This window comes from Streptomyces sp. NPDC002793, from assembly GCF_040295485.1.
Taxonomy (GTDB): domain Bacteria; phylum Actinomycetota; class Actinomycetes; order Streptomycetales; family Streptomycetaceae; genus Streptomyces.
Genome location: NZ_JBEOVL010000050.1, coordinates 1 through 50,481 on the forward strand (window position 1 = coordinate 1; position 50,481 = coordinate 50,481).

A 50,481-nucleotide genomic window follows, 5' to 3' on the forward strand; every position below is an offset into this window, starting at 1 on the left:
AGGATCAGACGAAGGCCGCCCCCACGTCCGGTGAATCCCCAGGTGAGCGACCCAGTACGAGACACCGTTCGAGACCGGAAGAAAAAGAACAAGCTGCGGGCGAAGTCTCCGATGGTGAACATGGTGTCTCCCCTTGCGGAGGTTCACACGGTGAGAAGGTCAAGGGCTCTCCCGGGCGCCGCGTTCCGGGTCCGGGGGCCGGCCGTGCGGTGCCGCGGGAAGAGGCAGAAAAGGCAGGAGCCCCGTTCCTCCGCCGAAACGGGGGAGCGGGGCTCCTTGGGTACTGCTCACTCGGCCGCGATCGGCCGACCCGGGCAACTAGGCCGGGGTGACGTTCTCAGCCTGCGGACCCTTGGGTCCCTGAGTGACGTCGAAGTTCACGACCTGGTTCTCCTCGAGGGAGCGGAACCCGGACGCGTTGATCGCGGAGTAGTGGACGAAGACATCCGGGCCGCCGCCGTCCTGGGCGATGAAGCCGAAGCCCTTTTCAGCGTTGAACCACTTGACGGTTCCGGTAGCCATAAGCCCTCCTTGGGCCAAAGGGTTGCCCTGCTCCAGAACCTGCAAACAAGTCTGAAAACTACAAAAGCCTGCGGGTTACATGCTCCGCAGGCTCTGTACTGCAAGGGAAACCAAACTGCAACTTGCGGCGAGCCTAGCACGCAGTCTGTGGGGAGCGGTAGAGGGAAAGATCACTTCACCCGGATGTTTGATCGGGCCGTCGGAGAGCTGACGGACAAGGCCCCGCGGAGCGGTCCGGATGCCCCGCTGATGCAGTCCGACAGAGACAGGTCTAGCCTCGCGATGTGGACAATTCAACCGTCTCTCCCGTAGAAGGCGACGACCGTCGCAGCAGGCCGCGCGTCGGCCACATCCAGTTCCTGAACTGCCTCCCCCTCTACTGGGGCCTGGCACGGACCGGGACCCTGCTCGACCTGGAGCTCTCGAAGGACACCCCGGAAAGGCTCAGCGAGCAGCTGGTCAGGGGGGACCTGGACATCGGTCCCGTCACCCTGGTCGAGTTCCTGCGCAACGCGGACGAACTGGTCGCCCTCCCCGACATCGCGGTCGGCTGCGACGGCCCCGTCATGTCGTGCGTGATCGTGTCCCAGCTCCCCCTGGAGCAGCTGGACGGGGCCCGGGTGGCCCTCGGATCGACCTCGCGCACCTCCGTACGCCTGGCCCAGCTGCTGCTCTCCGAGCGGTACGGCGTGGAACCCGACTACTACACCTGCCCGCCGGACCTCGGCCTGATGATGCAGGAGGCCGACGCGGCCGTGCTCATCGGCGACGCCGCGCTGCGCGCGAACCTGCACGACGCCCCCAGGCTCGGGCTGCGGGTCCACGACCTGGGCCAGATGTGGAAGGAGTGGACGGGGCTGCCGTTCGTCTTCGCGGTCTGGGCGGCGCGCAAGGACTACCTGGCCTCGCACCCCGACTACGTGGAGAAGGTGCACGAGGCGTTCCTGGCCTCCCGGGACCTCTCGCTGGAGGAGGTCACCAAGGTCGCCGAACAGGCGGCGCGCTGGGAGTCCTTCGACGCCGAGGTGCTGGAGCGCTACTTCACCACCCTGGACTTCCGCTTCGGTCCGGACCAGCTGGCGGGTGTGCGTGAGTTCGCCCGTCGGACCGGTCCGACGACCGGCTTCCCGGCGGACGTCAAGGTCGAACTGCTCGGCGGCTGACTCCTTCCGGCACGCGGAATGGTGCGGGAAGAAGATGAATCCCGTACCTTCCCGGGCCTTCATGCCTCCGGCCCTTCCATTCCCCTGATGCGTGACTCCGGCATTCCGTTCCCGTGAAAGGGCTCGAATGTCCGGAGTTCCGTCGCAGGCCGCCCCCGGGCGGCCGCGCGGTCGAATAGCGGATGACTCCAGGAGTGCCTTCCGGTTTCCCTCCGGTGAAGCCCGAACGGCGTGGACGAACGACGTATTCACGCCTTTCCGTGTGGCGAAAACCCTGCTTCGTGCCCATAGGGGCGATATCGGCGGAAGAGGTTTCCGTGACCGTGCGACGCGGGCGCCCTAGGCTTCCGTGCGAGTCCCGGGGACCACAGGGGGAGACCGCATGCAGCCGCTGGAAGCCGGCGAACCGCACACCATCGGCGCCTACCGGCTGCTCGGCAGGCTCGGTGCGGGCGGGATGGGCCGGGTCTACCTCGGCCGGAGCGCCGGCGGGCGGACCGTCGCGGTCAAGGTCGTGCACCCCCACTTCGCGCTCGACGAGCAGTTCCGCGCCCGCTTCCGGCGCGAGGTGGACGCGGCCCGGCGCCTCGGAGCCCAGTGGACGGCCCCGGTCCTGGACGCCGACCCCGACGCGGCAGTCCCCTGGGTGGCGACCGGCTACGTCGCCGGTCCGCCGCTCTCCGACGCGGTCACCCGCCACGGCCCACTGCCCGAGTACGCCGTACGGACCCTGGGGGCCGGGCTCGGTGAGGCGCTCGACGCCGTACACGCGCACGGTCTCATCCACCGCGACGTGAAGCCGTCCAACGTCCTGCTGGCCCTCGACGGCCCCCGGCTGATCGACTTCGGTATCGCCCGGGCCCTCGGCGCCACCGTCTCCCTCACCTCCACCGGCGTCTCCGTCGGTTCGCCCGGCTACATGGCGCCGGAACAGATCCGGGGCCAGGACATCTCCGGAGCGGCCGACGTCTTCTCGCTCGGCGCCGTCCTCGCCTACGCCGCGACCGGATCGGCTCCCTTCCTCGGCGACTCCTCCGCCGTGCTCCTCTACAAGGTGGTGCACGAGGAACCCGAACTGGGCGACCTGGACGGGGACCTGCGGGAACTGGTGACCGCGTGCCTCGCCAAGGACCCCGCCGGACGGCCCGACCCCGCAGCGCTCGCCCGCAGGCTGGCGCCCGGCGGGGCCACGGCGCTGGTGGCGCCCGGCTGGCTGCCGGGCCCTCTGGAGCGTGAGGTCAGCAGGTCGGCGGTGGCCCTGCTGGACCTGGAGCCGCAGGACGAGCCCGTGCGCTCCGGACCCGTGCCGTTCAGCAACGCCTCCCTGGGGAGCGCCGCGCTCGGCACCTTCGGCCCGCCGCTGCCGCCGCCGCCCTCCGAACCGCCGGCCACGTCGGGGGAGCGGGGCCGGATCGCCGTCACCGTGGACAGCGGTCCGCAGCCCGGTGCCCGCCGGGGGCGGCGGGTCAGCTGCACCGTCGCGCTGGCCGTCGCCGGCGCCCTCGCCGTGATGACCGTGGGTGCCGCGATGCTGGGGGACCTGCTGCCCCTCCCCGGCGACGGCGACCGGAGCAACGACGCCGCGCAGCAGCCCCCGGCGGCCACACCCCCCTCGGCCTCCGCACAGGTGAGCGCGTTGCCGAAGGCGTTCGCCGGCACCTGGAAGGGGCCCACGACCGAACGCGGCGGCGCCCCGCACGGCACGCTCACCGCCGTCTTCGCCGAGGGGAGGAAGAGCGAGGAGGTGGTCCGGCTGTCCTACCGGCTCGACGCGCTCGGTACGACCGTCGTCTGCAAGGGCATCGGCACGCTCGTCTCCGGCACCGCCACCGAGCTGAGGGTCCGGGAGCGCGCGGACCCCGACGCCCGCACCGGTGCGCTGTGCACCGGCGGGGAGGCCGACCTCGTCTTCACCCTCGCCTCCGACGGCACCCTGCGCTACGAGTCCCACGAGGAGGCGGCGGGTACGCCGAAGGGCACGCTCACCCGGACCGGGGACTGAGCCCGGCGCCGAGCCGGGCAGAGGCTGGCGTACGCTGAATCGGTCCGTAGATCCGTTGAAAAACCGCCGAAAGGTGACAGCCCGGTGACCGAGAAGGCCGACCTCCAGCCCATCCTCGACCGCGCCGCCGAAGGCGGGCGGATCACTCCTGAGGAGGCGCTCGACCTCTACAGGTCGGCTCCGCTGCACGCACTGGGAGCCGCGGCCGACGCCGTGCGCCGCCGTCGTTACGCCGGTACGGAGCACATCGCGACGTACATCATCGAGCGCAACATCAACTACACCAACGTCTGCGTCACGGCCTGCAAGTTCTGCGCCTTCTACGCGCCGCCCAAGGACACCGCCAAGGGCTGGTCCCGCGACCTCGACGACATCCTGCGCCGCTGCGCGGAGACCGTCGAGCTGGGCGGCACCCAGATCATGTTCCAGGGCGGCCACCACCCGGACTACGGCGTCGAGTACTACGAGGAACACTTCTCCGCGATCAAGAAGGCGTTCCCGCAGCTGGTCATCCACTCGCTCGGCGCCTCCGAGATCGAGCACATGGCCCGCATCTCCGGCGTCTCCGCCGAGGAGGCCATCGAGCGGATCCACGCCGCCGGCCTGGACTCCTTCGCCGGTGCCGGTGCCGAACTGCTGCCCGCCCGGCCGCGTACGGCGATCGCCCCGCTCAAGGAGTCCGGCGAGCGCTGGCTGGAGATCATGGAGATCGCGCACGGCCTCGGCGTCGAGTCCACCTCCACCATGCTGATGGGCACCGGTGAGACCAACGCCGAGCGCATCGAGCACCTGCGGATGATCCGCGACGTACAGGACCGGACCGGTGGCTTCCGCGCCTTCATCCCGTACACCTACCAGCCGGAGAACAACAAGCTGAAGGGACAGACGCAGGCCACGCTCTTCGAGTACCTGCGGATGATCGCCATCGCCCGGCTCTTCCTCGACAACGTCGCCCACATCCAGGGCTCCTGGCTGACCACCGGCAAGGAGGTCGGCCAGCTGTCCCTGCACTACGGCGCGGACGACCTCGGCTCCATCATGCTGGAGGAGAACGTCGTCTCCTCGGCCGGCGCCAGGCACCGCTCGAACCGCCTCGAGATCATCGACCTGATCCGCAAGGCGGGCCGTGTGCCCGCCCAGCGCGCCACGACCTACGAGCACCTGGTCGTCCACGACGACCCGGCGAACGACCCGGTCGACGAGCGCGTCGTCTCGCACATCTCCTCCACGGCGATCGAGGGCGGCACCGCGCACCCGGAGCTGAAGCTCCTCGACGCCAACTGAGCCACCCGTGCTCACCGTTCACGCCGCGCCACTGGTCCTCCCGGTCGGCGCGGCAGGCATCGCCGGGGGAGCGGTCGCGGTGGACGGCGACCGGATCGTGGCGCTCGGGCCGTACGACGCGGTGCTGGCCGCCCACCCTGCGGCCCGGGTCCGGCAGTGGCCGGGGGTCCTCACCCCCGGCCTGCGCCAGCGTGACGGCGTCCACCTGCTGACCCGCCTCTACCACCCCGACCCGCGCGAGGCCGACGAGCTCGGCGAACAGCCGCTGACCGGCGCCGACTTCGAGCGACTGGGCGGACGGATGGACGAGCCCCGCAGGGCCGGCAGCGTCCGCCGCGGGCTGCAGCGCATGCTGCGGCACGGCACGACGCATGTCGCGGGCGGCTTCGCCGAGCCCGCCGTACGCACCGCGGTGAGCCGCGCCGGCCTGACGGTGGTCCCGCCGGCCGGTACGGGGTCCGGCGGGCCGGGCCTCGATCCCTTCGCCGGAGGGCGTGACCTGGCGGGGACCGCGCACGGCCCGCTGGCCGTCGGGGGCCGCGCGGATCTCGCCGTCTTCGACGTACCGGACGAGGCGGCGCTGATCGCGGCGGGCGCCGTGACCTGCGTCGCCACGGTGCTCGGCGGACGGCTGGTCCACCGGCGGCGGTGAGGGGCGGTCACGGCACCGAGGGCCCTCGCAGGTAGCGGCCGTTCGCGTCGTACGGCCAGGCGTTGGAGACGCAGCCCTTCAGCCCCTTGATCTGCTGCATCATGGCGGGCGCCGGCTTGCCGGGGCCGGGGCAGGTCTCGTGGCCGTACCCGAGCCAGTGGCCCACCTCGTGATTGATGATCAGGGCCCGGTACTCGGTCACCGGGCCGTCGAACTGTGGCGAACCGAGCTGCCACCGGGCGAGGTTGACCATGACGTTCTCCCCGCCACGGCAGTTCACCTCGCCCCCGGTGTCCAGTCCGTACTGCCCGCAGAGCCGGTCGGTGGTCTTCGGCGTTCCTATCCGGATCACCAGCCCGGCCGACTTGTCGGCGACCTGCCGGAACGTGGGGGCCCCGTTCTCGGTCCAGCCCCGGGGGTCGGCGAAGATCTCCGCGATGTCCTCGGCGGCACGGTCCGGGTCCACACCGATGCCGTCCTCCACCTCGACGCGGTAGCGATGGCCGCCCGCCTCGGACGAGACGCCCTCGCGGGCCACGGTGAAGGTGCCGGGACCCGACTCGGGAACGGAGTCCGGGTCGACGGACTCCTCGGCGCTCGGGGAACTCACGGGGGACTTCGAAGGGGCCGGGCTCGGCGACGCCTTCGGTGCGGCCGACGCCTTCGGCGGGGCCGTCTCCTGACCGGCCGCGACGGCGGCCTCGCCGTCGTCGTCCTGCCACGGCGGGTCGACGTAGAGGAACGCCACGACGGCCGCCACCGCGATCACCACGCCGGTGAACCCGGCACGGCGGCGGCGCATCCGTCTTCGGCGGGCCATGGAGCGTTTCCGGATCTGTGCGCGTGAGGGCCGGGCCTCCGGTGCCCGCCGCCCGGCCGTCCGGCGGGCACCGGAGGCGTTCCGTATTCGATGTGCGTCGTCACTGTGCATGTTCTGGTGATCATCCGTGGTCTCGGTGTGGTCGCGCAGGAGGATGGACCATCTGCCCCGCACGTTGATCTGCTCCCCGTTCACCGGTGCTCGGCCCCGGCGCGGCCCCCCTTTCCCTCGCCGAGTGAGACGTCGATCAGGACGGTGCTGTTCCCGAAATCGACGGTGATCGGGGTGGAGACGGTGCGGGGCGCCCGCGGCGGAAGGTACGGAAGGCCGCGGCTCGTTCCACGTCGCCGCGAGCGACCGGGAGGCGGGCTGCTTGAATGGGAGGGTGACCCGAGCATCCCTGGACAAGCAGCCGCACGAAGTCGCCTCGATGTTCGACGACGTGGCGGCGAACTACGACCTCACCAACGATGTCCTGTCGCTCGGACAGGCGCGGCTCTGGCGTAAGGAGGTCGCCCGGGCCGTCGACGCCCGCCCGGCCCAGAAGATCCTCGACCTGGCGGCCGGTACGGCCACCTCCTCGCAGCCGTTCGCCCGGGCCGGCGCCTACGTGGTGCCCTGCGACTTCTCGATCGGGATGCTCCGGGTCGGCAAGGAGCGCCATCCGTGGATGCCCTTCACCGCGGGCGACGGCACGAAACTCCCCTTCAAGGACGAGACCTTCGACGCGGTCACGATCTCCTTCGGCCTGCGCAACATCCAGGACACCGGCGCCGCGCTGAGCGAGCTGTACCGGGTCACCAAGCGCGGTGGCCGCGTCGTGATCTGCGAGTTCTCGCAGCCGACCTGGGCGCCCTTCCGGACCGTCTACACCGAGTACCTGATGCGCGCGCTGCCCCCCGTGGCCCGGGCCGTGTCGTCCAACCCGGACGCCTACGTCTACCTCGCCGAGTCGATCCGTGCCTGGCCCGACCAGGCCGGCCTCGCGACGCTGCTGCAGAAGGCCGGCTGGTCGAAGGTGGCCTGGCGCGATCTCACCGGTGGAGTGGTGGCCCTCCACCGGGGCGTGCGCGACTGACCCGGCGGGGCCCGGAGCTCCAGCCGGGAGCGGTGGGCTGTGTGCCCGGACGCCGGGCCACCGCGAGCCGGGCACGTGCGGCTCGGGGAGCCCTTCGGAAGGTCGCACAGCAGACACCCATAGACTGCACGTGTCCTGTGCCGCGCCCGCGCGGCACGCGAATTCGAGTCTTCGGGAGATCCGACCGTGACCGAGCCCCTCTCCGAGCACAGCGCGGACGTGATCGTCGTCGGAGCGGGCCCAGCCGGCTCGACGACCGCGTACCACCTCGCCAAGGCCGGCCTCGACGTCCTCCTCCTGGAGAAGACGGCCTTCCCCCGGGAGAAGGTCTGCGGTGACGGTCTCACCCCCCGCGCGACCAAGCAGCTCGTCTCCATGGGCATCGACATCTCGGAAGAGGCAGGCTGGCTGCGCAACAAGGGCCTGCGCATCATCGGCGGCGGCGTACGTCTCCAGCTGGACTGGCCGGACCTCGCCTCGTACCCGGACTACGGTCTGGTCCGAAAGCGCGACGACTTCGACGAGCAGCTGGCCCGCCAGGCCCAGAAGGCCGGCGCCCGGCTGTACGAGCGCTGCAACGTCGGTGAGCCGGTCAAGGACGAGCGCACCGGCCGCATCACCGGCGTACACGCCAAGCTCGGCGAGGAGAAGACCCCGGTCACCTTCCACGCCCCGCTCGTCGTCGCCGCCGACGGCAACTCCACCCGGCTCTCCCTCCACATGGGCCTGCACCGCCGCGAGGACCGCCCGATGGGCGTCGCGGTCCGTACGTACTTCACCTCGCCCCGCCACGACGACGACTACCTGGAGTCCTGGCTGGAGCTGTGGGACCGCCGGGGCGCGGAGGACCGTCTGCTGCCCGGCTACGGCTGGATCTTCGGCATGGGCGACGGCACGTCCAACGTCGGTCTCGGCATCCTCAACTCCTCGTCCGCCTTCAAGGAGCTGGACTGGCGCGAGGTGCTCAAGGCCTGGTGCGCCTCCATGCCGGAGGACTGGGGCTACACCCCCGACAACATGACGATGCCGATCCGCGGCGCCGCGCTCCCGATGGCCTTCAACCGCCAGCCGCACTACACCAAGGGCCTGCTGCTCGTCGGCGACGCGGGCGGGCTCGTCAACCCGTTCAACGGCGAAGGCATCGCGTACGCCATGGAGTCGGGCCAGATCGCCGCCGACGTCATCGTGCAGGCGCACGCCCGTGCCACCCCGGCGCAGCGGGAACTGGCCCTGCACCACTACCCGAAGATCCTCAAGGAGACCTACGGCGGTTACTACACGCTGGGCCGGGCCTTCGTGAAGATGATCGGGAACCCGAAGGTCATGAAGATCGCGACGCAGCGCGGTCTGACCCACCCCCTCCTGATGAAGTTCACGCTGAAGATGCTCGCCAACCTCACCGACCCGACGGGCGGCGACGCCATGGACCGCATCATCAACGGGCTCTCGAAGGTCGCCCCGAAGGCCTGAGCGCGCGGGGGGCCGCGATAGGTTGCGGACCATGGGGGCAACAGGGACACGCACCGTCGGCCGTCACCGCTGTCTCGGCGCGGCGGGATCACTGGCGGTCGCGTCGGGCGGCTGGGCCGTCGGCACACTGCCGGCGCACGATCCGTGGGGCCTGTGGGTCTCCCACGGGACCGTGGTGACCGCCGTCGGTCACGCACTGGCGTACGGCGGCCTCACGGTCCTCGTCGTCGCCTGGTGGCTGTACGGGCGGACGGGAGCCTCCGTACGCGACACCGTCGTCACCCTGGTCTGGTGGGCGGCCCCGCTGGTCCTGGCGCCCCCGCTCTACAGCGCCGACGTCTACAGCTACATCGCGCAGGGCGCGATGGTCCTCGAAGGACACGACGTCTACAGCGTCGGGCCGTCCGTCCTCGACCCCGAGGGGCGGGGCGGCGACGCATCGGCGAGCGTCGGCGGGCACTGGACCGACACCCCGGCCCCTTACGGGCCGTTCTTCCTCGTCCTGGCACGCGTCGTGGCCTGGGCGACCGGCGGCACGATCGTGCCCGCCGTGCTGGGGATGCGCGTCGTCGCCCTGGCCGGGCTGGTGCTGATCGTCTGGGCCCTGCGGAACCTCGCCCGGGAGCTCGGCCGCAGCGAGAGCGCCGCGCTGTGGCTCGGGGCGCTGAATCCGCTGATGCTCATCCACGTCGTGGGCGGTGTCCACAACGACGGGCTGATGACCGGGCTCATGCTGACCGGTGTGCTGCTGGCCCTGCGCGGTAGGTGGGTCGTCGGGTCGGTGCTCATCGGGTTCGCCGCGATGGTCAAGTCGCCCGCGGCGGTGGCGCTGCTGTTCGTCGGCGTCCTGGTGGGCCGGGCCGCGAGCGGTCCGGTCGTACGACGGGTGGCGAAGGGGCTGCTCGCGCCCGGACTGATCGCCGCGGCGGTGGCCGTCGTCGTGACGCTCCTCTCCGGCACCGGCTTCGGCTGGCTCGGGACGCAGAGCGTCGCCGCGCGCATCCACACGGCGCTGTCCCTCAGCAGCGACCTCGGCCTGGGCCTCGGCGAACTCCTGCGGCTGCTGGCCGGAACCGACCCGGATCCGGTCAAGTCGGCCGTGCAGAACCTGGGGCTGCTGATCGCCCTGGTGCTGATCGCCCGCCTCGCGTGGCAGGCGACGACCGGGCGCACGGAACCCGTTCGCGCCCTGGGCCTCGCACTGCTGGCCCTGGTCGCGCTCTCGCCGATGGTGCAGCCGTGGTACCTGCTGTGGGCGACGGCGGTGATCGCCGCCACCACGAGCGGCGGCCGGGCCCTGGGCGCGGTGACCGTGCTGTCGGCCGCGCTCGTCTACGAGACACAGCCCTCCGGCTCGACCCCGCCGTACGGTTTCGTGCTGGCCGGTCTCGTGTGCGCGGTGGGTGTGGTGCTTCTGCGCCGTGACCGGGAGGCCGGGGAGCGGGGCCGGGTGCCGGGCCGGCGACGGCCGGCGGACGAGGCCCTGGAAGCGGACGCCGCCAGGGCATGACGACGGGCCGTCACTCCCGTCCGGGGAGTGACGGCCCGCGTGCGTGCTCAGGCGTGCGGAGCTTGTGAATCAGAGAACGCGGACGGCGCCCGACGGCGGGTCGTAGTCCAGGGACTGCTGCACGACGCCGGTGCTGGAGTTCTGCGCACCGACGAACTGGCCGCCGCCCACGTAGATCCCGACGTGGTACGCGCTGCCGGCGCCGCCCCAGTACAGGATGTCGCCGGGCTGGAGGTTGTCGAGCGAGACCTGGGTCCCGGCGGTCGACTGGCTCTGCGAGACGCGCGGCAGGTCGACGCCCACGCTGCCGAAGGCGGCCTGGACGAGGCCCGAGCAGTCCCACGAGTTCGGGCCGGTGCCGCCGGAGACGTACGCGTCACCGACCTGGGACTGCGCGAACGCGATGACGGCCGCGGCGGACCCGGTGGCGCTGGAGGAGGACGAGGAGGACGACGAGCCGGAGGAGGAGCCGGAGGACGCACTGAGCGTGGTGCGCTCCGAGGAGCGGGAGGCCCGCTCGGCGGCTGCCTCGGCCTCTGCTTCCGCCTTGGCCTTGGCGGCGGCTTCAGCCTTCTTCTCGGCCTCCGCCTTGCGGACGGCCTCGGCCTTGGCCTTCTTGGCGGCCTTGGCGGCGGTGTCGGCGGCTGCGGTCTCCTGGGCCTGGATCGCCAGGTCGAGGGCGACCGCCTGGGTTGCCTGCGCGGACGCGGCGACGGAGGTGGAGAGCCCGGCCGTGATGGTGGGCATCTCGATGGTCTGGGTCACCGGCTCGGCCTGGGCCGGACCGGCAGCACCCGCGACCGCGATGGTGCTGAGGACGCCACCGGCAACTCCTGCCCGCAGTGCCGTCTTCGAGGCACTCTGGCGGGGCTTCCGGTGGCTGGGTATGTGAGCGGTGTGGGACATGGGTACTAGCGCTATCAGGGCTGTAGGGGTCCCATCAAGAAACGTGTGTTGCGACACAGTTACGTTCGGAATCCCTGAATCCGCTTATTACGGCCCCTTATTGACGCCCTAACGGGCAAAACGGGCACTCCTGTGCACCGCTGTGATCACGGGGTTCTCTCAATACGCCCGAATTGCCCGTCGCTTACCATCTGTTCACACGGTTGGCCAAGCCCGCTTTTCTTGGAGCGCGCGTGGAGTGACGCAGGTCACAGCGTGACTCTTCCATGAGGGGCGGTCGCACGGTCGCGCGCCGCCGGCCGGTCGATGTCGTTCGCCCTCGCGGGGGAGGGTGCCCCATTGGTGCGTCATGTCCGTTCCCGTGACCGTGCGTCGGGCCCGTCCGGATGGGACTCGTGGCGGCCGTCCGGAAGTTCGTGAATGCGTGCGCATTGTCCGCATCGGTACCGGAGTCCCTCGTCCGAGTGCCTGCCGTGAGCGGTCGATTTCCATATCACCTGCCGGGTGTCCACCGCCAATTTGCTTGTACAGGGCGCCAATTGATAGTGCCAGGCGCCTTTGACCAGCGGTAACGACGCAAGATGTCACGTCTCGTAACCGCACGGCCGCTTCGCGTGTGAAGATCACCGCTCATCCGACTTCATGATCGTTCGTCAGGTGGTGGAGATCACAAAGACGTTGGTGTACCCCGTGTCGCAGATCACAGGACGGCAGGCATAGGATGCGGGGCAGTCGGGCTTGTGAACTGCCTCACATGTGCACGATCTTGCTGAGGTGGCGAGCCGATCGCCCGATGCGGTCCAACGGTCAAGGACGACTGGAAGGAGCGAGGAGCGTGAATGCCTACGCGCCCATCCTCGTGCTCGGCGCCCTCGGGGCAGGGTTTGCGATCTTCTCCGTGGTCATGGCCACGCTTATCGGCCCCAAGCGGTACAACCGGGCAAAGCTCGAAGCGTACGAGTGCGGTATCGAACCCACCCCCACTCCAGCCGGAGGCGGCCGTTTCCCCATCAAGTACTACCTGACGGCGATGCTGTTCATCGTCTTCGACATCGAGATCGTCTTCCTCTATCCCTGGGCGGTCACCTTCGACGCCCTGGGGATCTTCGGGCTCGTGGAGATGCTGCTCTTCGTGCTCACCGTCTTCGTCGCCTACGCGTATGTGTGGCGCCGGGGCGGCCTGGAATGGGACTGAGGGGCTGAGGGGCACACCATGGGACTCGAAGAGAAGCTGCCGAGCGGCTTCGTACTGACCACTGTCGAGCAGGCCGCCGGCTGGGTACGGAAATCGTCCGTCTTCCCCGCCACCTTCGGCCTCGCCTGCTGCGCCATCGAGATGATGACGACCGGCGCCGGGCGGTACGACCTGGCCCGTTTCGGGATGGAGGTCTTCCGCGGATCGCCGCGGCAGGCGGATCTGATGATCGTCGCAGGACGGGTGAGCCAGAAGATGGCCCCCGTCCTGCGGCAGGTCTACGACCAGATGCCGAGCCCCAAGTGGGTCATCTCCATGGGCGTTTGCGCGTCATCGGGTGGAATGTTCAACAATTACGCCATTGTTCAGGGTGTTGATCATATTGTCCCGGTCGACATCTATTTGCCGGGATGCCCGCCTCGTCCCGAGATGCTGATCGACGCCATCCTCAAGCTCCACCAGAAGATCCAGGGCTCCAAGCTCGGGGTCAACGCGGAGGAGGCCGCCCGGGAGGCGGAGGAAGCGGCGCTCAAGGCGCTCCCCCTGATCGAGATGAAGGGGCTGCTGCGGTGAGTGACGAGCAGAACGGCAACGGGGTGCCCGTCCCGCGGGACGAATCCGGTGAGGTCATCGGCGTACGCAAGGGCATGTTCGGCGCCAACAACGGCGGCGACACCTCCGGTTACGGCGGACTCGTCCGTGCGGTGACCCTGCCGGGAGCCACCTCCCGGCCGTACGGCGGCTGGTTCGACGAGGTCGCCGACGAACTCGAAGGGGCCCTGGAGGAACAGGACCTGCTTCCCGGCAACGCCATCGAGAAGACGGTCGTCGACCGGGGCGAGATGACCTTCTTCATCGCCCGCGAGCACCTGGTCCAGGTCGCCCGCACCCTGCGCGACGACCCCGCCCTGCGCTTCGAGCTCTGTACGGGGGTCAGCGGGGTCCACTACCTGGGGGACAAGGGACGCGAGCTGCACGCGGTCTACCACCTGCGCTCGCTCACCCACGGGCGGCTGATCCGCCTGGAGGTGTCCGCCCCCGACAGCGACCCGCACATCCCGTCACTCGTCGCGGTCTACCCGACCAACGACTGGCACGAGCGCGAGACCTACGACTTCTTCGGCCTGATCTTCGACGGGCACCCCGCCCTGACCCGGATCATGATGCCGGACGACTGGCAGGGCTTCCCGCAGCGCAAGGACTACCCGCTCGGCGGCATCGCCGTCGAGTACAAGGGCGCCCAGATCCCGGCTCCGGACCAGCGGAGGTCGTACAGCTGATGACCACTCCCCACGCGACACCCAGGGCCACGACCGAGGGGACTGTATATACAGTCACCGGCGGCGACTGGGACGAGGTCGTCGAATCCGCCGCGAAGTCGGACGACGAACGCATCATCGTCAACATGGGTCCCCAGCACCCGTCCACGCACGGCGTGCTGCGGCTGATCCTGGAGATCGACGGCGAGACCGTCACCGAGGCCCGCTGCGGCATCGGCTACCTCCACACCGGCATCGAGAAGAACCTTGAATTCCGGAACTGGACGCAGGGCACCACCTTCGTCACACGCATGGACTACCTGACCCCGTTCTTCAACGAGGCGGCCTACTGCCTCGGGGTCGAGAAGCTCCTCGGCATCGAGGACCAGATCCCCGACCGGGCCACCGTCCTGCGGGTGCTCCTGATGGAGCTCAACCGGATCTCCTCACACCTGGTGTGCGTCGCCACCGGCGGCATGGAACTCGGTGCGACGACGGTCATGATCTACGGCTTCCGTGATCGTGAACTCGTTCTCGACCTCTTCGAGCTGATCACCGGGCTGCGGATGAACCACGCGTTCATCCGGCCCGGCGGCCTCGCCCAGGACCTCCCGATGGGCGCGGTCGACCGGATCCGCGAGTTCATCAAGACCATGAGGAAGAACCTGCCGGAGTACGACAAGCTCTTCACCGGCAACCCCATCTTCAAGGCCCGCATGCAGGACGTCGGGTACCTCGATCTGGCCGGCTGCATGGCGCTCGGCGTCACCGGCCCGGTCCTCAGGTCCGCCGGACTCCCGCACGACCTGCGCAAGACCGACCCGTACTGCGGCTACGAGAACTACGAGTTCGACGTGCCCACCACGGACACCTGCGACTCCTACGGCCGCTTCCTGATCCGGCTGGAGGAGATGCGCCAGTCCCTCAGGATCATCGAGCAGTGCCTGGAGCGCCTGGAACCGGGGCCGGTCATGGTGGCCGACAAGAAGATCGCCTGGCCCGCGCAGCTCGCGCTGGGACCCGACGGCCTCGGCAACTCGCTCGACCACATCAAGAAGATCATGGGCACCTCCATGGAGGCCCTGATCCACCACTTCAAGCTGGTGACCGAGGGCTTCCGGGTCCCGGCCGGGCAGGCGTACACCGCCATGGAGTCCCCCAAGGGCGAACTCGGCGTGCACGTCGTCTCGGACGGCGGCACGCGCCCCTTCCGGGTCCACTTCCGCGACCCGTCCTTCACCAACCTCCAGGCCATGGCGGCGATGTGCGAGGGCGGCCAGGTCGCCGACGTCATCGTCGCCGTCGCATCCATCGACCCCGTGATGGGAGGCGTCGACCGGTGACCGCGTCCAACCGAGAAGTCACTCTGGGGATGCCGCAGCTCCCCGCCCCCGCCTACCCGGCCGACGTGCTCGCCCGGCTCGAAGCGGACGCGAAGGAGGTGATCGCGCGCTACCCCAGCAGCCGCTCCGCGCTGCTGCCGCTGCTGCACCTGGTGCAGTCCCAGGAGGGGTTCGTCTCCCGTACGGGCATGGCGTTCTGCGCCGACCAGCTCGGCCTCACCACCGCCGAGGTCACCGCGGTCGCCACCTTCTACACGATGTACCGCCGCCGGCCGAGCGGTGACTACCAGGTCGGGGTCTGCACCAACACCCTGTGCGCGGTCATGGGCGGCGACGCCATCTTCGACCGGCTCAAGGAGCACCTGGGCGTCGGCAACGACGAGACGACCGACGACGGCAAGGTCACCCTCGAACACATCGAGTGCAACGCGGCCTGCGACTTCGCGCCCGTCGTGATGGTCAACTGGGAGTTCTTCGACAACCAGACGCCGGAGAGTGCGACACAGCTCGTCGACGACCTGATCGCGGGACGCACCGTCGAGCCCACCCGCGGCGCGCCCCTCTGCACGTACAAGGACACGGCCCGGATCCTGGCCGGCTTCCCCGACGCCCGCCCCGGCGCCGTCGAGGCGAGCGGCGGAGCGGGCCCTGCCTCCCTGGTCGGACTGAAGCTGGCCAAGGGCGAGGCCGCCCCGCAGGCGCGCGTGGTCGGACCGAGGGGCGAGACACCCCGCGACGCACAGTCGCAGAAGGGCGCCGAGCACCTCAGCTCCCATGCCCGCCCGTCGGCCGACCCCCACCCCACGACGAGCCCCTTCGGGGCACCGGACGCTACGCAGCAGACCTCGGCCTCCGACCCGGAGCATCCGGCCGGGCCCGCCGCCGAGGAGGGGGAGTGATGACCGTGGCAGCCGAGATCGGCAGGAACGGGACCAGCCCGGAGAAGCTCCTGTCGCCCGTCCTCTCCTCCTTCTGGGACGAGCCGGAGTCCTGGACGCTCGACACCTACCGCCGGCACGACGGGTACGAGGGCCTGCGCAAGGCCCTGGCCATGGCGCCGGACGACCTCATCGCGTACGTCAAGGACTCCGGTCTGCGCGGACGCGGAGGCGCGGGCTTCCCCACCGGGATGAAGTGGCAGTTCATCCCGCAGGGCGACGGCAAGCCGCACTACCTCGTGGTCAACGCCGACGAGTCGGAGCCCGGCACCTGCAAGGACATGCCGCTCCTCTTCGCCAACCCGCACAGCCTCATCGAGGGCATCGTGATCGCCTGTTACGCGATCCGGTCGTCGCACGCCTTCATCTATCTGCGGGGTGAGGCCGTCCCCGTGCTGCGGAGGCTGCACGAAGCGGTACGTGAAGCGTACGAGGCGGGATATCTGGGGGAGAACGTCCTGGGTTCGGGGCTCGACCTCGAGCTCACGGTGCACGCGGGTGCCGGTGCGTACATCTGCGGAGAGGAGACCGCGCTGCTCGACTCGCTGGAAGGGCGGCGCGGCCAGCCCCGGCTCCGTCCGCCCTTCCCCGCGGTCGCCGGTCTGTACGCCTGTCCCACCGTCGTGAACAACGTCGAGTCCATCGCCTCGGTTCCCGCCATCCTGAACAGGGGCAAGGACTGGTTCAAGTCGATGGGAAGCGAGAAGTCCCCGGGCTTCACGCTGTACTCGCTCAGCGGGCACGTCACCAGCCCCGGCCAGTACGAGGCACCGCTCGGCATCACCCTGCGCCAGCTGCTCGACATGAGCGGCGGCATCCGGGCCGGGCACCGCCTGAAGTTCTGGACCCCGGGCGGCTCCTCCACCCCGATGTTCACCGAGGAGCACCTCGACGTCCCGCTGGACTACGAGGGCGTCGGCGCCGCCGGATCCATGCTCGGCACCAAGGCGCTGCAGTGCTTCGACGAGACCACCTGTGTGGTGCGGGCCGTCACCCGCTGGACCGAGTTCTACGCCCACGAGTCCTGCGGCAAGTGCACACCGTGCCGTGAGGGCACGTACTGGCTCGTCCAGTTGCTGCGCGACATCGAGGCCGGCAAGGGCGAGGCCGCCGACCTGGACAAGCTCAACGACATCGCCGACAACATCAACGGCAAGTCCTTCTGTGCCCTCGGAGACGGCGCCGCATCGCCGATCTTCTCCTCGCTGAAGTACTTCCGCGAGGAGTACGAGCAGCACATCACCGGCAAGGGCTGCCCCTTCGACCCCGCAAGGTCGACCCTCTGGGCCGACGACAAGGACGACAAGAACGCTCACCGGGGGGTGAACGCATGACAGTCACCACGAGTGCGCCCTCCGGGGGCGGCGAGGCGGCCGTTCCGCCCGAGGACCTCGTCACGCTCACGATCGACGGCATCGAGATCAGCGTGCCCAAGGGCACCCTCGTCATCCGCGCCGCCGAACTCCTCGGCATCGAGATCCCGCGCTTCTGCGACCACCCGCTCCTCGACCCGGCCGGCGCCTGCCGGCAGTGCATCGTCGAGGTCGAGGGCCAGCGCAAGCCGATGGCGTCCTGCACCATCACGTGCACCGACGGCATGGTCGTGAAGTCGCAGATCACCTCGCCCGTCGCGGAGAAGGCCCAGAAGGGGGTGATGGAGCTCCTGCTCATCAACCACCCGCTGGACTGCCCGGTCTGCGACAAGGGCGGCGAGTGCCCCCTGCAGAACCAGGCGATGTCGCACGGTGGCGCCGACTCCCGCTTCGACGGGAAGAAGCGCACCTTCGAGAAGCCCGTCCCCATCTCCACCCAGGTGCTGCTGGACCGCGAGCGGTGCGTGCTCTGCGCACGCTGCACCCGGTTCTCCAACCAGGTGGCGGGGGACCCGATGATCGAGCTGATCGAGCGCGGAGCGCTCCAGCAGGTCGGCACCGGCGAGGGCGACCCCTTCGAGTCGTACTTCTCCGGCAACACCATCCAGATCTGCCCGGTCGGGGCGCTGACCTCGGCGGCGTACCGGTTCCGCTCCCGGCCCTTCGACCTGGTGTCGACGCCCTCGGTGTGCGAGCACTGCGCCGGCGGCTGCGCCACCCGGACCGACCACCGGCGCGGCAAGGTCATGCGGCGGCTCGCCGCCAACGACCCCGAGGTCAACGAGGAGTGGCTCTGCGACAAGGGCCGCTTCGGCTTCCGCTACGCCCAGCAGCGCGACCGGCTCACCACGCCACTCGTACGCAACGCGGAGGGTGTCCTGGAGCCGGCGAGCTGGCCCGAGGCGCTGGAAGCGGCGGCGGCCGGACTCTCGGGGGCGCGCGGCAGGACCGGGGTGCTCACCGGTGGCCGGCTGACCGTCGAGGACGCCTACGCGTACAGCAAGTTCGCGCGGGTCGCCCTGGACACCAACGACATCGACTTCCGGGCCCGGGTGCACAGCGGTGAGGAGGCCGACTTCCTGGCCGCCCGCGTGGCCGGGCGCGGACGCGATCTGGACGGTGGCGGGGTCACCTACACCGCCCTGGAGAAGGCGCCGGCGGTCCTGCTGGCCGGCTTCGAGTCCGAGGAGGAGGCGCCCGGCGTCTTCCTGCGGCTCCGCAAGGCCCACCGCAAGCACGGGCAGCGGACGTACGCCCTCGCCTCGCACGCGAGCCGGGGCCTGGAGAAGGCCGGCGGCACGCTGCTGCCCGCCGCGCCCGGCACCGAGACCGAATGGCTGGACGCCCTCGCGGGCGGGGTCGGCCTGGAAGGGTACGGAGCCGTCGCCGCCGAGGCGCTGCGCATCGAAGGCTCCGTGATCGTGGTGGGCGAACGGCTCGCCGCCGTACCCGGCGGGTTGACCGCGGCCGTCCGCACCGCCGCGGCGACCGGCGCCGCACTGGTGTGGATCCCGCGCCGGGCCGGTGAACGCGGCGCGCTGGAGGCGGGCGCGCTCCCGTCGCTGCTGCCCGGCGGCCGTCCCGCGACGCACCCCCGGGCACGGGAGGAGGTGGCGTCCGTCTGGGGCGTCGCCGAACTCCCCGCCCGCTTCGGCCGTGACACCGGCCAGATCGTGGAGGCCGCTGCCACCGGCGAACTGGCCGCACTGCTGGTCGCGGGGGTCGACCCCGAGGACCTGCCCGATCCGGCCCGCGCCCTGGAGGCGCTGGACGAGGTCGGCTTCCTGGTCTCGCTGGAGCTGCGCCCCGGCGCGGTCACCGAGCGAGCCGACGTCGTCCTTCCCGTCGCCGCGGTCCCGGAGAAGCCCGGCACGTTCCTCAACTGGGAGGGCAGGGCGCGGATGTTCGAGGCCGCGCTGAAGCCCGAGCAGCTGCCGAGGACGCTCTGCCCGACCGACGCGCGGGTGCTCCACATGCTGGCGGACGCACTCGACGTGCACCTCGCACTGCCCGACCTGAGGGCGGCCCGCCGCGAGCTCGACCGGCTCGGCGGCTGGCAGGGCGGCCACGCCGACGACCCGCGGGCGGCGTCCCGCCCGGTGGCCCGGCCCGGTGACGGCGAGGCGGTCCTCGCGGGCCACCGGATGCTGCTCGACCGGGGCCGGCTCCAGGAGGGCGACGAGGCGCTGGCCGGTACCCGGCACGCGGCCGTCGCCCGGCTCTCCGCCGTCACCGCCGCCGAGTCCGGGGTGAAGGACGGCGACCTGCTGGCCGTCACCGGCCCCGCCGGGACCACCGAACTCCCGCTGGCGGTCACCGAGATGCCGGACCGGGTGGTGTGGGTACCCCTCAACTCCGTCGGCCGGGGCGTCCCCGCCGACACCGGGGCCCAGCCGGGCGGAGTGGTCCGGATCGGACCGGCCGCCCCGGGCTCCCACGTCGTGACAACGGAGGTAGGAGAGTGACCGGCCTCGATCGACTCGCCACGGCACCGCGGGGCACCGTCCTCGCGGCCGAGGACCTCTCGATGTTCGGTACGGACCCCTGGTGGCTCGTCGTCGTCAAGGCGGTGTTCTGCTTCGCGTTCCTGATGGTGACGGTGCTGTTCGCCATCGTGTGGGAACGCAAGGTCGTCGCCTGGATGCAGCTGCGCATCGGCCCCAACCGGAACGGCCCCTGGGGCCTGCTCCAGTCGCTCGCCGACGGCGTCAAGCTGATGCTCAAGGAAGACGTCGTCGTCAAGCGGGCCGACAAGGTCGTCTACATCCTGGCCCCGATCGTCGCCGCCGTACCGGCGTTCATGGCGATCGCGGTGATCCCGTTCGGCCCGGCCGGCAACGAGGTCTCGATCTTCGGCCACCGCACGACGATGCAGCTGACCGACCTGCCGATCGCGATGCTGTACATCCTCGCGGTCGCCTCCGTCGGCATCTACGGCATCGTGCTGGCCGGCTGGTCCTCCGGATCGACGTACCCGCTGCTCGGCGGTCTGCGTTCCTGCGCCCAGATGATCAGCTACGAGATCGCGATGGGCGCCGCGTTCGCCTCCGTCTTCCTCTACTCCGGCTCGATGTCGACCTCGGAGATCGTGGCGGCCCAGGAGGACCGCTGGTTCATCCTCCTGCTGCCGGTCTCCTTCATCATCTACGTCATCACGATGGTCGGCGAGACCAACCGTGCCCCGTTCGACATGCCGGAGTCCGAGGGCGACCTGGTAGGCGGCTTCAACACCGAGTACTCCTCGATCAAGTTCGCGATGTTCATGCTCGCCGAGTACGTCAACATGGTCACCGTCTCCGCGGTCTCCGCGACCCTGTTCCTGGGCGGCTGGCGGGCTCCGTACCCGATCAGCACCTTCTGGGAGGGCGCGAACCACGGCTGGTGGCCGATGCTCTGGTTCGTCATCAAGGTGCAGCTCCTCCTCTTCTTCTTCATCTGGCTGCGCGGCACGCTGCCACGCGTCCGCTACGACCAGTTGATGAAGCTCGGCTGGAAGGTCCTGATCCCGGTCTCCGTGCTCTGGCTGATGCTGGTCGCCACCGTCAGGGCGCTGAACAACGAGGGCTACGACTACTCGAAGATCCTGCTGTACGTCGCCGGAGCCGTGATCGCGGTCCTGCTGATCTCCTTCACCGCCGACATGTTCCGCGACCGGAAGGCCAAGGCCGCCGAGGAGGCGGCCGGACCGGAGCCGGCGTTCGACCCGATGGCGGGCGGATTCCCCGTGCCACCGCTGCCCGGACAGGCACTGCCGCCGGTGCCGCGCCGCGTTCCACGACGTGAGCGCGAGCTCGTTGCCAGTGGTGGACCGGATACTCAGAGTGACGAACGCGCGAGTGACGGAAGGGAGGCCGACGGTGTCTGAGTCATCAGAACCCTCAGGGGAGAAGTTCCAGAATCCTGTGGCCGGCTTCGGCGTGACCTTCAAGGCCATGTTCAAGAAGCGGCTGACCGAGCAGTACCCGGAGACGCAGAAGGTGACGGCGCCGCGCTTCCACGGCCGGCACCAGCTCAACCGTCACCCGGACGGGCTGGAGAAGTGCGTCGGCTGCGAGCTCTGCGCCTGGGCGTGTCCGGCGGACGCGATCTACGTGGAGGGCGCGGACAACACGGACGAGGAGCGCTACTCCCCGGGCGAGCGCTACGGCCGCGTCTACCAGATCAACTACGCGCGCTGCATCCTGTGCGGACTCTGCATCGAGGCGTGCCCCACCCGGGCTCTGACCATGACCAATGAGTTCGAGCTCGCCAACACCACCCGCGAGAGCCTCATCTACACCAAGGACGAGCTGCTCGCGGGGCTTGAGGAAGGCATGGTCGACAGCCCCCACGCGATCTTCCCCGGGATGGACGAACAGGACTACTACCGAGGCCTGGTGACCGGCGCCGCCCCCGGCGCGGAACGCCAGGTGGCCGTGTCCAAGGGAGAGACGGACAAGGAGGTGGACGCATGACCGCCACCCTGGCCGCGGTGGCCACCGCCACCTCGACCGGCGAGGCCGTCCAGTTCTGGATCCTCGGCACGGTCGCCGTCATCGGCGCTCTCTCCACCGTCCTGATGAAGAAGGCGGTGCACAGCGCGCTGTCGCTCGCCGGCACCATGATCGTGCTGGCGGTCTTCTACCTCGCCAACGGCGCCTACTTCCTGGGCATCGTCCAGATCGTCGTCTACACCGGCGCGATCATGATGCTGTTCCTCTTCGTGGTCATGCTCGTCGGCGTCACGGCGGCGGACTCGCTGAAGGAGACGCTCAAGGGCCAGCGCTGGCTGGCCGTCACCTGCGGACTCGGCTTCGGCATTCTGCTGATCGCCGGGATCGGGCAGGCGTCCCTGAAGACCTTCAACGGTCTGGGCGCGGCGAACGCCGTGCACGGCGGAAACGTCGAGGGGCTCGCCAACCTCATCTTCACCAAGTACGTCTTCGCGTTCGAGATCACCGGCGCCCTGCTGATCACGGCGACCGTCGGCGCGATGCTGCTCACCCACCGCGAGCGCACCGAACGCGCCAAGACCCAGCGTGAGCTCTCCCAGGAGCGGGTGCGCAGCAGCCATCTGCCGCCGCTGCCGGCCCCCGGCGTCTACGCCCGGCACAACGCCGTGGACATCGCGGGTCTGCTTCCGGACGGCACCCCGTCCGAGCTCACCGTCATGCAGACACTGCGGCAGCGCGGACAGATCCGCGACGTGTCCGGCGAGGCGCTCGCCGACCTCAAGGCACTGGAACAACGCTCCGGGGAGCGGCTCGGCCGTGACCGCGGACCGGCCCGCGACACGGCGGAGGAAGAGGAGGAGGTCGCCAAGTGAATCCGGTCAACTACCTCTACCTCGCGGCCCTTTTGTTCACGATCGGCGCCTCCGGTGTGCTGATCAGGCGGAACGCGATCGTGGTGTTCATGTGTATCGAGCTGATGCTCAACGCCTGCAACCTCACGCTCGTCGCGTTCTCCCGGATGCACGGCAATCTCGACGGCCAGATCATCGCGTTCTTCACGATGGTCGTCGCCGCCGCCGAAGTCGTCATCGGGCTCGCGATCATCGTGTCGCTGTTCCGCTCCCGCCACTCGGCCTCGGTCGACGACGCCAGCCTGATGAAGCTGTAAGGGGTCGGAATCGTGGAAAACCTGATTGCGCTGCTGGTCGCGGCGCCCCTGCTCGGAGCGGCGGTACTGCTCTGCGGAGGCCGCCGGCTCGACCGGGCCGGCCACTGGATCGGCACGGTGTTCGCCGCCGCGTCGTTCGTCATCGGTGTCGTGCTGTTCACGGACATGCTGGGCAGGGGCGCGGAGGACCGTGCCCTGCACCAGAAGCTGTTCAGCTGGATCCCCGTCGAGGGGTTCCAGGCCGATGTGGCCTTCCAGCTGGACCAGTTGTCGATGACGTTCGTCCTGCTGATCACGGGTGTGGGCACACTGATCCACATCTACTCCATCGGCTACATGGAGCACGACGAGCGCCGTCGCCGCTTCTTCGGCTATCTGAATCTCTTCCTCGCGGCGATGCTCGTCCTGGTCATCGCCGACAACTATCTCCTGCTGTACGTCGGGTGGGAGGGCGTCGGTCTGGCGTCGTACCTGCTCATCGGCTTCTGGCAGCACAAGCCCAGCGCGGCCACCGCCGCCAAGAAGGCCTTCCTGGTCAACCGGGTCGGCGACATGGGCCTGTCCATCGCGATCATGCTCATGTTCACCACCTTCGGCACGTTCGCCTTCGGGCCGGTGCTCGAAGCGACCGGCGACACGGGCGAGGGCAAGCTCACCGTGATCGGCCTGATGCTGCTCCTCGCCGCGTGCGGCAAGTCGGCCCAGGTGCCGCTGCAGTCCTGGCTCGGTGACGCGATGGAGGGCCCGACCCCGGTCTCGGCCCTGATCCACGCCGCCACCATGGTGACCGCTGGCGTCTACCTCATCGTCCGTTCCGGCGCGATCTTCAACGCGGCGCCCGACGCGCAGACGGTCGTCGTGGTCGTCGGTGCGGTCACGCTCCTCTTCGGTGCGATCGTCGGTTGCGCGAAGGACGACATCAAGAAGGCCCTCGCCGGGTCGACGATGTCGCAGATCGGCTACATGATCCTGGCCGCGGGCCTCGGCCCCATCGGTTACGTCTTCGCGATCATGCACCTGGTGACCCACGGCTTCTTCAAGGCCGGGCTCTTCCTCGGCGCCGGTTCGGTCATGCACGGCATGAACGACGAGGTGGACATGCGGAAGTACGGCGGACTGCGGAAGTTCATGCCGGTCACCTTCGTCACCTTCGGACTGGGCTACCTCGCCATCATCGGTTTCCCCGGTCTGTCCGGCTTCTTCTCCAAGGACATGATCATCGAGGCGGCCTTCGCCAAGGGCGGCACCCAGGGCTGGATCCTCGGCTGCGTCACCCTCCTGGGCGCCGCGATCACCGCGTTCTACATGACGCGCGTGATGCTGCTGACGTTCTTCGGCGAGAAGCGCTGGCAGCCCGACGCGGACGGCCACGAGCCGCACCCGCACGAGTCACCCAGGTCGATGACGATCCCGATGATCGTGCTGGCCTTCGGATCGGTCTTCGCCGGAGGCTTCTTCTCCATCGGCGACCGGTTCATGCACTGGCTGGAGCCCGTCACCGGACACGACCACGGACACGCCCCGGTCAGCGCGACCACCGTCACCGCCGCCACCATGGTGGTGCTCGTGATCGGAGTCGCCATCGCCTGGGCCATGTACGGGCGCAAGCCCGTCCCGGCCGTCGCACCGCGCGGCTCCCTGCTCACCAGGGCGGCCCGCCGCGACCTCCTCCAGGACGACTTCAACCACGTGGTCCTGGTCCGCGGCGGCGAACACCTCACCCGCTCCCTGGTCTACGTCGACCACACCCTGGTCGACGGCGTCGTCAACGGCACGGCCGCCTCGATGGGCGGGCTCTCCGGCCGGCTGCGCAAGCTGCAGAACGGCTATGCCCGCTCCTACGCGGTCTCGATGTTCGGCGGCGCGGCGGTACTCATCGCCGCGACCCTGCTGATGAGGGCGGTCTGATCCCATGTCCTTTCCCCTCCTGACAGCGACGGCGGCGCTCCCGGCGATCGGCGCGATCGCCACAGCGGCCGTCCCGGCCGCCCGGCGCACCGCGGCCAAGTGGCTCGCCCTGGTGGTTGCGTTGGCGACCCTGGTCCTGGCCGGGATCGTCTTCGCCCGCTTCGAACCGGGCGGCGACCGCTACCAGCTCACCGAATCACACGCCTGGATCAAGGACTTCGGCGTCCGGTACGAACTGGGCGTCGACGGCATCGGGATGGCCCTCCTCGGGCTCACCGCGCTGCTGATCCCCTTCGTCATCCTGGCGGGCTGGCACGATGCGGACCCCCACGAGGAGACGACCTCCCGCTGGCGCCCCACCCAGGGCTTCTTCGCCCTGATCCTGATGGTGGAAGCGATGGTGATCCTCTCCTTCGTGGCCACCGACGTCTTCCTCTTCTACATCCTCTTCGAAGCCATGCTCATCCCGATGTACTTCCTCATCGGCGGCTTCGGGGACCGGGCCCACGCGGGCACCGACGAGAACGCGGCGGCGCAGCGCAGCTACGCGGCCGTGAAGTTCCTCCTCTACAACCTGGCCGGCGGGCTCATCATGCTGGCCGCCGTCATCGGGCTCTACGTGGTCGCGGGAAGCTTCTCGCTCTCCGAGATCGCCGAGGCCCGGGCCGACGGCTCGTTGGAGATGGCGACCTCCACCGAGCGGTGGCTGTTCCTCGGGTTCTTCTTCGCCTTCGCGGTGAAGGCCCCGCTGTGGCCCCTGCACACCTGGCTGCCCAACGCCATGGGGGAGGCGACCACGCCCGTGGCCGTCCTGATCACCGCGGTCGTCGACAAGGTCGGCACCTTCGCGATGCTCCGCTTCTGCCTCCAGCTGTTCCCGGAGGCCAGCAAGTGGGCGACGCCGGTGGTCATCGTCCTGGCGCTGATCTCCATCATCTACGGCGCCCTGCTCGCCGTCGGCCAGCGCGACATCAAGCGGCTCATCGCCTACGCGTCGATCTCGCACTTCGGCTTCATCGTGCTCGGCATCTTCGCGATGACCAGCCAGGGCCAGTCCGGCGCGACGCTCTACATGGTCAACCACGGGCTCTCGACGGCCGCGCTGATGCTGGTCGCCGGATTCCTGATCACCCGGCGCGGCTCGCGGCTCATCGCCGACTACGGCGGGGTGCAGAAGGTGGCGCCCGTCCTGGCGGGAACCTTCCTCATCGGCGGTCTGGCCACGCTGTCACTGCCCGGCCTGGCGCCGTTCGTCAGTGAGTTCCTGGTGCTGGTCGGCGCGTTCAGCGCGTACCCGGTGGCCGGCATCATCGCGACCGTCGGCATCGTGCTCGCCGCGCTCTACGTCCTCGTCCTCTACCAGCGGACGATGACCGGACCGGTCAGGGAGGGGATCGGGGGCATGCCCGACCTCAAGGTGCGTGAGTTGGCGGTGGCCCTTCCGCTGATCGCCCTGCTGATCTTCCTGGGTGTCTTCCCGAAGCCGCTCACCGAGGTCGTCAACCCGGCGGTGCAGCACACCATGCACGACGTACAGAAGAAGGACCCCCAGCCCGAGGTGGAGGCCGCCAAGTGAGCGCAACAGCTGTCCACAGTCTGTGGACGACGGCGGGCGGGGTGACATCGGCCGCCCCGGGCGACAGGTTCACCGCTCCGACCATCGAGTACGCCCAACTGGCACCGGTCCTGATCGTGGTCGGTGCCGCGATCATCGGGATCCTGGTGGAGGCCTTCGTCCCGCGACGGGCCCGCTACACCACCCAGGTCGTCCTGACGGTCGTCGCGATCGCCGCCGCGTTCGCCGCGGTGGTGGGGCTCGCCGCCGACGGGTACGCCACGAAGAACGCGCACATCGCCGCGATGGGCGCCATCGCCGTCGACGGACCCGCCCTGTTCCTCCAGGGCACCATCCTGCTCGTCGCCGTGGTCTCCGTCTTCACCTTCGCCGAGCGTCGCCTCGATCCGGCCGCGCACGGCAACCGGGTGGACTCCTTCGCCGCCCAGGCCGGCGCGGTGCCGGGCAGCGACGGGGAGAAGGCGGCGGTCAAGGCCGGCTTCACCACGACCGAGGTCTTCCCGCTGGTCCTCTTCTCCGTGGCGGGCATGCTGGTCTTCCCCGCGGCCAACGACCTCCTGACGCTCTTCATCGCGCTGGAGGTCTTCTCCCTCCCGCTCTACCTCCTGTGCGCCGTGGCCCGCCGCAAGCGGCTGCTGTCGCAGGAAGCCGCCGTGAAGTACTTCCTCCTCGGCGCCTTCTCCTCGGCGTTCCTGCTCTTCGGGATCGCCCTGCTCTACGGATACGCGGGCACCGTGTCGTACGCGGGCATCGCGAACGTCGTCGACGGCACGGTCCAGCAGATCGACCCGGCGCTCGCCGGCACCATGGGCAACGACGCGCTCCTGCTGATCGGCGGAGCGATGATCCTGGCGGGCCTGCTCTTCAAGGTCGGCGCGGTCCCGTTCCACATGTGGACCCCGGACGTCTACCAGGGAGCCCCGACCCCGGTCACGGGCTTCATGGCCGCGGCCACGAAGGTCGCCGCGTTCGGCGCGCTGCTGCGCCTGCTGTACGTGGTGCTGCCCGGCCTCACCTGGGACCTGCGCCCCGTCATGTGGGGTGTCGCGATCGTCACGATGCTGGGCGGGGCGATCGTCGCGATCACCCAGACCGACATCAAGCGGCTCCTGGCCTACTCCTCGATCGCGCACGCGGGCTTCATCCTCGCGGGTGTCATCGCGGCCAGCCCGGAGGGCATCTCCTCGGTCCTCTTCTACCTCGCGGTGTACTCCTTCGTGACCGTGGGTGCCTTCGCCGTCGTCACACTGGTGCGGGACGCGGGCGGAGAGGCGACCCATCTGTCGAAGTGGGCCGGTCTCGGCCGGCGCTCGCCCCTGACCGCGGCGGTCTTCGCCGTGTTCCTGCTGTCCTTCGCCGGCATCCCGCTCACCTCCGGGTTCTCCGGCAAGTTCGCCGTGTTCAAGGCGGCGGCGGACGGCGGTGCGAGCGGTCTCGTCGTGGTCGGTGTGATCTCGTCGGCCATCGCCGCGTTCTTCTACATCCGGGTCATCGTCCTGATGTTCTTCAGCGAGCCGAAGGCGGACGGCCCGACGGTCGCCGTCCCGTCCCCGCTGACGATGACCACCATCGCGGTCGGAGTCGCCGTGACCCTGGTGCTCGGCCTGGCCCCGCAGTACTTCCTCGACCTGGCGAGCCAGGCGGGGGTGTTCGTGAGGTAACGGCACGTACACGCTGCGACGCCGGACGGCCTTGGAAAGTCAAGGCCGTCCGGCGTTGTCGTACGCGGCGCCTATGGTTGCCGGTGACGGGTGAAGACGGACGGACGGGCGCGACCATGAGTGTGACGACCGAGAGCGCCGCGCAGCAGACGCTGCACCGGGTGTTCGGGTACGAGACGTTCCGCGGCGAGCAGGGCGCGGTGATCGAGCATGTCGTCGAGGGCGGTGACGCGGTCGTGCTCATGCCCACCGGCGGCGGCAAGTCCCTCTGCTACCAGATCCCCGCCCTGGTCAGGCCCGGTACCGGCATCGTGATCTCCCCGCTGATCGCGCTCATGCAGGACCAGGTCGACGCCCTGCGGGCGCTCGGTGTCCGTGCGGGTTTCATGAACTCCACGCAGGACTTCGACGAGCGCCGCTCGATGGAGGCCCAGTTCGTCGCCGGAGAGCTGGACGTCCTGTACCTGGCCCCCGAGCGGCTGCGCCTGGACTCCACCCTCGCGCTCCTGGCACGCGGTGAGATCTCCGTCTTCGCCATCGACGAGGCGCACTGCGTCGCCCAGTGGGGCCACGACTTCCGCCCCGACTACCTGGCCCTGTCCGTGCTGGGCGAGCGCTGGCCCGGCGTACCCCGCATCGCGCTGACGGCCACGGCGACCGACGCCACGCACCGGGAGATCACCCAGCGCCTGGGCATGCCCGACGCCCGGCACTTCGTGGCCAGCTTCGACCGGCCCAACATCCAGTACCGCATCGTGGGGAAGTCCGACCCGAAGAAGCAGCTGCTCACCTTCCTCAAGGAGGAGCACGCCGGGGACGCCGGCATCGTCTACTGCCTCTCGCGCAACTCGACGGAGAAGACCGCCGAGTACCTCTGCCGCAACGGCATCGAGGCCGTGCCCTACCACGCGGGCCTGGACGCGGCGACGCGCGCCACCCACCAGTCGCGCTTCCTGCGCGAGGAGGGCCTGGTCGTCGTCGCGACCATCGCCTTCGGCATGGGCATCGACAAGCCCGACGTGCGCTTCGTCGCCCACCTCGACCTGCCGAAGTCCGTCGAGGGCTACTACCAGGAGACCGGTCGCGCGGGGCGGGACGGGGCACCGTCCACGGCCTGGATGGCGTACGGGCTCCAGGACGTCGTCCAGCAGCGCAAGCTGATCCAGGGCGGTGAGGGCGACGAGGCCTTCCGGCGCCGTGCGGCCTCGCACCTGGACTCGATGCTCGCGCTCTGCGAAACGGTCCAGTGCCGCCGCGCCCAGCTCCTGACGTACTTCGGCCAGGAGCCCGGCGAGGAGACCTGCGGCAACTGCGACACCTGTCTCTCCCCGCCCGAGACCTGGGACGGCACGGTGGTCAGCCAGAAGCTGCTGTCCACCGTGGTCCGGCTGAAGCGGGAGCGGAATCAGAAGTTCGGGGCCGGGCAGATCATCGACATCCTGCTGGGCCGCAGGACCGCGAAGGTCATCCAGTTCGACCACGACCAGCTCTCGGTCTTCGGCATCGGCGAGGAACTGGCCGAGGCGGAGTGGCGCGGTGTCGTGCGCCAGCTGCTGGCCCAGGGGCTCCTCGCCGTCGAGGGCGAGTACGGCACGCTGGTGCTGACCGAGGAGAGCGGCACCGTGCTCGGCCGGGAGCGCGAGGTACAGCTCCGCAAGGAGCCGAAGCGGCCCACGACCCGGTCCGGCGGGACGGGCGAGCGCAAGGCCAAGTCGGCGGCGGCCGTGGCCGACCTCCCGGCCGAGGCCGTCCCGGTCTTCGAAGCGCTGCGCGCCTGGCGCGGCGCCCAGGCCAAGGAGCTGGGCCTCCCGGCGTACGTGATCTTCCACGACGCGACCCTGCGGGAGATCGCCGCGCTGCGCCCCGGGTCCCTGGCCGAACTGGGCGGGGTCAGCGGCCTCGGCGAGAAGAAGCTCGCGACGTACGGCGAGGGGGTGCTGGAGGTGCTGGCGGGGCTGGGGGACGTGGCCCCTGCCGCCACGCCTCCGGAGGCGGCTCCCGCAGCGGCACCCGAACCGGCCCCCGAGCCGACCCGGGCCCCGGTGCCGGCGGCCCGCCCCGCCGCCCAGGACGCGGACCCGGAGTTCGGCTGGGACGAGGAGCCGCCCGAGTTCGAGTGAGCCGGGGCGGCGGGGCGTGTTATCGGGGGTCGGCCGCGCGGCGGCGGGAGACGATCGCGGCCAGGTCGAGCTCCACGGGGAAGGGCGTGGAGACCTTCATCCGGTCGTGGAAGATCCCCGTGGACGTGTACGCGCCGGTCGCAGGCTCGAGCTCGAAGACGTAGACGACCGCCCGACCGTCCTGGTTCTCCACTCGCCAGTAGTGCGGGATCTTCGCCCGCGCGTACTTCACGGGTTTGGTCTCCCGATCACGGGTGACGGACTCGTCGGAGACGACCTCGATCGCCAGCAGCACACTGTTCGCGGGGAACCGAGTCTGCCGCAGGCTCTCGACCGCGTCCGCGCGCACGACGACGACATCGGGTTCCGGCCGGTTCTGGAAGTCGACGTCGATGGTGAACTCGCGAAAGACTTCCAGGTCGAGCGGTGCCAGCGACTGCAACTGCCACTTCAGGTAGTCGATCGCACGCTCATGGAAAACGGTCTGCGGACTCACGAAAACAAGGCTCCCGTCGATCAGCTCCGTATGCGGAGGCAGATTCGGGAGTGTGTCCAGGTCATCGGCGGTCCAGCCGCCCACGGGCGGGACCGCCCACCGTGGCTCGGGGGCCTCGGGTTCGATGCTCATCAGTGCTCCCATACGAAGGAGTCTCGCGGGTGATTCCAGCGTATCGGGCGCGAACAGACCAGGGCTGCCCAAACGTATGAGCGGCTCACGCGTCGATGACCACCGCCCTGACCAGCCCCGTTCGCCCCGCGCCGCCCGCCCCGGGCGCAGGGGTTCACGCCGCGGCCGTGATCCGTCCGGTGACCTCGCCGAGTCCGACCCGGGTGCCGTGCGGCCCCGGGGCCCAGGCGGTCAGGGTGACGATGTCGCCGTCCTCCAGGAAGGTCCGCTTGCCCTCGGGCAGGTCCAGCGGATCGCGGCCGTTCCAGGTGAGCTCCAGCAGGGAGCCGCGCCGGCCGGGCTCGGCGCCGCTGACGGTGCCGGAGCCGTACAGGTCGCCCGTGCGCAGCGAGGCGCCGTTCACCGTCATCTGGGCCAGCTGCTGGGCCGCCGTCCAGTACATGGAGGCGAACGGCGGCTCGGAGACGGTCTGCCCGTTGATCTCCACCGAGATCCGGATGTCGAAGCCGCCCGGCTCCTCGTCGTCCGCGTCCTCCAGATACGGGAGCAGCTCGACGTCCCGGGCGGGCGGTGCCGTGCGGGCCGCGTCCAGGGCCTCCAGCGGGGTGACCCACGCCGACACGGAGGTGGCGAAGGACTTGCCGAGGAACGGGCCCAGCGGCACGTACTCCCAGGCCTGGATGTCCCGCGCCGACCAGTCGTTGAGCAGGGAGAGCCCGAAGACGTGCTCGCGGAAGTCGCCGAGCGCCACGGGGGAGCCCTGCTCCGAGGGGACGCCCACGACGAAGCCGACCTCGGCCTCGATGTCCAGCTTCACCGAGGGGCCGAACACCGGGGCGGGGTCGGCCGGTGCCTTGCGCTGCCCGGAAGGACGCACCACGTCCGTGCCGGAGACGACGACCGTGCCGGCCCGGCCGTGGTAACCGATCGGCAGGTGCTTCCAGTTGGGGGTGAGGGCCGCCCCGTCGGGACGGAAGATCTTTCCCACATTGGTGGCGTGGTGCTCGCTGGCGTAGAAGTCGACGTAATCCGCGACCTCGTACGGCAGGTGCAGGGTCACCGAGTCGAGCGGGTGGAGCAGTGGCTCCAGGTCCGGGCGGTGGGACGGGACCGTCACCCATCCGGTCAACGCCCGCCGTACGTCGCGCCACGCGGTGCGCCCCGCCGCCAGCAGCGGCATCAGGCTGGGCTGCGCCAGCAGTCTGGCGTACGGCGAACCGAGTGCGTGTGCCGCCGCTCCGGCGTCCAGCACATACCGGCCGATGCGGACTCCGACCCTTCGGTCCTCGGGGTGCCCGGGGGTGGAGAACACGCCGTACGGAAGGTTGTGCGGACCGAAGGGATCGCCCTCGGCCAGGTCGAGCGGGCTGCTCTGCTCGGGCATCTGTCGCTGCCCCTTTCCAGTCGCTTGAGGAACACGGTACGTCGGCCCGGCCGTTCGGCGGCAGTGCCTCAAGTAGCCGTGATGCCCGGAAAGTTCTGTGTTAACCCTGGTCAGCCCGCCCCTGGTCAGCCCGCCGTGCGCGGGATCCTCTTCTCCCAGGTCCGGTGGAAGACGATCTCGGCACCGTCCTTGCACACGACCTCGTTGGACGTGATGAAGTCGTTCTCGTCCGCGCTCGTCTCCGAACGTGTCTCGACGCGCACGTCCCAGGCCATCTCGGGCCGGTGCAGCCGGATCGTCCAGTCCGAACGGGCCCTGGCCGACAGCGGGTCGTCCTGCTGGATCGTGTAGGTCTCCAGCGCGTCCTCGGTGAACTCCAGCCCGTCCGGGTAGACCCGCGTGCCGCCGTAGCGCGGGTCGACCTCCAGGCGCCATTCGCCCTTGGCGACGTCCCTGACCACCAGGCGTTCGGGGCGCTGCTCGTCGAGCGTGGCGGGGAAGACGACGCCGAGCGGCTCCGACTGCTCCGGTTCGCCGAAGGTGATCCCCGGGGCCTCGGTGTGCCGGCGCACCGGGAGTTCGACGAGGCTCCCGTCCGCTTCGAGGGTGAAGCCCGCGGAGCCCGCCTGCGGCCAGATCCACGGCCAGTACGAGGACGAGACGGCGAGTCTGATCCGGTGGCCGGGCGGGAAGGTGTGCCCGATGCCGTTCAGCTCGAAGGTGACGTCCTCGGTCTCCCCGACGGGCCAGTCCTCGGCGCGGTCGCGCCCGTGCCGGGTGGCCAGGTTGAGGGCGCCGCGGGTCACCAGGGTGGAGGACCCGTCCGGGGCCACGTCGCAGAGGCGGGCGATCGCCTGGCCGCGCGGTACGTCCATGCGGACGCGGAGCGTCACCCTGGGCCGTCCGAGGATCTCGATGGGGGCGTCCGCCACGGGGAATTCGAAGCACACCGACTTGGCGTCCTCGTCCCGCTGGTCCGGCGGCAGGTCGGCGTCGTTGCCGAACGGGAAGAAGCGGCCCGCGTCCAGGCCGGTCTGCTGCGGTGAGTGGACGGTCTGTTCCCCTCCCGCCAGGGCGTACGCCACCGGAGTGACGTTCTCGGACGGCCAGTGGGCGTCGCCGACCCAGCGGCCGGGCAGCGTCTCGTAGACCGTTGCGGGCGGGTGCGAGCCGCTGATCCAGGACCGCAGCAGGGGCTCGTTCATCACCCCGGTGTCCTTGTCCTTCAGGTGCTGGTCCCACCAGCGCAGCGTCTCCTGAAGGAAGCCGATGGCGGGGCCCGGGGGCAGTCCGCGGTCCGGGTACTGGTGCGACCAGGGGCCGATCAGCCCGCGTACCTTCCCCGGGTCCAGGTGCTCGACGAGCCGCAGGACCGTGTCCCGGTAGGGGTCGTGCCAGCCGCCCACCGCCAGGACCTTCGCCTGGACGGCGCCGTAGTCCTCGCAGACGCTGCCGTGCTTCCAGTAGTCGTCACGGGTCTGGTGCGCCAGCCACGTATGGATGAACGGTTCCACCTTTTCGAGCCGCCGCAGCCACATGTCGCGCCAGTCGTCGCCGACGTCCGCCGGGTCCGGGGGCCGGGAGACGAAGGCCAGCATGGTGGAGGCCCAGGCGTGCATGTCCACGCCGAGGACGGAGCCGCCCATGTAGTGGACGTCGTTGTCGTACCGGTCGTCGGCCGAGCAGACGGTGACGACCGCCTTCAGGGGTTCCGGGGCGAGCGCGGCGATCTGGAGCGAGTTGAAGCCGCCCCAGGAGATGCCGAACATGCCGACCCGGCCCGAGCACCACTCCTGCTGGGCCAGCCAGTGCACCACCGCGACCCCGTCGGCGAGCTCCGTCGCGTCGTACTCGTCACCCGGCATGCCCTCGCTGTTGCCGTGTCCGCGCACATCGACGCGGACGGAGGCGTAGCCGTGGCCCGCGTACCAGGGGTGGCGCTGCCAGTCGCGCGGCGCCGTCCAGTCGCTGAGCCGGTAGGGCAGGTACTCCAGCAGCGCGGGCACCGGTTCGTCGGTGACCGGACGCCAGATCCTGGCGTACAGCTGGGTGCCGTCCGCCAACGGGATGTAGAGGTCCTCGTGGGTGGTCTCGTACGGGAAATCGGTGCGGATGTGCATGGTGGTACCTCAGTGGACGGGGTGCATGGTGCGCTTGAGCCAGGGAGCGGCGGCGATGACGGCCACACCGGCCACCACCGCGATAGCGCCATTGACACCGAAGTAGGCGGGGATGGAGACCTCGCCGTAGAGCTTCACGATCTGCGCCTGGATGCCGTTGGCGAGGGCCAGCGACAGGAACCACAGCGCCATGGTCTGGCTGGCGAACGCCTTGGGCGCGAGCTTCGTGGTGGCGGACATGCCGGAGGTCTCCAGCAGGATGTCGCCGAGACCGAGCAGCAGATAGGAGCCGACGATCCACCAGGCGGCCATCTCGTACGTGTCGTCCGCGTGGCCGGAGGTCGGAAGGACCATCAGGAGGAAGGACAGGCCGCCGAGGATCACCCCGATCGCGATCTTGTTCGAGGCGTGTGGCTGACGCGGCCCCATCCGGGCCCAGACGGCGGCCACGACGGGTGCCAGCGCGACCTCGAAGGCTCCCAGCGCGGAGGCGTACCAGCTCGCCGGGAAGTGGAAGCCGAAGATCTCCGTGCGGGCGTTCGTCGAGGCGAGCAGCATCATCGTCGAGTACGCCTGGAAGAGGATGAAGTTGAACACGACGGAGGCCAGGAACAGCACGACGTACGGCCGGAGCCTGCCGCGCTCCTCCGGGGTGACCCGGGGGCTCCTGAACATCACGACGAAGTACACGACGGGCGCGATCACCGAGACGAGGGTGAGTACGTCGACGAACCGGTCCATCGTGAGCCAGCCGGCCAGCGCCAGGGCGGTGGCCACCAGGGCGGCCGCCACGATGCCGGCCACGATCGTCAGCACGGCCCTGCGCATCGGGCCGGGCGCGAGGGCGTACTCCGCCGCGTGCTTTCGTCCGGCCAGGTGACGCCGGCCCGCGACGTACTGGATCAGGCCGAGCGTCATGCCGATCGCGGCGGCCGAGAAGCCCCAGTGCCAGCTCGCGTGGTCGCCGAGCCAGCCGGTGACCAGGGGGCCGGCGAAGGCGCCGATGTTGATGCCCATGTAGTAGAGCGCGAAGCCGGCGTCCCGGCGCTGGTCCCGGGTGCTGTAGAGCTTGCCGACCATCGAGGCGACGTTGGGCTTGAGCAGGCCCGTTCCGGCGCTGATCAGCCCGAGGCCCACCCAGGTCATCGTGGCGGTGGGCACGGCCATGGCGTAGTGGCCGCAGGCGATGAGGATGCCGCCGTAGAGGACGGCGCGGTACGAGCCGAGCATGCGGTCGGCCAGCCAGCCGCCCGCCACGGACACGAGGTAGACGAGGGTGCCGTAGGCGGCGGACACGGAGGCGGCGGTGCCCGGGTCCATGCCCATGCCGCCGTCGGAGACCTTGTCGGCGAAGAAGAGGACCAGGATGGCCTGCATCCCGAGGAACGAGAACCGTTCCCAGACCTCCAGTCCCGACAGGGTCATCAGACCCCGTGGCTGGCCGAAGAAGGCCTGGTCGTCTTCGGGTGGTGGCTGGACCGGTTCGGTACCGGTCGCGGTGTGGGACAAAGCGACAACTCCTGATCGTATGAGCTGATGTCGAACATACCGGCGGCGGCGGGAAGGCGCCCACGGTGATCCAAAGGGGACCGGATACGCTGACTTGAGTGAGGACAGCGACACATCGACATTCCGTGTGATCGTCAGCAGACAGGAGATCCCCTCGTGACCGTCGTCGGGCCGTTCGGGCTGAGCGTGCGGGACCAGGCACTTGAGGCCGATGTCCAGGCCGGTTTGGCCGCTGTCGAGGCGGGGCTGCTGGCTGCCACCAAGAGCGAGGTCCCGTTCATCACGGAGGCCGCACAGCACCTGGTCAGCGCCGGTGGCAAGCGCTTCCGGCCGCTGCTCGTGATGCTCGCGGCCCAGTTCGGCGACCCCGACGCTCCGGGCGTCGTCCCTGCGGCCGTCGTCGTCGAGCTGACCCATCTGGCGACGCTGTACCACGACGACGTGATGGACGAGGCGGACGTACGCCGCGGTGTGGAGAGCGCCAACACCCGCTGGGGCAACTCCGTCGCCGTCCTGACGGGTGACTTCCTCTTCGCCCGCGCCTCGCACATCCTGGCCGACCTCGGCCCGGAGGCCGTCCGTATCCAGGCGGAGGCGTTCGAACGCCTGGTCACCGGTCAGATCCTGGAGACGGCGGGCCCGCGCGACGGACGTGACCCGGTGGACCACTACATGGACGTGCTGAGCGGCAAGACCGGCTCGCTGGTCGCCGTGTCCGGCCGGTTCGGCGCACTGATGGCCGGGGCCGACGAGTCGGTCGTCGACATCCTCACCCAGTACGGCGAACGCCTCGGTATCGCCTTCCAGCTCGCGGACGACGTCCTGGACATCGCCTCCGACTCCCACGAGTCGGGCAAGACCCCCGGCACCGACCTGCGCGAGGGCATCCCCACCCTGCCGGTGCTCCACCTGCGTGCGCGGGCCGCGGCCGAGGGCCGTGCGGAGGACGAGGAGCTCGTGGCGCTGCTGGACGGCGACCTCGCCGACGACGCCAGGCTCGCCGAGGCCCTGCGCGGGCTGCGCGCCCACCCGGCACTCGAACAGGCGCGGCGCGACACCGTCCGCTACGCCCAGGAGGCCCGGGCCACGCTGGCCCCCCTGCCCGAGTGCTACGCGAAGGCCGCGCTCGAGGAGCTGTGCGACGCCGTGGTGCACCGCGCGGGCTGACCCTTAGGGTCTTTCGTCAGGGTGGGTCATCCCGGAGAGGTACGCACAGTTGCTCCCGGGGGCTGACGCTTGTGGCCGCCCGATTTGGTCAGATGGAGAACAACCACTCCTGACCACATCGGGTGAGAATGGCGGCGGGGAGTGGAATCGTGCACAGGGATGGCAGCCGCCGACCACGGAGGTAGAGCACACATGGCACCGAACGACAGCGCACAGACCAACGGCGAGGCCACGGGCACTGTCGTGGGCCGTCGGAAGGCGGCGCGCTACATCGTCCCGTTCGCGGTCGCGGGGGTGGCGGCGGCGACGATCGGACTCGTCCCCGCGCTCGCGGACTCGGGCGACCCGGAACTGCCCGGCATCACCGCGCAGGCACTCATCGAGAAGATCGCCGCATCGGACGAGGAGCAGCTCTCCGGCACGCTGAAGGTCAGCACGGACCTCGGCATCCCGTCGCTCGGCGGGCTGGCGGACTCCTTCGCGCCGGGCGCGGGAACGGGATCGGGCGAGTCGAGCGCGTCCCCCGACACCAAGCTGATGGAGCTCACCTCCGGGACGCACACGCTCCGCGTCGCGGTCGACGGCCCCGACAAGCAGCGCCTCTCCATCCTCGGTGAGGGCTCCGAATACAGCCTCGTCCACAACGGGGACGACGTCTGGGGCTACGACAGCGAGAGCAACGAGGTCTACCACGCGCAGTCCGACGGGACCGGTCGCGCGGGTGGGAAGGCCGAGGAGCACAAGGCGCCCGAAGGGGTGCCGACCACTCCGAAGGAGCTCGCCGAGGAGGCGCTCGCCGCCGTCGGTGACACCACGTCCGTCACGGTCGGCGGCACGACGCAGGTGGCGGGGCGAGACGCCTACAAGCTCGTCATCAAGCCCAAGCAGTCCGGTTCGACGATCGGGTCGGTCACGGTCGCGGTCGACGCCTCGACCGGCGTCCCGCTGAAGTTCACACTGGCCCCGAGCAGCGGCGGCAAGGCCGCCGTCGACGCCGGCTTCACCCAGGTCGACTTCGCGAAGCCCGAGGCCTCCACCTTCACCTTCACCCCGCCCAAGGGGGCGAAGGTGACGGAGGCCGACGAACTGGAGGCCGAGGCGGCGGAGAAGGGCGCGGCGAAGAAGGCCCAGGAGGACCTGTCCGCACTGGAGGACTTCAAGGGCCTCGACGTCATCGGCGAGGGCTGGAACGCCGTCGCACAGATCGAGCTGCCGGGCGGGGCCGGGCTGCCCGCCCAGGGCTCCGGCGACGTACCCCCGCAGGCAGAGCAGTTCCTGGACGCGCTCGGTGACGAGGTCACCGGGGACTTCGGCTCGGGCACGGTCTTCAAGACGCGCCTCGTCAACGCGCTGATGACGGACGACGGCAAGGTCTTCGTCGGCGCGGTCACCGAGGACGCGCTGGTCAAGGCGGCCGACGCCGCCAAGTAGGACGCACCGCAGGTCCCGCCCCGTCGTACGCTCCGTACGGCGGGGCGGTTCCGTGCACGGCGCAGCGACAGGACCGGGAGTGCGCATGACCGACACAGAGGTGGCGAGGGCGGGACGGGGCACGGAGCCGGAGCCGGAGCCCGGCACCGTGATCGAGACGCGTGCGCTCACCAAGCGCTACCGCGGCGGACAGGTGGCCGTCGACGGGCTCGACCTCGCCGTCCCAGCCGGAAGCGTCTTCGGCTTCCTCGGGCCCAACGGCTCCGGCAAGACCACCACGATCCGGATGCTCATGGGGCTCATCGACCCGACCTCCGGCACCGCACACGTCCTGGGCCGCCCCATGCCGGACGCCGCCCGCACGGTGCTCCCGCAGGTCGGCGCGCTCATCGAAGGGCCCGCGCTGTACGGGTTCCTGACGGGCCGCGACAATCTCGTACGCTTCGACTCCGCCGACCCGGCGGCCGATCCCCGCACCCGGCGCGCGCGGGTGGGCAGCGCCCTGGACCGGGTCGGGCTGGCCGCCGCGGCCGGCAAGAAGGCCAAGGCCTACTCACTGGGGATGAGGCAGCGCCTCGGGCTGGCCGCCGCTCTCCTCCAGCCGCGCCGGCTGCTCGTGCTGGACGAACCGACCAACGGTCTCGACCCGCAGGGCATGCGCGAGATCCGCTCCCTGGTCCGGGAGCTGGCGGACGAGGGCACCACCGTCTTCCTCTCCTCGCACCTGCTCGACGAGATCGCACAGGTCTGCACCCACGCGGCGGTGATGGCTCGTGGCCGCCTCCTCGTCCAGGGCCCGGTCGCCGCGCTCGCGGCGGGCGCCCGGGGCCGGCTCGCCGTGACCACCCCCGATGCCGGTGAAGCGGCCCGCGTCCTCGCCGAACACGGGGCCACGGGCCTTGTGACCGACGGGGACCGGGTGAGCGCCGACGCGCCGCCGGGCGAGATGGAACTCGCCGACCTCAACGCCGCCCTGGTGCGCGACGGTGTCCGCGTACGCGCCTTCGGCGTCGAGCGGGCCTCGTTGGAGGACGCCTTCGTCGCACTCACCGGAGAGGGATTCGATGTCGCAGGCTGAACTCACGGCGGCCCCCGCGGTCCGCACACCGCGCCGTGCGCTGTGGACCCTCGGGCTCCTCCGCTCCGAACTGACCACCACCCTCCGCCGGTGGCGCACCCTTGCGCTGCTCGGGGTGCTGGCGGCCGTGCCCGTGCTCATCGGGATCGCCGTACGGATCGAGACGGGCGACGGTTCGGGTGGCGGGCCGGGCGGCGGCGGTCCCGCCTTCCTCGCCCAGGTCACCAACAACGGTCTGTTCCTGGTCTTCGCGGCACTCTCCGCGACGCTTCCCGTCTTCCTCCCGATGGCCGTGGGCGTCATCGCGGGGGACTCCGTGGCGGGGGAGGCGAGCGGCGGCACCCTGCGCTATCTGCTGGTCGCACCGGCGGGCCGCACCCGGCTGCTGCTCGCGAAGTACGCGTCCGTCCTGGTGTTCTGCCTGATCGCCACCCTGGTCGTGGCGGTGTCGGCGCTCGTGACGGGGGCGCTGCTCTTCCCCGTCGGGGAGGTCACGACGATCTCGGGGACTCGGATCGGCTTCGGCGAAGGACTGCTGCGGGCCGGACTGATCGCGATCGCGGTGGCGGTGTCCCTCGTCGGCTTCGCGGCGCTGGGCCTCTTCGTCTCGACCCTCACCGACAGCGGGATCGCGGCGATGGCGGCGACGGTCGGGGTGCTGATCACCGTGCAGATCCTGGACACCATGCCCCAGCTGGACGGGATCCATCCGTATCTCTTCCCGCACCACTGGCTGTCCTTCACGGACCTGCTGCGGGAACCGGTCTACTGGGACGAGATGGTCAGGAACCTGGGTCTGCAGGCGCTCTACGCGGCGGTGTTCGGCTCTGCGGCCTGGGCGCGTTTCACGACGAAGGACATCAGCGTCTGAGGGGACCCGGCACAGGCCGTCCGTACCGTCGGCCGGTCGAGCCGTCCCCCGATCGGCTCGTCGCGGCACGAACGGCACGAACGGTGTGGTGCACGGAACGTCACGACACGGTACGTTCCGTTTCCAGCTTGGTCATTGTTCGACTTTTGGCGACGCCCTGTCAATAAGCGGTGGGGTGAATCCCCCTATGCTCACCGAATGATCACACCGCCGAGTACCCTGCGCCGTAGCGAGAGGTCGCGGCGGGCGACGCTGGACGCCGCGCTGGAGCTGTGTACGGAGAAGGCGTACGGCCGGGTCACGGTCGAGGCCATCGCCGCGCGCGCCGGTGTGAGCAAGAAGACGATCTACCGTTGGTGGCCGTCCAAGGGCGCGGTGCTGCTGGAGGCGTTCGCCGAGGTGTTCATCGGTGCCACGCCGTTCGTCGACACCGGAGACATCGCGGCGGATCTGCGGACCCACATCAACGGTGCGGTGAAGCTGGTCTCGACGCCGCCCTACGGGCCGGCGTACTCCGGGATCCTGTCGGAGATGCACCACGACGACGCCCTCGCGAGGGCCGTGCGCGAACAGTTGGTCGACCCTCGCTTCGAGGCCGCCGTGGGGCGCCTGCGGCGGGCCCAGGATCAGGGGCAGATTCCCGCCGGGGCCGATCTGCGCCTCGCGGTGGAGCTGCTCTACGGCCCCGTGTACTACCGCCATGTGCTGCGGAAGCCGGCCCAGGACGAGGCGACGGTCGCCGCGCTGGTGTCGCACGTCCTGAGGTCCCTCTCGGCGGAGTGCGTCAGCTGAAGAAGGCCTTCGCGTCGGCCACCGCGCCGGTGTCGGTCAGTACGTCACCGGGCTTGCTGCCGTTGCCCAGCAGTACCCCGCCCCAGCGCATCCCCAGATAGTGCGCAGAATTCCGCAGCGTCCCCGTGAGGGGGTCGGCGACCTCCGTGTCGGTGTCGGCGAGCGCGGTGACACCCCAGAGGGTCTTCCCGGCCATCCGTCGCTGGAAGTCGACTCCGGGAGTCTCCAGCCAGCCCGACCACTCGTCCAGGTAGCGCTTGGTGGACGCCGAGACCGAGTACCAGTACAGCGGTGAGGCGATGACCACGTCGGTGGCGGCGAGTGTCGCCTCCAGCAGGGCCGCGGAGTGCCCGGTGGGGGTGGAGTGGCCGTCCGTGTGCCGGCGGTCCTCGAAGGCGGGCAGCGGAAGGTCCCGCAGGTTCAGCCAGCGCTGCTCCGTGCCGGCCGGGAGCTGTTCGGCCGCGAGACGGGCGAGGGTCTCGGTGTTGCCGTCGGCGCGGCTGCTGCCGAGCAGGAAGAGGAAGGTGCGCGTGCTCATGGTGTGCCCCCAGGGAGTGTGCGTACGGCTCTTGGACGCGTGCGGCGTTCAGGTGCGTGCGGCTTTTACCTGCGTACGCATCATATGCATGTGCATGAAGTTCGGGGGAGATGTTTTCCGGCCACGGGGCTCGGTCGTGAGTCTCCGGGCGGGAGCGTGCTCTCAGGCGAACAGCCGCTCCAGCACCACCGCGACTCCGTCGTCCTCGTTCGACGACGTGATCTCGTCGGCTTCCGCCCGCAGCTCCGCGTGGGCGCCCGCCATCGCCACCCGGTGGCCCGCGAGGCGGAACATCGGCAGGTCGTTGGGCATGTCGCCGAACGCCACCGCGCCGGCGGGGTCGCGGCCCAGCAGTCCGGCCGCCTCCGTGATGCCGGTTCCCTTGTCCACGCCGTACGGCGCCAGCTCCACCGTGCCCGGGCCCGCCATCGTGACGGACGCCAGATCGCCCACCGCCCCACGGGCGGTCGCGGCCAGTTCGTCGTCCGTCAGCTCCGGATGGCGTACGAGCACCTTGATGACCGGCGCCGCCCACAGCTCCTCGCGCCGTTCCGTGCGCTGTGCGGGGAGCGTGGGATGCGGCATGCGGTAGCCCGGCTCGATCAGGGTCCGGCCCTCGGCGCCGTCCTGGTCGACCGCGGCGAACACCTGCCCCACCTCGGCCTCGATCTTGCCGAGCGCGGTCTCGGCCAGGTCCCGGTCCAGCGTGACCGAGCGCAGCATGCGGGCCGCCCCGGCGTCGTACACCTGGGTGCCCTGCCCGCAGACCGCGAGACCGTCGTAGCCGAGGGCCGCGAGCACGGTGCGTATGCCGGGCACCGGACGGCCCGTGACGATCAGATGCCGTGCCCCTGCCGACGCCGCGCGGACGAGGGCGGCGCGGGAGCGCGGGCTCACGGTGTCGTCGGAACGCAGCAGCGTGCCGTCCAGATCCGTGGCGACCATGGTGTATGCGGCGAGAGGCGTGAACATGGGATCAGCCTAGAGAGATCGGCGCTCCGCCGGACCTCGCTGACCTGCGCGGACGGTCGGCTCCGTCGGCGGGCAGGCCTCGCAGACGTGCGTGCCGAGCGCCACCAGCAGATCCCCCGCCGCCGCGCGCACCGCCGGATCACCGTCCGAGGCCAGCCGCTCGGCCGTCACCCGGCCGGTCAGGACCGCCAGGTGGGCGTCCCTGGTCCACTCGGAACGGTGTGCCCGGCCGTGGGCGAGGATCGTCCCCAGCAGGCCGAGCACGCCCGCGCGGTCCTTGACGGTCTCCATGGCGGCGAGTTCCCACAGGAACGGAACCGTGGCGGCCGTGGCGTCGAACGCGGCCATGGCGCCGATCCACCGCCCCAGATCGCTCAGCGCGTCCTCCGCCGACTCGCTGTCGCCCCACGCGATCCGCGAGAGCGTCCCGGGGACCTGGGACGCGGAGCCCCGGGCATGGCGCAGCTCGTGCCACCGGACGTGCCTCATGCCCCTCAGGATCGTCCCCATCCGGGCACTCAACCAGCCTTTGCGGGTGCCGTCCACCATGTCCGCGCACTCATCGGATCCGGCTTCGGCGGCCTGCGGGAAAGCGGCCCGGTGACTACCTGGCGGTGGGGGTGTTCGCGTCCGGCGCGGTGACGGGGGCCGCCCCCGCGGGCGCCGCGGCCTCCACCGCCCGCACGGCCAGCCGCAGGGCCTCCGACCGTGTGCGCCGTGCCGTCCGCAGGGCGTCCCAGGTCAACAGCATCAGCGCCACCCAGACCAGCGCGAAGCCGGCCCACCGCTCGGGCGGCATCGCCTCGTGGAAGTACAGGATGCCGAGCGCGAACTGGAACACCGGCGCCAGGTACTGCAGGAGGCCCAGGACGGAGAGCGGTACCCGGATCGCCGCGGCGCCGAAGCAGACGAGAGGGATCGCGGTGACCAGCCCCGTCACGGCGAGGAGTACGCCGTGGCCTGCACCCCCGGCCAGGAACGTCGCGTCGCCGCTCGCCCCGAGCCACATCAGGAAGCCCAGCGCCGGTACGAAGAGCACGGCCGTCTCGGCGGCCAGGGATTCCAGGCCGCCCATGTTGACCTTCTTCTTCACCAGGCCGTACGTCGCGAACGAGAACGCCAGCACCAGCGAGATCCACGGCGGCTGCCCGTAGCCGATCGCCAGTACGAGCACCGCGGTGAAGCCGGTCGCCACCGCGGTCCACTGGACAGGCCTCAGCCGCTCACCGAGCAGCAGGACGCCCATCGCGATCGTGACCAGGGGATTGATGAAGTAGCCGAGCGACGCCTCGACGACATGGCCGTTGTTGACGGACCAGATGTAGAGACCCCAGTTGACCGAGATCACCGTAGCGGCGATCGCGATCAGCCCCAGCCGCCGGGGTTGGCGTATCAGCTCGCCGATCCACGCCCAGCGGCGCAGGAACAGCAGGGCGAGACCGACGACGCCCAGCGACCACACCATCCGGTGGGCGAGGATCTCCACGGCCCCCGACGGTTCCAGCAGCGGCCAGAAGAGGGGCACGAGGCCCCACATCCCGTACGCGCCGATTCCGTACAGCAGGCCGGCCCGCTGTTCGTTCTTCCCCTTCACGGGCCCTCCTGGCACTCCTGCGACGGCTGCGGTCGACAGACCGCCGACTGCACGACCGTAGCGCCGGGAAGGGCTCTCTGTCATTGCCGTCTCAGGGAAACGGTCATGACAGGCGTCGCCGTGCCCGCTCAGGCGGCGGCGACCGCCGAGGCGACCGTCTCGGCCAGGGGAGTGGTCGGCCGGCCGATCAGGCGGGCAAGGTCGCCGCTCGTCCCGGCGAGCAGACCGCGTGCGATGGCCTCGTCGACGTCGACGAGGATCGCGGCCATGGGCTCCGGCAGCCCGGCCCCGACGAGGATCTCCTGGTGGACCGCGGCCGGGACGTTCCGGTAGGCGATGTCCCGGCCGGTGGCGGCCGCGACCACGGCGGCGTACTCGGTCAGTGACCAGGCCACGTCGCCGCTCAGTTCGTACACCGCGCCGAGGTGTCCCTCGCCGGTCAGTACGGCGGCGGCCGCGTCCGCGTAGTCGGCCCGGGTGGCGGAGGCGATCCGCCCGTCGCCCGCGTTCGCGACGACGGCGCCGTGCTCCAGGACGGGTGCCAGATTCGCCGTGTAGTTCTCGGTGTACCAGCCGTTGCGCAGGAAGGTGTGGGGGAGCCCGGAGTCCAGGATCAGCTGCTCGGTCACCTTGTGCTCGGCGGCCAGCCGGAAGTCGGCGTCGGGGCCGCCGAGCACGCCGGTGTACGCGAGCTGTGCGACGCCCGCGGCCTTGGCGGCCTCGACCACGGCGGTGTGCTGCGGAACGCGTCGGCCGACCTCGCTCGCCGAGATCAGCAGCACCCGGTCGCCCGCCCCGAAGACATCGGCGAGGGTCTCGGGCCGGTCGTAGTCCGCGATGCGGAGTTCCACGCCCCGGGCGGCGAGCGGGGCGGCCTTCTCCTTGTCGCGGACGACCGCCGCGACCGACTCCGCGGGGACCGTGGCGAGCAGCCGCTCGACGACGAGACGGCCGAGCTCGCCGGTGGCTCCGGTGACAACGATGCTCATGGGGTTCCTCCTGATGCGCTGATCCTGTACGGCTTCGTACTTACTGTAGGAGGTGCACTTTCTGTTTGACAGTACCCACTTTGAAGTAAGGTACAGGCATGAGCGTAAGTGAGGTCGTGAACGTCAACCAGCCGATGTGCCCCTCCCGGCTGGTGCTGGAGCACGTCACCAGCCGCTGGGGGGTGCTGGTGCTCGCCGCCCTGCTGGAGCGGTCGTACCGCTTCGGCGAGCTGCGTCGGACCGTGGGCGGCGTCAGCGAGAAGATGCTGGCCCAGACCCTGCAGACCCTGGAGCGGGACGGTTTCGTGCACCGGGACGCCAAGCCGGTGATCCCGCCGAGGGTGGACTACTCGCTGACCCCGCTCGGCAGGGAGGCCGCGGAGCAGGTCTGGGGCCTGGCCCGGTGGGTGGAGCGGCGGCTGGACGCGGTGGAGACCGCCCGCGAGACATACGACGAGGCCCGGAGCCGATCGGCTCCGGGCCTCGTCGGGCAGGGGTGACGGCGGATCAGCCGACCACGGTCCAGGTGTCGCTGCCGGCCAGCAGGGCGCTCAGGTCACCCTTGCCGTGCTGCTCGGTCGCGGCGTCGAGCTGGTCGGACATCAACGTGTCGTAGACCGGGCGCTCCACGCTGCGCAGCACTCCGATCGGCGTGTGGTGCAGCGTGTCCGCGTCCGCCAGCCGGGACAGCGCGAACGCGGTCGTGGGGCTGGGGTTGTGGGCGTCGTGGACGAGGATCCGCGACTGGTTCTCCTCGGTGACCGCGACGACGCTCAGGTCACCTGTCAGGGGGTCGCGGACGACACCCTTCGCCTCGTCGGCCCCGAAGCGGATCGGCTTTCCGTGTTCGAGGCGGATGACCGCCTCCTGGGCCCGCTCCTTGTCCTTCAGCACCTCGAAGGCGCCGTCGTTGAAGATGTTGCAGTTCTGGTAGATCTCCACCAGAGCCGTGCCCGGGTGGTCGGCGGCCGCGCGCAGCACGCTCGTGAGGTGCTTGCGGTCGGAGTCGACGGTACGGGCGACGAAGGTGGCCTCGGCGCCCAGGGCGAGGGAGACCGGGTTGAAGGGGGCGTCGAGCGACCCCATCGGCGTCGACTTGGTGATCTTGCCGACCTCGGAGGTGGGACTGTACTGCCCCTTGGTGAGACCGTAGATCCGGTTGTTGAACAACAGGATCTTGAGGTTGACGTTGCGGCGCAGGGCGTGGATGAGGTGGTTCCCGCCGATGGACAGCGCGTCGCCGTCGCCGGTGACGACCCAGACGGACAGGTCGCGACGGGAGGTGGCCAGGCCCGTGGCGATGGAGGGGGCGCGGCCGTGGATGGAGTGCATCCCGTACGTGTTCATGTAGTACGGGAAGCGGGACGAGCAGCCGATGCCGGAGACGAAGGTGATGTTCTCCTTGGCCAGCCCCAGTTCGGGCATGAAGCCCTGCACGGCCGCGAGGACCGCGTAGTCACCGCAGCCCGGGCACCAGCGCACCTCCTGGTCGGACTTGAAGTCCTTCATGGACTGCTTGCCCTCGGCCTTGGGAACGAGCTGAAGGAGTTCGTTGGCGTTGGCGTCAGGCACCGTTGGCCTCCTTGAAGACTGTGGCGAGCTGCTCGGCCTTGAAGGGCATTCCGTTGACCTGGGTGTAACTCTGCGCGTCCACGAGGTACTTGGCCCTCAGCAGCATGGCGAGCTGACCGAGGTTCATCTCCGGGACGACGACCTTGTCGTAACGCTTCAGGACCTCGCCGAGATTTCCCGGGAAGGGGTTGAGGTGGCGAAGATGGGCCTGCGCGATGGTCTCGCCGTCCGCGCGGAGCCGGCGTACCGCCGCCGTGATCGGCCCGTACGTCGAACCCCAGCCCAGGGCCAGGGTCTTCGCGCCTGCCGGGTCGTCGACCTCCAGGTCGGGGACCTGGATGCCGTCGATCTTCGCCTGGCGGGTGCGGACCATGAACTCGTGGTTGGCCGGGTCGTAGGAGATGTTCCCCGAGCCGTCCTGCTTCTCGATCCCGCCGATCCGGTGTTCGAGGCCCGGGGTTCCCGGTACGGCCCAAGGACGAGCCAGGGTCTCCGGGTCCCGCTTGTAGGGCCAGAACACCTCCGTGCCGTCGGCGAGCTCGTGGTTCGGCCCGGTCGCGAACTGTGTCCGCAGGTCGGGGAGGCTGTCCACCTCGGGGATCCGCCACGGCTCGGAGCCGTTCGCCAGGTACCCGTCCGAGAGGAGGAAGACCGGAGTCCGGTAGGTGAGCGCGATCCGGGCGGCGTCCAGGGCCGCGTCGAAGCAGTCCGCCGGGGTCCTCGGCGCCACGATCGGGACCGGCGCCTCACCGTTGCGCCCGTACATGGCCTGAAGCAGATCGGCCTGTTCCGTCTTGGTCGGCAGACCGGTGGAGGGGCCCCCGCGCTGGATGTCGATGATCAGCAGCGGCAGCTCCAGCGACACCGCCAGCCCGATGGTCTCCGACTTCAGAGCCACACCCGGGCCGGACGTGGTCGTCACCCCCAGCGACCCGCCGAACGCGGCACCGAGCGCCGCCCCGATCCCGGCGATCTCGTCCTCCGCCTGGAAGGTCCGCACACCGAAATTCTTGTGCTTACTGAGCTCGTGCAGGATGTCGGACGCCGGAGTGATCGGATACGAGCCGAGGTACACCGGCAGATCCGCCTGTCGGCCCGCCGCGATCAGCCCGTACGACAACGCGAGATTTCCGGAGATATTCCGGTAGGTGCCCGTCGGGAAAGCATGGGACGCCGGTGCGACCTCGTACGAGACCGCGAAATCCTCCGTCGTCTCGCCGAAATTCCAGCCCGCGCGGAAAGCCGCCACATTCGCCTCGGCGATGGCCGGTTTCTTGGCGAACTTCGACCGGAGGAATGTCTCCGTCCCCTGGGTCGGACGGTTGTACATCCAGGACAACAGCCCGAGCGCGAACATATTCTTCGACCGCTCGGCCTCCTTACGGGAAAGCCCGAACTCCTTCAGCGCCTCGATCGTCAAGGTCGTCAACGGAACCGGGTGCACGTTGTACGCCTCGAGCGATCCATCCTCCAAGGGGGACTCGGCATACCCGACCTTCGCCATCGGGCGCTTGGTGAACTCATCCGTGTTCACGATGATGTCGGCCCCGCGCGGCACATCGGCGATGTTCGCCTTCAGCGCCGCCGGGTTCATCGCGACCAGTACGTTCGGCGCATCGCCCGGTGTCAGGATGTCGTGGTCCGCGAAATGCAGCTGGAACGAGGACACACCCGGGAGCGTGCCGGCGGGTGCCCGGATCTCGGCGGGGAAGTTGGGCAGCGTCGACAGGTCGTTCCCGAACGACGCCGTCTCCGACGTGAACCGGTCACCTGTCAACTGCATCCCGTCACCCGAGTCACCCGCGAAGCGGATGATCACCCGGTCCAGACGGCGTACTTCCTTCTCGGTGGCACCCGTACCGTCGACCTGCGGGGCACGCTGCTCCCCGACGACAGCCTCACTGGCCTCATCGGACTTTCCGGCTGGGCTACTGACCTGGCTGGTCACTGAACTGGACCTCCCTCGGGGCGGCGGCTCGGGACCGGCCGGCCCGCCGGCGGTCCAGGCCCCACCTTACTTCTGTAAGGGTCGCCTTCCTTGGACCGGTCATATGGTGGACGCCCTTTAGGGACATGAATGCGTCACTCTTTGCCACATTTTCCGGCCCATCGATCAATGATCACTGGATGGACCCCCTTCGACACTCATCCTTTCGTCCTAGGTCGAGGTGAGCCAGGGGTCGTTCGCGGCCGGTGGGCCACCCAGATGATCACGGGTAGATCATCGCGTTGTCATGAGTTCAGATAAGTGAGAACGGCGAGAACGCGCCGGTGATCCCCGTCACTGGGAGCCAGGCCGAGTTTCAGGAAGATGTTGCTGACGTGCTTCTCCACGGCTCCGTCGCTGACCACCAGCTGGCGGGCCACGGCTGAATTCGTACGCCCCTCCGCCATCAGACCGAGCACCTCCCGCTCGCGCGGTGTGAGCCTCGTCAGCACGTCCTGCTTGCGGCTGCGTCCCAGCAGCTGGGCCACCACCTCGGGGTCCAGCGCGGTCCCGCCCTGCGCCACCCGCACCACGGCGTCCACGAACTCCCTGACGTCGGCGACCCGGTCCTTCAGGAGGTAGCCCACGCCGCGGCTGCTGCCGGCCAGCAGCTCGGTGGCGTACTGCTCCTCGACGTACTGGGAGAGCACCAGCACCCCGATGCCCGGGTGGTCCTTGCGCAGCCGCACGGCGGCCCGCACACCCTCGTCGGTGTGCGTCGGTGGCATCCGTACGTCGGCGACCACGACGTCCGGCAGCGCGTCCTCTCCCGCGAGGTCGCTCACCGTCTTGATCAGTGCCTCGGCGTCCCCCACCCCGGCGACGACATCGTGCCCGAGATCGGTCAGCAGCCGGGTGAGACCTTCCCGGAGCAGCACCGAATCCTCGGCGATGACGACCCGCACTCTTTCCTCCACGACGTTGTGTCCCCCACTGTCGGTGTTCTTCGTGTACGCGCGCTGTGCGCGCCGCCCTTGTCCGACCAGCATTCCAGCATCGGCGCCCGGGCGGGCCGCACACCAGCGGTTCCGGCTCCACCGGACGCGCCGCAGTGCCCCGGCCGCCGTGATGGCGGCCGGGGCACTGCGCTCGGCCCGTGCGCGGGCTCACTGCCCGCGCGTCAGGTCCGGGGCTCGGATGCGGAGCCCACGTCTCAGCCCCGCCAGGGCAGCTCGGCGGTGACCGTGGTGGGACCGCCGGCGGGGGAGTCGACGACGAGGACGCCGTCCACCGCGTCCAGCCGCTCCGTCAGTCCGGCCAGACCACTGCCCGTCGACACACCGGCTCCGCCGCGCCCGTCGTCGGTGACCTGGAGCATCAGCCGGTCGGCCGTGCGCCATACGTCGACCGTGGCGCGGGTGGCCCGGGCGTGCTTGCTGACGTTCTGGAGGAGTTCGGAGACGGTGAAGTAGGCGATGCCTTCGATGGCCTGTGCGGGTCGTGATTCCAGGTCCACGGTGACTTTCAC

Annotated in this window: 44 protein-coding genes; 28 read left to right on the plus strand and 16 right to left on the minus strand. The window is 70.0% G+C overall.

The features are described 5' to 3' along the window. Positions 1-318 precede the first annotated feature (318 nt). Positions 319-522, minus strand: coding sequence for a cold-shock protein (locus ABT001_RS31100; protein WP_003967102.1), 204 nt, complete (start codon positions 520-522; stop codon positions 319-321). A gap of 284 nt (positions 523-806) precedes the next feature. Between ABT001_RS31100 and ABT001_RS31105 the strand changes: the two genes are divergently transcribed. The 4 genes from ABT001_RS31105 (at position 807) to ABT001_RS31120 (ending at position 5,623) form a co-directional block, all read left to right on the plus strand. Then, complete coding sequence (locus ABT001_RS31105) at positions 807-1,685, plus strand: menaquinone biosynthetic enzyme MqnA/MqnD family protein (RefSeq protein ID WP_351284496.1); 879 nt, start codon at positions 807-809, stop codon at positions 1,683-1,685. Positions 1,686-2,067: 382 nt separating this feature from the next. Beyond that, on the plus strand, positions 2,068-3,687 hold the full coding sequence (locus ABT001_RS31110; RefSeq protein WP_351284498.1) for a serine/threonine-protein kinase: 1,620 nt from the start codon (positions 2,068-2,070) through the stop codon (positions 3,685-3,687). Between the two features lie 84 nt (positions 3,688-3,771). Continuing rightward, positions 3,772-4,971: a cyclic dehypoxanthinyl futalosine synthase gene (mqnC, locus tag ABT001_RS31115; protein WP_351284501.1), complete on the plus strand. Its 1,200-nt coding sequence runs from the start codon at positions 3,772-3,774 to the stop codon at positions 4,969-4,971. Between the two features lie 7 nt (positions 4,972-4,978). Continuing rightward, a complete protein-coding gene (locus ABT001_RS31120; RefSeq protein ID WP_351284504.1) occupies positions 4,979-5,623 on the plus strand; it encodes an imidazolonepropionase-like domain-containing protein in 645 nt (214 codons plus the stop codon). Between the two features lie 7 nt (positions 5,624-5,630). Here ABT001_RS31120 and ABT001_RS31125 read toward each other — a convergent pair whose 3' ends face one another. Continuing rightward, complete coding sequence (locus ABT001_RS31125; RefSeq protein WP_351284506.1) at positions 5,631-6,443, minus strand: DUF3152 domain-containing protein; 813 nt, start codon at positions 6,441-6,443, stop codon at positions 5,631-5,633. 385 nt (positions 6,444-6,828) lie between these two features. Here ABT001_RS31125 and ABT001_RS31130 point away from each other — a divergent pair, with 385 nt between their 5' ends. The 3 genes from ABT001_RS31130 (at position 6,829) to mptB (ending at position 10,501) form a co-directional block, all read left to right on the plus strand. Next, positions 6,829-7,521, plus strand: a complete 693-nt coding sequence (locus ABT001_RS31130) for a demethylmenaquinone methyltransferase (RefSeq protein ID WP_351284509.1) — start codon at positions 6,829-6,831, stop codon at positions 7,519-7,521. 186 nt (positions 7,522-7,707) lie between these two features. Further along, positions 7,708-8,991 carry a geranylgeranyl reductase family protein gene (locus tag ABT001_RS31135; RefSeq protein ID WP_351284512.1) on the plus strand — a complete coding sequence of 428 codons (1,284 nt, stop codon included), beginning with the start codon at positions 7,708-7,710 and terminating at the stop codon, positions 8,989-8,991. A gap of 31 nt (positions 8,992-9,022) precedes the next feature. Further along, positions 9,023-10,501, plus strand: a complete 1,479-nt coding sequence (gene mptB / locus ABT001_RS31140) for a polyprenol phosphomannose-dependent alpha 1,6 mannosyltransferase MptB (protein ID WP_351284514.1) — start codon at positions 9,023-9,025, stop codon at positions 10,499-10,501. A 69-nt stretch (positions 10,502-10,570) separates the two neighbouring features. On the opposite strand, the gene ABT001_RS31145 is transcribed toward mptB, so the two are convergent. Beyond that, positions 10,571-11,407, minus strand: a complete 837-nt coding sequence (locus ABT001_RS31145) for a C40 family peptidase (RefSeq protein WP_351284517.1) — start codon at positions 11,405-11,407, stop codon at positions 10,571-10,573. A gap of 835 nt (positions 11,408-12,242) precedes the next feature. On the opposite strand from ABT001_RS31145, the gene ABT001_RS31150 reads away from it, so the two are divergent. The 15 genes from ABT001_RS31150 (at position 12,243) to recQ (ending at position 30,381) form a co-directional block, all read left to right on the plus strand. After that, positions 12,243-12,602, plus strand: a complete 360-nt coding sequence (locus ABT001_RS31150) for an NADH-quinone oxidoreductase subunit A (protein WP_003992243.1) — start codon at positions 12,243-12,245, stop codon at positions 12,600-12,602. A gap of 18 nt (positions 12,603-12,620) precedes the next feature. Continuing rightward, positions 12,621-13,175 (plus strand): NuoB/complex I 20 kDa subunit family protein, encoded by a 555-nt coding sequence (locus ABT001_RS31155; RefSeq protein WP_014154689.1) that lies wholly within the window; start codon positions 12,621-12,623, stop codon positions 13,173-13,175. Next, entirely contained in the window at positions 13,172-13,882 is a 711-nt protein-coding gene (locus tag ABT001_RS31160) for an NADH-quinone oxidoreductase subunit C (RefSeq protein WP_351284520.1), read from the plus strand. Before ABT001_RS31155 ends, ABT001_RS31160 begins: the two co-directional genes overlap by 4 nt. Next, positions 13,882-15,204, plus strand: coding sequence for an NADH-quinone oxidoreductase subunit D (locus ABT001_RS31165; RefSeq protein ID WP_351284523.1), 1,323 nt, complete (start codon positions 13,882-13,884; stop codon positions 15,202-15,204). Before ABT001_RS31160 ends, ABT001_RS31165 begins: the two co-directional genes overlap by 1 nt. 29 nt (positions 15,205-15,233) lie before the next feature. Next, positions 15,234-16,103, plus strand: coding sequence for an NADH-quinone oxidoreductase subunit NuoE (gene nuoE, locus ABT001_RS31170; RefSeq protein ID WP_351284526.1), 870 nt, complete (start codon positions 15,234-15,236; stop codon positions 16,101-16,103). Beyond that, on the plus strand, positions 16,100-17,476 hold the full coding sequence (nuoF, locus tag ABT001_RS31175) for an NADH-quinone oxidoreductase subunit NuoF (RefSeq protein WP_351284529.1): 1,377 nt from the start codon (positions 16,100-16,102) through the stop codon (positions 17,474-17,476). Before nuoE ends, nuoF begins: the two co-directional genes overlap by 4 nt. Then, positions 17,473-19,980 (plus strand): NADH-quinone oxidoreductase subunit G, encoded by a 2,508-nt coding sequence (locus ABT001_RS31180; protein WP_351284531.1) that lies wholly within the window; start codon positions 17,473-17,475, stop codon positions 19,978-19,980. Before nuoF ends, ABT001_RS31180 begins: the two co-directional genes overlap by 4 nt. Beyond that, positions 19,977-21,380 carry an NADH-quinone oxidoreductase subunit NuoH gene (gene nuoH / locus ABT001_RS31185; RefSeq protein WP_351284534.1) on the plus strand — a complete coding sequence of 468 codons (1,404 nt, stop codon included), beginning with the start codon at positions 19,977-19,979 and terminating at the stop codon, positions 21,378-21,380. The genes ABT001_RS31180 and nuoH overlap by 4 nt, the downstream gene beginning before the upstream one ends. Beyond that, complete coding sequence (gene nuoI / locus ABT001_RS31190) at positions 21,373-21,969, plus strand: NADH-quinone oxidoreductase subunit NuoI (protein WP_351284537.1); 597 nt, start codon at positions 21,373-21,375, stop codon at positions 21,967-21,969. Before nuoH ends, nuoI begins: the two co-directional genes overlap by 8 nt. Continuing rightward, positions 21,966-22,820, plus strand: coding sequence for an NADH-quinone oxidoreductase subunit J (locus ABT001_RS31195; protein WP_351284540.1), 855 nt, complete (start codon positions 21,966-21,968; stop codon positions 22,818-22,820). Before nuoI ends, ABT001_RS31195 begins: the two co-directional genes overlap by 4 nt. After that, complete coding sequence (gene nuoK / locus ABT001_RS31200; protein WP_099173920.1) at positions 22,817-23,116, plus strand: NADH-quinone oxidoreductase subunit NuoK; 300 nt, start codon at positions 22,817-22,819, stop codon at positions 23,114-23,116. The genes ABT001_RS31195 and nuoK overlap by 4 nt, the downstream gene beginning before the upstream one ends. 12 nt (positions 23,117-23,128) lie before the next feature. Next, entirely contained in the window at positions 23,129-25,024 is a 1,896-nt protein-coding gene (nuoL, locus tag ABT001_RS31205) for an NADH-quinone oxidoreductase subunit L (protein WP_351284543.1), read from the plus strand. A 4-nt stretch (positions 25,025-25,028) separates the two neighbouring features. Continuing rightward, complete coding sequence (locus ABT001_RS31210; protein ID WP_351284546.1) at positions 25,029-26,600, plus strand: NADH-quinone oxidoreductase subunit M; 1,572 nt, start codon at positions 25,029-25,031, stop codon at positions 26,598-26,600. After that, positions 26,597-28,261, plus strand: coding sequence for an NADH-quinone oxidoreductase subunit NuoN (nuoN, locus tag ABT001_RS31215; RefSeq protein ID WP_351284548.1), 1,665 nt, complete (start codon positions 26,597-26,599; stop codon positions 28,259-28,261). The genes ABT001_RS31210 and nuoN overlap by 4 nt, the downstream gene beginning before the upstream one ends. A 116-nt stretch (positions 28,262-28,377) precedes the next feature. Next, on the plus strand, positions 28,378-30,381 hold the full coding sequence (recQ, locus tag ABT001_RS31220) for a DNA helicase RecQ (RefSeq protein ID WP_351284551.1): 2,004 nt from the start codon (positions 28,378-28,380) through the stop codon (positions 30,379-30,381). Between the two features lie 19 nt (positions 30,382-30,400). Here the strand turns inward: recQ and ABT001_RS31225 are convergent, their stop codons facing one another. From ABT001_RS31225 to ABT001_RS31240, 4 genes are all read right to left on the minus strand, one after another. Beyond that, on the minus strand, positions 30,401-31,009 hold the full coding sequence (locus tag ABT001_RS31225) for a Uma2 family endonuclease (RefSeq protein WP_351284554.1): 609 nt from the start codon (positions 31,007-31,009) through the stop codon (positions 30,401-30,403). 154 nt (positions 31,010-31,163) lie between these two features. Next, the gene (gene fahA / locus ABT001_RS31230) at positions 31,164-32,393 is read right to left on the minus strand and encodes a fumarylacetoacetase (RefSeq protein ID WP_351284557.1); all 1,230 of its coding nucleotides are present in this window, start codon (positions 32,391-32,393) and stop codon (positions 31,164-31,166) included. Positions 32,394-32,518: 125 nt separating this feature from the next. Further along, positions 32,519-34,513 (minus strand): CocE/NonD family hydrolase, encoded by a 1,995-nt coding sequence (locus ABT001_RS31235; RefSeq protein ID WP_351284560.1) that lies wholly within the window; start codon positions 34,511-34,513, stop codon positions 32,519-32,521. Between the two features lie 9 nt (positions 34,514-34,522). Then, complete coding sequence (locus tag ABT001_RS31240; RefSeq protein ID WP_351284563.1) at positions 34,523-36,022, minus strand: peptide MFS transporter; 1,500 nt, start codon at positions 36,020-36,022, stop codon at positions 34,523-34,525. 156 nt (positions 36,023-36,178) lie between these two features. Between ABT001_RS31240 and ABT001_RS31245 the strand changes: the two genes are divergently transcribed. From ABT001_RS31245 to ABT001_RS31265, 5 genes are all read left to right on the plus strand, one after another. After that, entirely contained in the window at positions 36,179-37,189 is a 1,011-nt protein-coding gene (locus ABT001_RS31245) for a polyprenyl synthetase family protein (RefSeq protein WP_351284566.1), read from the plus strand. 192 nt (positions 37,190-37,381) lie between these two features. Beyond that, positions 37,382-38,620, plus strand: coding sequence for a LolA family protein (locus ABT001_RS31250; RefSeq protein ID WP_351284569.1), 1,239 nt, complete (start codon positions 37,382-37,384; stop codon positions 38,618-38,620). Positions 38,621-38,705: 85 nt separating this feature from the next. Continuing rightward, positions 38,706-39,698 carry an ABC transporter ATP-binding protein gene (locus ABT001_RS31255; protein WP_351284572.1) on the plus strand — a complete coding sequence of 331 codons (993 nt, stop codon included), beginning with the start codon at positions 38,706-38,708 and terminating at the stop codon, positions 39,696-39,698. After that, a complete protein-coding gene (locus ABT001_RS31260) occupies positions 39,685-40,569 on the plus strand; it encodes an ABC transporter permease (protein ID WP_351284574.1) in 885 nt (294 codons plus the stop codon). The genes ABT001_RS31255 and ABT001_RS31260 overlap by 14 nt, the downstream gene beginning before the upstream one ends. 198 nt (positions 40,570-40,767) lie before the next feature. Then, positions 40,768-41,361: a TetR/AcrR family transcriptional regulator gene (locus ABT001_RS31265; RefSeq protein WP_351284576.1), complete on the plus strand. Its 594-nt coding sequence runs from the start codon at positions 40,768-40,770 to the stop codon at positions 41,359-41,361. Here the strand turns inward: ABT001_RS31265 and ABT001_RS31270 are convergent. From ABT001_RS31270 to ABT001_RS31290, 5 genes are all read right to left on the minus strand, one after another. Beyond that, on the minus strand, positions 41,354-41,899 hold the full coding sequence (locus tag ABT001_RS31270) for a flavodoxin family protein (RefSeq protein WP_351284578.1): 546 nt from the start codon (positions 41,897-41,899) through the stop codon (positions 41,354-41,356). The genes ABT001_RS31265 and ABT001_RS31270 overlap by 8 nt on opposite strands. Positions 41,900-42,061: 162 nt before the next feature. Continuing rightward, positions 42,062-42,871 (minus strand): HAD family hydrolase, encoded by an 810-nt coding sequence (locus tag ABT001_RS31275; protein ID WP_351284581.1) that lies wholly within the window; start codon positions 42,869-42,871, stop codon positions 42,062-42,064. 9 nt (positions 42,872-42,880) lie between these two features. After that, complete coding sequence (locus ABT001_RS31280) at positions 42,881-43,381, minus strand: hypothetical protein (RefSeq protein WP_351284584.1); 501 nt, start codon at positions 43,379-43,381, stop codon at positions 42,881-42,883. Between the two features lie 94 nt (positions 43,382-43,475). After that, complete coding sequence (rarD, locus tag ABT001_RS31285; protein ID WP_351284586.1) at positions 43,476-44,465, minus strand: EamA family transporter RarD; 990 nt, start codon at positions 44,463-44,465, stop codon at positions 43,476-43,478. Between the two features lie 128 nt (positions 44,466-44,593). After that, positions 44,594-45,454, minus strand: a complete 861-nt coding sequence (locus ABT001_RS31290; protein WP_351284588.1) for an SDR family oxidoreductase — start codon at positions 45,452-45,454, stop codon at positions 44,594-44,596. Between the two features lie 98 nt (positions 45,455-45,552). Between ABT001_RS31290 and ABT001_RS31295 the strand changes: the two genes are divergently transcribed. Further along, the gene (locus tag ABT001_RS31295) at positions 45,553-45,954 is read left to right on the plus strand and encodes a winged helix-turn-helix transcriptional regulator (RefSeq protein WP_351284591.1); all 402 of its coding nucleotides are present in this window, start codon (positions 45,553-45,555) and stop codon (positions 45,952-45,954) included. 7 nt (positions 45,955-45,961) lie between these two features. On the opposite strand, the gene ABT001_RS31300 is transcribed toward ABT001_RS31295, so the two are convergent. The 4 genes from ABT001_RS31300 to ABT001_RS31315 all read right to left on the minus strand — a co-directional run. Continuing rightward, entirely contained in the window at positions 45,962-46,963 is a 1,002-nt protein-coding gene (locus ABT001_RS31300; RefSeq protein ID WP_502967551.1) for a 2-oxoacid:ferredoxin oxidoreductase subunit beta, read from the minus strand. A gap of 55 nt (positions 46,964-47,018) precedes the next feature. Continuing rightward, positions 47,019-48,974 (minus strand): 2-oxoacid:acceptor oxidoreductase subunit alpha, encoded by a 1,956-nt coding sequence (locus tag ABT001_RS31305; protein WP_351284596.1) that lies wholly within the window; start codon positions 48,972-48,974, stop codon positions 47,019-47,021. Between the two features lie 284 nt (positions 48,975-49,258). Then, positions 49,259-49,918: a LuxR C-terminal-related transcriptional regulator gene (locus ABT001_RS31310; protein WP_351284601.1), complete on the minus strand. Its 660-nt coding sequence runs from the start codon at positions 49,916-49,918 to the stop codon at positions 49,259-49,261. Between the two features lie 248 nt (positions 49,919-50,166). Further along, on the minus strand, positions 50,167-50,481 hold a 315-nt coding region (locus ABT001_RS31315), incomplete at its 5' end, for a sensor histidine kinase (RefSeq protein WP_351284598.1).

What these genes read in the sequence shown, in the direction of transcription:
- ABT001_RS31265 (WP_351284576.1), top strand. Translation starts at nt 40,768, where the DNA reads ATGATCACACCGCCGAGTACCCTGCGCCGTAGCGAGAGGTCGCGGCGG.
- ABT001_RS31110 (WP_351284498.1), top strand. Translation starts at nt 2,068, where the DNA reads ATGCAGCCGCTGGAAGCCGGCGAACCGCACACCATCGGCGCCTACCGG.
- ABT001_RS31225 (WP_351284554.1), bottom strand. Translation starts at nt 31,009, where the DNA reads ATGAGCATCGAACCCGAGGCCCCCGAGCCACGGTGGGCGGTCCCGCCC.
- mptB (WP_351284514.1), top strand. Translation starts at nt 9,023, where the DNA reads ATGGGGGCAACAGGGACACGCACCGTCGGCCGTCACCGCTGTCTCGGC.
- ABT001_RS31165 (WP_351284523.1), top strand. Translation starts at nt 13,882, where the DNA reads ATGACCACTCCCCACGCGACACCCAGGGCCACGACCGAGGGGACTGTA.
- ABT001_RS31195 (WP_351284540.1), top strand. Translation starts at nt 21,966, where the DNA reads ATGACCGCCACCCTGGCCGCGGTGGCCACCGCCACCTCGACCGGCGAG.
- ABT001_RS31295 (WP_351284591.1), top strand. Translation starts at nt 45,553, where the DNA reads ATGAGCGTAAGTGAGGTCGTGAACGTCAACCAGCCGATGTGCCCCTCC.
- recQ (WP_351284551.1), top strand. Translation starts at nt 28,378, where the DNA reads ATGAGTGTGACGACCGAGAGCGCCGCGCAGCAGACGCTGCACCGGGTG.
- ABT001_RS31280 (WP_351284584.1), bottom strand. Translation starts at nt 43,381, where the DNA reads ATGGGGACGATCCTGAGGGGCATGAGGCACGTCCGGTGGCACGAGCTG.
- ABT001_RS31275 (WP_351284581.1), bottom strand. Translation starts at nt 42,871, where the DNA reads ATGTTCACGCCTCTCGCCGCATACACCATGGTCGCCACGGATCTGGAC.
- nuoE (WP_351284526.1), top strand. Translation starts at nt 15,234, where the DNA reads ATGCCGCAGCTCCCCGCCCCCGCCTACCCGGCCGACGTGCTCGCCCGG.
- ABT001_RS31155 (WP_014154689.1), top strand. Translation starts at nt 12,621, where the DNA reads ATGGGACTCGAAGAGAAGCTGCCGAGCGGCTTCGTACTGACCACTGTC.
- ABT001_RS31260 (WP_351284574.1), top strand. Translation starts at nt 39,685, where the DNA reads ATGTCGCAGGCTGAACTCACGGCGGCCCCCGCGGTCCGCACACCGCGC.
- ABT001_RS31125 (WP_351284506.1), bottom strand. Translation starts at nt 6,443, where the DNA reads ATGGCCCGCCGAAGACGGATGCGCCGCCGCCGTGCCGGGTTCACCGGC.
- ABT001_RS31180 (WP_351284531.1), top strand. Translation starts at nt 17,473, where the DNA reads ATGACAGTCACCACGAGTGCGCCCTCCGGGGGCGGCGAGGCGGCCGTT.
- ABT001_RS31255 (WP_351284572.1), top strand. Translation starts at nt 38,706, where the DNA reads ATGACCGACACAGAGGTGGCGAGGGCGGGACGGGGCACGGAGCCGGAG.
- ABT001_RS31235 (WP_351284560.1), bottom strand. Translation starts at nt 34,513, where the DNA reads ATGCACATCCGCACCGATTTCCCGTACGAGACCACCCACGAGGACCTC.
- ABT001_RS31250 (WP_351284569.1), top strand. Translation starts at nt 37,382, where the DNA reads ATGGCACCGAACGACAGCGCACAGACCAACGGCGAGGCCACGGGCACT.
- ABT001_RS31300 (WP_502967551.1), bottom strand. Translation starts at nt 46,963, where the DNA reads ATGAAGGACTTCAAGTCCGACCAGGAGGTGCGCTGGTGCCCGGGCTGC.
- ABT001_RS31290 (WP_351284588.1), bottom strand. Translation starts at nt 45,454, where the DNA reads ATGAGCATCGTTGTCACCGGAGCCACCGGCGAGCTCGGCCGTCTCGTC.
- ABT001_RS31210 (WP_351284546.1), top strand. Translation starts at nt 25,029, where the DNA reads ATGTCCTTTCCCCTCCTGACAGCGACGGCGGCGCTCCCGGCGATCGGC.
- ABT001_RS31270 (WP_351284578.1), bottom strand. Translation starts at nt 41,899, where the DNA reads ATGAGCACGCGCACCTTCCTCTTCCTGCTCGGCAGCAGCCGCGCCGAC.
- fahA (WP_351284557.1), bottom strand. Translation starts at nt 32,393, where the DNA reads ATGCCCGAGCAGAGCAGCCCGCTCGACCTGGCCGAGGGCGATCCCTTC.
- ABT001_RS31145 (WP_351284517.1), bottom strand. Translation starts at nt 11,407, where the DNA reads ATGTCCCACACCGCTCACATACCCAGCCACCGGAAGCCCCGCCAGAGT.
- ABT001_RS31100 (WP_003967102.1), bottom strand. Translation starts at nt 522, where the DNA reads ATGGCTACCGGAACCGTCAAGTGGTTCAACGCTGAAAAGGGCTTCGGC.